Source organism: Streptomyces sp. GDS52 (assembly GCF_052246875.1).
Lineage (GTDB): Bacteria > Actinomycetota > Actinomycetes > Streptomycetales > Streptomycetaceae > Streptomyces > Streptomyces cathayae.
Window position 1 is genome coordinate 4,783,196 of the sequence record NZ_CM125966.1, and the last position, 56,835, is coordinate 4,840,030.

Consider the following 56,835-nt stretch of genomic DNA (forward strand, 5'->3'; position numbering starts at 1 on the left):
TCTCGCGCAGGTGGGCGGTGGACGAGGTGCCGGGGATGAGCAGGATGTTCGGCGAGCGTCGCATCAGCCAGGCCAGCGCGACCGACATCGGCGTCGCCTCCAGCCGGCTCGCGACCCGCAGGAGGGCCTCGGACTGGAGCGGCGTGAAGCCGCCCAGTGGGAAGAACGGCACGTAGGCGATGCCGTCGGCGGCGAGGTGGTCGACGAGGTCGTCGTCGTGGCGGTGGGCGAGGTTGTACATGTTCTGCACACACACGATCGGGGCGATGCCGCGCGCCTCGGCGACCTGTTCCGCGGTGACGTTGCTGACGCCGAGGTGTCGGACCAGACCCTCCTGCTGGAGGGCGACCAGTGTTTCGAACGCCTCGGAGATCGAGTCCGGCCGGGGGCCCTGAGCGTCGCCCATGCGCATGTTGACCAGGTCGAGGGCCTCGACACCGAGGGAGCCGAGGTTCTCGTGGACCTGCCTGCGCAGGTCTTCGGGGCGCCGGGCCGTGGGCCAGCCGCCCTGCGCGTCGCGGGTCGCGCCCACCTTGGTGGCGATGAACAGCGACTCCGGGTAGGGGTACAGCGCTTCGCGGATCAGCTCGTTCGTGATGCGCGGTCCGTAGGCGTCACTGGTGTCGATGTGGGTGATCCCGAGGCCGACCGCCTCGCGCAGGACGGCCAGGGCGCCGTCGTGGTCGGCGGGCGGCCCCATGACCCACGGGCCGGCGAGCTGCATCGCGCCGTAGCCGAACCGGGTGACGGTCGAGTCACCCAGCCTCCAGGTTCCGCCGGGAAGAGGAGGTGTGAAGGCGGTCTCCATCGCAGTGCCTTTCGCTCTGTGCCGGGGGTGGTGTCTCCGTCCCCCTTGCACCAGCATTGGAGACCTGCTTCCCCTCGGGAAGTAGGCACTCGGAAGTGCGTAACCACCCCAGAGGTTGGCAGTGAGATCGGTGACAACGACGAAGGCCGAGAAAAGGGCGCAGGCCAAGGCGGAGTACAACGCGTTCCTGGCGGTGTGCCCAAGCCGTCAGCTCCTCGACCGGATCTCGGACAAGTGGGTCGTCCTGATCCTGTGCGCACTGGGCGGTGACGCGTCCGAACGATCCGGCGCGTCGCACGCCCCGGAAGCGATGCGCTACTCCGAAATCGCCCGGCTGCTGGCGGGCGCCAGCCAGAAGATGCTGACCCAGACCCTACGGGCCCTCGAACGCGACGGCCTGCTCACCCGCACCGTGACACCCACGGTCCCCGTCACCGTCACCTACGAGCTGACCGACCTCGGCCTCTCGCTCCACCACCTGACCCGCGGGCTCAGGCAGTGGGCGCAGACTCACATGGACCAGGTCCTCACCAGCCGTGAGAAGCACGACGCGGGAGCTTCCTAGCGAGGACGGTGTTCTCCGTCTTGGCCGAGGGCCGGTCTGTGTCCGACCGTGAGGGACGCGCGGCGGGCGGATCGAGCCGCTGCTTCCGGACCGGTTGTCGGCGCGGGGCTCAGGAGGGCGTCGGCAGTGTCCGCGGACGCGCTTCGTGGCCGGCGAGGTGGAGTCTCAGGCGGGTGAGGTCCTCGGCCTCGACGAACACCTGCTGTCCCCAGTACGCGGTGAGGCGCTGGGCGACGTCGACCAGCCGACGGCGGTCCTCGGGCGTGTGCGCCGGGAAACGCGCATAACCGTGGTCGGCGATCTCGTTGCCCAGCTCGCTGAAGAGCACGGCCCGGAAGCGCTGCTCCTCCTCGTCGGTCAGCGGTGCGACGGCGGCCTCGGCCTCGGTGGGCCGCAACCGGACGTTGTAGAGGTCTCGCATCGCGTACGGCTCCGCCATCTGCTCGAGTTCGTCCGCGAGAGCCTACCGACCCCGGCCTCCCGGGCAGGGCCCGGGAGGTCCGACCCCACCCGTACCGTGGAACCGCGTCCCACCGGTCCGCAGCGACCGCCCGGTGAGCGGGGTGGGCCGGGTGCCGGAGTGCACGATGACTGAGGAGTTCGCCGTGCGCGAGTCGGAGAAACCTGCCTGGGGCCGAAGCCGAAAGGCGTGGCGTCAGTGCTCGTCGATCAGCTCGGTCGCGCGGATCACTGCGGTGAGGGCGTCGGGGTGGCCTGTGCGCCGGTGAACGTCAAGGCAGGTGTCGGCGAGCTTGATGACGTGTTCGTCCTGGTGGCGGACGGCAAGGGCGAAGGTCTCTTCCGCTGACCGGTGGGCGGTGGGGAGGGCGTGCCGAGGTGCGGGTGCGGTGGGGGTGTAGGCCGCGGCCACGGCCGCGCCGGCCGCCCAGGCCGCGTGCAGGCTCATGACCCACTGGGTGCTGGGGAGTGCGGGCAAGGTACGCAGGACGGCCATGGGCGCGGTGGCGGCGTGAACCAGCATGACGGGCGAGCCGTGCGCGTTCGGGAGGTAGTGCACGGCGGCAGCCGTCGTCAGATCGGCCAGCAGGTCCCGGGCCTGCCCGGCGTCCGCGGCGGGTCTCAGCGCGGCCAGCGCGATCGGCCAGCCGGTCAGGTCGGTGAGCTGGTCGAGCCGGTGGTTGATGCCCGCGGTCTGGTCGGGAACGCGCGGAACGCCTGCGAGAGCGGACGCCGGGTCGGCGGTTCCGGAAGGGGTGGCGGAGGGCACCCGCTGCCAGCGCGCCGCCCAGTAGCCGAGGGCTTGGCCGAGCTCGGCCAGGCGCGGTCCGTCCTCGTGGTCCAGCAGGGCGTGGACGGCGTGGCCGGTACGGATCACCCCGTGGGTGGCGCCGGCCGCGATGCCGGGCAGAAGCCGTGGCCACCACGTCTCCAGTACCGCGCGCCAGGGCTGTTCGGCCACCTCGCGTTCGAAGAACGCAAGCCAGTCACCGAGACGGCGGGGGTCCCCGAGCGCCGTGCGCCATTCGGCGGCGGTGATGGGCGAGACGCCGCGGGGCCGATCGTCCAGCCGGCTCATGTAGAGGTCCAACCAGCGGTGGACCTGTCGCGCGTGTCCGCGCCGGACCATGGACTCCACCGCCATGGGGCCGTGATTGGTCAGCCAGCCCTCGAATTCCGGTCCGGTCCGATGCAGCCGTTCGTAGGCCTCGTCGAGCGTGCCGTCGATTTTCATGTGATCTGACTCTAGCCACGCGATGGTGCGCCACCATCGGTCCAGGGATCCAGAAGCACCCCTACACCGGACCTAGGACCTTCGGACGGGCCCCCACATCCGGATCGGCCCGACCGGAAGGGAGCGAGCACGGTGGCTCGGACGCCGGCCGAGCAAGTGCTCGCCCCTTCGTCCACGCGCTCACAGCGGCTTCCCGGCGCTGAAGCCCGGACGGCCCGGCACTCTGTCACACCCCACCGGTACGGTCGGAGCATGTCCAACCAGTCCGCGGCGACCCCCGGTGAGCGGCGGCTCGCCACTCTCGAAGGTGTCCTCGAGCGCATCACGTACGCCAATGAGGACAACGGCTACACGGTCGCCCGGGTCGACACCGGCCGGGGCGCCGGCGACCTGCTCACCGTCGTCGGGGCGCTGCTCGGCGCCCAGGTGGGCGAGTCGCTGCGGATGGAGGGGCGGTGGGGGTCGCACCCGCAGTACGGCAAGCAGTTCCACGTGGAGAACTACACGACGCTGCTCCCGGCCACCGTCCAGGGCATCCGCCGCTACCTCGGCTCGGGGCTGGTCAAGGGCATCGGGCCGGTGTTCGCCGACCGCATCACCCAGCACTTCGGGCTGGACACCCTGACCGTCATCGAGGAGGAGCCCAAGCGGCTCGTCGAGGTGCCCGGTCTCGGTCCCAAGCGGACCAAGAAGATCGCCGACGCCTGGGAGGAGCAGAAGGCGATCAAGGAGGTCATGCTCTTCCTCCAGACCGTCGAGGTGTCGACGTCGATCGCCGTGCGGATCTACAAGAAGTACGGGGACGCCTCGATCTCCGTCGTGAAGAACCAGCCCTACCGGCTGGCGTCCGACGTGTGGGGCATCGGCTTCCTCACCGCCGACAGGATCGCCCAGTCCGTCGGCATTCCGCACGACAGCCCGGACCGGGTCAAGGCGGGCCTGCAGTACGCCCTGTCGCAGGCCACCGACCAGGGGCACTGCTACCTCCCCGAGGAGAAGCTGATCGCCGACGCGGTGAAGCTGCTCCAGGTGGACACCGGGCTCGTCATCGAGTGCCTCGCCGAGCTGGCCGCGGAGCCGGAGGAGGGCGAGGACCCCGGGGTCGTCCGGGAGAAGGTGCCCGACCCGCAGGGCGGCGACCCGGTCACCGCGGTCTACCTCGTCCCCTTCCACCGCGCCGAGCTGTCCCTCTCCGCCCAGCTGCTGCGGCTGCTGCGCACCGGCGAGGACCGGATGCCGGGCTTCAGGGACGTGGACTGGGCGAAGGCCCTCGGCTGGCTCAAGGGGCGTACCGGAACCGACCTGGCCCCCGAGCAGGAGGCCGCCGTGAAGCTGGCGCTCACCGAGAAGGTCGCGGTCCTCACCGGCGGACCGGGCTGCGGCAAGTCGTTCACCGTCCGCTCCATCGTGGAGCTGGCCCGCGCCAGGAAGGCCAAGGTGGTGCTCGCGGCGCCGACCGGCCGCGCCGCCAAGCGCCTGGCCGAGCTGACCGGCGCCGAGGCCTCCACCGTCCACCGCCTGCTGGAGCTCAAGCCCGGCGGCGACGCGGCCTATGACCGGGACCGGCCGCTGGACGCCGACCTGGTGGTGGTCGACGAGGCGTCCATGCTCGACCTGTTGCTGGCCAACAAGCTGGTCAAGGCAGTGGCCCCCGGCGCCCACCTGCTCTTCGTCGGCGACGTGGACCAGCTCCCCAGCGTCGGCGCGGGCGAGGTGCTCCGTGACCTGCTGGCGGACGGCGGTCCGGTGCCCGCCGTCCGCCTCACGCGCGTGTTCCGGCAGGCCCAGCAGTCGGGCGTGGTGACCAACGCGCACCGGATCAACGCCGGGCGGCACCCGCTCACCGACGGCATGAAGGACTTCTTCCTCTTCGTCGAGGACGACACCGAGGAGGCCGGCCGGCTCACCGTGGACGTGGCGGCGCGCCGCATCCCGGCGAGGTTCGGCCTCGACCCGCGCCGGGACGTGCAGGTGCTGGCCCCCATGCACCGCGGCCCGGCCGGCGCCGGCACGCTGAACGGGCTGCTCCAGCAGGCCGTCACCCCGGGCCGGCCGGACCTGCCCGAGAAGCGGTTCGGCGGCCGGGTCTTCCGCGTCGGCGACAAGGTCACCCAGATCCGCAACAATTACGAGAAGGGTGAGAACGGGGTCTTCAACGGAACCGTCGGCGTGGTCACCTCGCTCGACCCGGTCGACCAGCGGCTGACGGTGCTGACGGACGAGGACGAGGAGGTGCCGTACGAGTTCGACGAACTGGACGAACTGGCGCACGCCTACGCGGTGACCATCCACCGCTCCCAGGGCAGCGAGTACCCGGCCGTCGTCATCCCGGTGACCACGGGGGCCTGGATGATGCTCCAGCGCAACCTGCTCTACACGGCGGTCACCCGGGCCAAGCGGCTGGTCGTCCTGGTCGGCTCCCGCAGGGCGATCGGGCAGGCGGTCCGCACGGTGTCGGCGGGCAGGCGCTGCACGGCGCTCGACTTCCGGCTCGCGGGCGTCTGATCCGCCGTTGTTGCGGTCCTTCGCCCCGGTCCCGAAAGAAAAATGATCGATCAAATGAGTCGCAAAGGTCACAGGGGCTTCCGGAAGCGCAACGCAGCGGGCAGGATGATGAAGTTGGCGGCACTCAGTGCCGCCGATGGGCCCGATGGTCGACCCCGAGTGCACTCTCCTGAGCCAAGTGGGGGATGGTAGAGACAGTCAGGGCACCTCGAAGATGAGGCACTACGTCGGTGAGGGAAGACGTGAGCGACAACTCTGTAGTACTGCGGTACGGCGACGGCGAGTACACCTACCCGGTGGTCGACAGCAGCGTCGGCGACAAGGGCTTCGACATCGGGAAGCTCCGCGCCCAGACCGGACTGGTGACGCTGGACAGCGGTTACGGCAACACCGCCGCATACAAATCCGCGATCACGTACCTGGACGGCGAGGGAGGCATCCTCCGTTACCGCGGGTATCCGATCGAGCAGCTGGCCGAGCGCTCCTCCTTCCTGGAGGTCGCCTACCTGCTGATCAACGGTGAGCTGCCGACCGTCGACGAACTCAGCGTGTTCAAGAACAACATCACGCAGCACACCCTGCTGCACGAGGATGTCAAGAACTTCTACAAGGGCTTCCCGCGCGACGCCCACCCGATGGCCATGCTGTCCTCGGTCGTCTCGGCGCTGTCCACGTTCTACCAGGACAGCCACAACCCGTTCGACGAGCGCCAGCGCAACCTCTCCACCACCCGGCTGCTGGCCAAGCTCCCGACCATCGCGGCCTACGCGTACAAGAAGTCGATCGGTCACCCGTTCGTCTTCCCGCGCAACGACCTCAGTTACGTCGAGAACTTCCTGCGCATGACCTTCTCGGTCCCGGCCCAGGAGTACGAGCTCGACCCGGTCGTGGTCTCCGCCCTGGACAAGCTGCTCATCCTGCACGCGGACCACGAGCAGAACTGCTCGACCTCCACGGTGCGCCTGGTCGGTTCCTCGCAGGCGAACATGTTCGCCTCGATCTCCGCCGGAATCTCCGCCCTGTGGGGCCCGCTGCACGGTGGCGCCAACCAGTCGGTCCTGGAGATGCTCGAGGGCATCCAGGCCGACGGCGGCGACGTCGACTCCTTCATCCGCAAGGTGAAGAACAAGGAGGACGGCGTCCGCCTGATGGGCTTCGGCCACCGGGTCTACAAGAACTTCGACCCCCGCGCCAAGATCATCAAGGCTGCCGCGCACGAGGTGCTGTCCGCCCTCGGCAAGTCCGACGAGCTGCTGGACATCGCGCTGAAGCTGGAGGAGCACGCGCTCTCCGACGACTACTTCGTCTCGCGCAGCCTCTACCCGAACGTCGACTTCTACACCGGTCTGATCTACCGGGCCATGGGCTTCCCGAGCGAGATGTTCACGGTCCTGTTCGCCCTCGGCCGCCTTCCGGGCTGGATCGCCCAGTGGCACGAGATGATCAAGGAGCCGGGCTCCCGCATCGGCCGCCCGCGCCAGATCTACACGGGCGTGGTGGAACGGGACTTCGTCCCGGTCGAGCAGCGCTGACCGACACCGGTCACCGGTACTACGGACGCCGGACGGCATGCCCTCGGGGGTGTGCCGTCCGGCGTTTTCGTCGGCGGGCCGGGCCGCTCCCCGGCCGCTCGGGCCGGAACCCGGGTCCCGGAAAAGCGAGAAGGCGCCCCACGCCGGTCCCCCCACGGGCCGACGTCAGGGCGCCTTCCCATGTCCCGGTGCGGATTCCCCCCACGGGATCCGGCCGGGCGTCTGTGAAGAACAGCGCCTGAATCGCTGTGTGAGCACAATGAGCAGAACGGAGCCCACGGTCCTCATGCGGTCTGCCGGGACAGCGCACGGTCGGGAGGGCCGCTCAAAGCTCCCCGATGTACGTGCCCCGGCAACGCAGTCTGGGAAAGTCCCCCAAAGACATCCCCAGATGCCAGGTCGCGCCCCCCAAGACGCTTCCCGACATCGCCAACTTAGACCTTCGAACCCCTTCGATGGTTACGTTCACTTCACTGTGATCTGCGTCTCCTGCGTATGTCCGTTACCTGCACAAGGGTCCCGTTATCGCCCATGGGACCCTTGCGTAAGGACGGTGCGTACGCCTTGTGAAGAGCTTATGTGAAAGGTCGTACCGGACTCCAGGGGTTCTCGGCTGCTGTTCCATAAAGCCGAGTGAGTGAGCGTAACCCTGCACGGGTGAGTGTCGTTGTCCGGTTGTGAATCTGACGGAGTGGGCCAGGGCGCAGGGTGTGCACCCGCAGACGGCGTACCGGTGGTTCCGTGAGGGGACGTTGCCGGTGCCTGCCCGGCGGGTGGGTCCGCGCACGATCCTGGTGAACATCGACGCTGTTGCCGTGCCCGCGGCGGTGGGCGGGCTGGGTCTGTATGCCCGGGTGTCGTCGCATGAGCAGAAGGCGGATCTGGAGCGTCAGGTGGCTCGCCTGTCACGGTGGGCGGCGCAGGCCGGTCAGCGTGTGGTGCGGGTCGAGCCGGAGGTCGGTTCGGGGTTGACTGGCCGTCGGCCGGGGGCCGGGCGGCTGCTCGCCGACCCCGAGGTGGCCACGGTGGTGGTCGAGCACCGGGACCGGCTGGGCCGGATGAACACCGAACTCGTCGAGGCCGCCCTGTCCGCGACGGGCCGCCGTCTGGTCGTCCTGGACGACGGCGGGGCCGAGGACGACCTGGTGCGGGACATGACCGAGGCGCTGACGTGGTTCTGTGCCCGCCGGTACGGGCGCAGGTCGGCGAAGAGCCGTGCCCGCAAGGCGCTGGAGGCCGCCGGGCATGGCTGAGCCGAAGAAGAAGCCGCTCAGGGCCATCAAGGCGCCGTTCGTCGCCGACGGACCCACCGGCGTCAGCATCCGCACCCGTCTCAAGGGCCTCACGCCCGGGGACGACAAGGTGTTGCGCCTGGTCGGCGCGCACCTGGGCTCGCTCGCCTCCGCTGATCTCAAGCGCAGGTGTGCTGACAGCCTGGAGCACTCCGCCGACACGTGGGCCGAGCGCAAGCGTGCCCTGACCGCCGATTCCTCGTCCCGTTGGGCCGGTTCGATCACCAAGGCGTCGCACGATCAGTGGGCGCTGTCCCGTCGTGCTCAGCTCGCGCACATCCAGGGGCTGGAAGCGGGCGTCGAGACGATTGCTCACCGGCTGTCCCTGCCCGTGGGTGAGAGGGGATCCAAGCGGGCGCCGGGCGGCTACCGCACCCGGCGGGAGTGGTTCGCCAAGACCCGGCGCCTGCATGTGCTGGAGGACCGGCTGGAACGCGAGCGGTCCGATCGTGCGGCCGGTGTCGTGCACGTGGTGCGGGGCGGGAAGCAGCTGGCCCGCAACCGGCACCATCTGGAAGCCGCCCGGCTCACCGCCGGGCAGTGGCGGCAGCGCTGGGAGGCCGAACGCTGGTTCCTGCAGGCAGACGGGGAGTCGGGCAAGCCCTGCGGGAACGAGACCATCCGCGTCAGCCCCGACGGCGGGGCCGGCATCAAGCTCCCGGCCCCGCTGGCGCACCTGGCCAACGCGCCGCACGGCCGGTACGTCCTCACCGGCCGGATCGACTTCCGGCACCGGGGCCAGGAGTGGGCCGACCGCGTGTCCGCGAACCGGGCGGTGGCCTACCGCATCCACTACGACGTGGACCGTGACCGCTGGTACCTCACGGCCTCCTGGACGATCCCCCCGGTCCAGACCGTTCCCCTGGTGCAGGCCCGCTCGGGTGGTCTGATCGGCGTGGACACCAACGCCGACCACCTCGCCGCCTGGCGGCTGGACGAGCACGGCAACCCGATGGGTGAGCCCCGCCGCTTCTTCTACGACCTCGACGGCACCGCCCAGCACCGGGACGCCCAGGTGCGGCACGCCCTCACCCGACTGCTGCACTGGGCTCGACGCGAAGGCGTCGCCATCGCGGTCGAGGACCTGGACTTCGGCGCGGAGAAGACGCGAGAGAAGCACGGCCGCAAAAAGCGGTTCCGCAGGCTCATCAGCGGCCTGCCCGTCGCCAGGCTGCGGGCACGGCTGGTGTCGATGGCGGCCGAACTCGGCATCGCCGTCGTCGTCGTCGACCCCGCCTACACCTCTCGCTGGGGAGCCGAGCACTGGCAGAAGCCCCTCACCTCGAAGAACCGCAGGACCACCCGTCACGACGCCGCCGGCGTCGCGATCGGAAGGCGCGCCCTCGGGCACCGTGTCCGGCGACGGACGGCACCGCCCCCACACGACCGGAGTGATCGTGTGGGGCATCGGACCGCCCAGGCCGGACACCGTGCCCGGGGGCGTGAGGGACCCCGCCCCCGCGTTCCCGGACCACGGACACGATCCGTGTCGCCGGATGCGGAGCGAACGCGGGCGACCAGGACACCCAACACCGTTCGGGAGGTCCGCAGTGAGCAGGAATGGGTCCAGGACTCACTCCTGCTCACTGACTAGGAACGGTTCATCAGGTCGAGATCTCAATGAAACGCCCTTCGGCGGCGGGTCGGCCGGTGCGGCGGAGGCCGGCCGGGGCACCGTGTCCTCAGGCCTTGCCCGCCAGTTCGAAACCGGCCTCGTCGACGGCGGCGCGGACGGCCTCCTCGTCGAGCGGGGCCGCGGAGACGACGGTGACCACGCCGGTGGCGGCGACGGCCTTCACCGAGGAGACCCCGGGGATCCCGGAGAGCTCGCCGGAGACGGCGCCCTCGCAGTGGCCGCAGCTCATGCCGCTCACCTTGTAGACGGTGGTGACGGAACCCTGGGTGTCGGTCTGGGCGGTCATTGGTTACTCCCTCGTCGAGACGTACGGGGTTGAGGGGGCCCGCGGGGGCCACACGTTCCAGACTATACCCCTAGGGGGTATGAATCCAGGATCGTCGGGACTCTCCCGGATCAAGGAGCCGACCGCGACAGGACGGGGGTCCGCGGATAGCGTTCCGCCGCAAACGGTGATCGCCGGGAAGGGGCGGGGAGGCACCGGGGTGCGCGTACGGCACTCCGCGCCGGCCCCGCACCACCGGCGCGGACGGAAGGCGGGCCGGTCATGCGCGCGGTGGTGTTCGAGCGGTACGGGGAACCGGCCGAGGTGCGGGAGGTCGCGGACCCGGAACCCGCGGAGCACGGGGTCGTGGTGCGGGTCGAGGCCACCGGCCTGTGCCGCAGCGACTGGCACGGCTGGCAGGGCCACGACCCGGACATCACGCTGCCGCACGTGCCCGGCCACGAACTGGCCGGCGTCGTCGAGGCGGTCGGCGCGCGGGTCACCGGCCGGAGGGTCGGCGACCGGGTCACCGTCCCCTTCGTCTGCGCCTGCGGCAGCTGCCCGGCCTGCGCGGCCGGGGACCAGCAGGTGTGCGAGCGGCAGACCCAGCCCGGCTTCACCCACTGGGGCTCGTTCGCCCAGTACGTGGCCCTGGACCACGCCGACGTGAACCTGGTCGACGTCCCCGAGGGCATGTCCTTCGCGACGGCCGCCTCCCTGGGCTGCCGTTTCGCCACGGCCTACCGGGCGGTGGTGCAGCAGGGCCGGGTGGCGGCGGGGGAGTCCGTCGCGGTGCACGGCTGCGGCGGGGTGGGCCTGTCCGCCGTGATGATCGCGGCGGCCGCGGGCGCCCGGGTCGTCGCCGTCGACGTGTCCCCCCGGGCCCTGGACCTGGCCCGGAGGTTCGGCGCGGCCCAGTGCGTGGACGGATCCGGGACGCAGGACACCGCGGCCGCGGTCCGCGACCTCACCGGCGGGGGCGCCCACCTCTCCCTGGACGCCCTGGGCTCACCCGCCACCTGCGCCGCCTCCGTGAACGGCCTGCGCCGCCGGGGCCGACACGTCCAGGTCGGCCTGCTGCCCTCACCGACGGGCACGACCCCGGTGCCGATGGCCCGGGCCGTCGCCCTGGAGCTGGAACTCCTCGGCAGCCACGGCATGGCCGCACACGCCTACCCTCCGATGCTGGAGCTGGTCCGGGCGGGCGTCCTGCGCCCCGACCTGCTGGTGACACGCACCATCGGCCTGGACGCCGTCCCGTCGGCCCTGGCGGCGATGGGCACGGCACCGGGCGCGGGCGCGACGGTCATCGAGCCCTGGAGGTGAGCACCGCCCGCGTCCGCCCGGGGCCGGACGCGGGCGGTGCCGTACGGATCGGCTAGTCCCGGCGGCCCCGGTTGCCGGGCCGGGCCGCCACCCAGCGGCGCACCGTGTCCGCGTACCAGTACGGTTTGCCGCTCTCCACGTGGTCGGGCGGGGGCAGCAGACCGTGCTTGCGGTAGGAGCGTACGGTGTCCGGCTGCACCTTGATGTGCGCCGCGATGTCCTTGTACGACCACAGACGTCGGTCGGTCATGCGTCGTTCCTCCCCGCGAGCACCACGGAGGCGGCCAGGGGGCGGCCGTCAGGGGGAGCCGGGTGCTGCGCTGGCGATCACCCAGCGTTCTGCCCGGTGAACGACGCGTTACGGGACGGGTGGGCGGCTGTGTGCGGGACGTGACGGAAGAACCGCCTGTGCGGGACATCTGTGACAGGGGCGGGGTGTTTGTGACACAAGTGGCACAAAGGCCCTCGCCGGTCCGTCGGCGGGGCGGGTTGATCCGTCCGGGGTGTTCCGGACGAACCGGACGGGTCCGTGGAGGCCCCGTCGAGATCTGGTCCGTATGTCTGGACAAAACATTGACAGGGCTTCGCCGCACGACTAGAAACCGGGGGAGAGCCGTACCAGGACGACCGGGAGCACCGGGCACCGCGACACGGCACGAAGGGAACGCGATCGCGATGGCGTACGACCTGATCACCATGGGCCGCATCGGAGTGGACCTCTACCCGCTCCAGACCGGTGTCCCGCTTCCGCAGGTCACCTCCTTCGGCAAGTTCCTCGGCGGCTCGGCGACGAACGTCGCGGTCGCCGCCGCCCGCCTCGGACGGCACACGGCGGTGATCAGCCGCACCGGCGACGACCCCTTCGGCACCTACCTCCACCAGGAGCTGCGCGGCTTCGGCGTGGACGACCGCTGGGTCACCGCGGTCCCCGGGCTGCCCACCCCGGTCACCTTCTGCGAGGTGTTCCCGCCGGACGACTTCCCGCTGTACTTCTACCGCCTGCCCAAGGCCCCCGACCTGGAGATCGACGCCCACGAACTCGACCTGGACGCCATCCGCGACGCGCGCGTCTTCTGGGTCACCGGCACCGGACTGAGCGAGGAGCCCAGCCGCACCGCGACCCTCGGCGCGCTCGCCCACCGGGCCAAGGCCGGCACCACCGTCTTCGACCTGGACTGGCGCCCGATGTTCTGGCCCGACCCCGACCAGGCCCGCCCCTTCTACCAGGAGGCCCTGCGCCACACCACCGTCGCCGTGGGCAACCTGGACGAGGTGGAGGTCGCCACCGGCGTCCGCGAACCCCACGCCGCCGCCCGCGCACTGCTGGCCGCCGGCGTCGAACTCGCCGTGGTCAAGCAGGGACCGAAGGGCGTCCTCGCGGTCAGCGCCACGGGCGAGAGCACCGAGGTCCCGCCGCTCCCGGTGAACGTCCTCAACGGCCTCGGCGCCGGCGACGCCTTCGGCGGCTCCCTCTGCCACGGCCTGCTCGCCGGCTGGAGCCTGGAGCGGACCATGAGATACGCCAACGCCGCCGGAGCCATCGTCGCCTCCCGGCTCGAGTGCTCCTCCGCGATGCCCACCGAGGACGAGATCGAGGCGGCGGTCACCGCGGGGGCCGTGCGATGACCTACGTGCACTTCGGCCGGGCGCGTTCCGGCCGCACCCCGGGGCACCGCTGACGGCCGGCCCCGGCACCGATCGCCTCCGGCGCGGGAGGCCGCTTTGCTTTGGCAGGAGCGAAGTGCGTGCGATGACTCCCCGCCCGCTACGGCCCCGCGCCGGAGGTCCCCGGCCCCGAACCCACCGGGGCTCACCCGTCCCCACCCACCCGGATTTCCCCCGCCCCACCCACCCCGATCTCCCCCGGCCCGAGTGTCCACGGGGAGACCGGAACGCCCGACAGTGTGTCGGGCGCGCCACGCGCCCGATGCTGATGGGATGAACCTGATGAATCCATGGCACGTGAAGAACCGACGCCGCCCTCTGTGAAGGAGTACTGGGTCATGACGAAGATCGTCAACCACTGGATCGGCGGCAAGACCGCCGAAGGCACGTCGGGCACGTACGGGCCGGTGACCGACCCGGCGACCGGCGAGATCACCACGAAGGTCGCGTTCGCCTCCGTGGAGGAGGTGGACGCCGCGGTCGCCGCCGCCCAGGAGGCGTACCTGACCTGGGGGCGGTCCTCCCTGGCCAAGCGGACCTCCGTCCTCTTCGCCTTCCGGGCGCTGCTGGACGCGCACCGCGACGAGATCGCCGAACTGATCACCGCCGAGCACGGCAAGGTGCACTCCGACGCGCTCGGCGAGGTCGCGCGCGGACTGGAGATCGTCGACCTGGCCTGCGGGATCAGCGTGCAGCTCAAGGGAGAGCTGTCCACGGAGGTCGCCACCCGGGTCGACGTCGCCTCGATCCGCCAGCCGCTGGGCGTCGTGGCGGGCATCACCCCGTTCAACTTCCCCGCGATGGTGCCGCTGTGGATGTTCCCGCTGGCCATCGCCTGCGGCAACACCTTCGTGCTGAAGCCGTCCGAGAAGGACCCGTCGGCCGCCGTCCGCCTCGCCGAACTGCTCTCGGAGGCCGGGCTGCCGGACGGCGTCTTCAACGTCGTCCACGGCGACAAGCTCGCCGTCGACCGCCTCCTCGCCCACCCCGACGTCAAGGCCGTCTCCTTCGTCGGCTCCACCCCCATCGCCCGTTACATCCACACCACCGCCTCGGCGAACGGCAAGCGCGTCCAGGCCCTGGGCGGCGCCAAGAACCACATGCTGGTGCTGCCCGACGCCGACCTGGACGCGGCGGCCGACGCCGCCGTCTCCGCCGCCTACGGCTCGGCGGGGGAGCGCTGTATGGCGATCTCCGCGGTCGTCGCCGTCGGCGCGATCGGCGACACCCTGGTGGAGAAGATCCGCGAGCGCGCCGAGAAGATCAGGATCGGTCCCGGCAACGACCCGGCCTCCGAGATGGGCCCGCTGATCACCAGGGCCCACCGCGACAAGGTCGCCTCCTACGTGGCGGACGCGGCGGGCGAGGGCGCCGAGGTCGTCCTGGACGGCACCGGCCACACCGTCGAGGGCCACGAGGGCGGCCACTGGATCGGCATCTCCCTGCTGGACAAGGTGCCCACGTCCGCGAAGGCCTACCAGGACGAGATCTTCGGCCCGGTGCTGTGCGTGCTGCGCACCGAGACGTACGAGGAGGCCCTGGACCTCATCAACTCCTCGCCGTACGGCAACGGGACCGCGATCTTCACCCGGGACGGCGGCGCCGCCCGCCGCTTCCAGCTGGAGGTCGAGGCCGGCATGGTCGGCGTGAACGTGCCGATCCCGGTCCCCGTCGGCTACCACTCCTTCGGCGGCTGGAAGGACTCCCTCTTCGGCGACCACCACATCTACGGCAACGACGGCACGCACTTCTACACCCGCGGCAAGGTCGTCACCACCCGCTGGCCCGACCCCTCCGACGCCCCCACCGGCATCGACCTGGGCTTCCCCCGCAACCACTGACGGCACGGACCGTCATCCCGGCCGGCCGGGACCGTGCCCACCCCCACGGTCCCGGCCGACCGGGCGCAGCCGCTCCGGGGGCCCGGTTACCCGACTGCCTGACGCGTAGCCGCTGCCCTACGGAGCACCCCTGCGTCGGCGGGGAGATGGTGTCCCGCCGGGTGGTGCAGGGGTATCTGCCCGGTGCTGACTCCGCGGGGCCGGGGACGGGTGTCGTGTGGAAAAGCGTGAGCAGTCAGCGGACAAGTGTCATCCGAGCGCTCAAATGAGCATTATCGGGACAGTGGCGGCCAAAGTGCTCACGCCTTCGGGAAGGTGTGTCACGCCCGGGGCGCGGGCGCCTGTCCTGCATCGCACACGTACGAGGCCGCGACCGACCCGGACGGTAGCGGAAAAGCGCCCGCCCGATCAGTGGGCTGACACGCCGCCACTTGTCACGTGCGGGGAAAGCCCTGACATCGACGGGACCTGCGGATTCGCGCCTTGAGCCCCTACGTCATTCGGCGGGATGCCATCCATGCCCGATGGACGGCCCGCCCGAACGAAGTCGAGATACTCGTCCTGCACGACACCTTGGTCGACCCACCGTCCTCGAAGGGCGCCCGTGCATTCCTCAGCCAGGACCGAAGCGCCCTGCGGTTCCTCGGTCGAGCCGAGGAACCGACCGAACTCTTCTTCCTCGGTGTCCGCCCAGCAGGCCCTGAACGGTGGCGCGGTACGCGTGGCCGGCATCACTGTCTTCGTCGAAGATGACCGGCTCCCCATGCTTCGAGGGCATATCAGGTGGCCGGGCGCTCGGAAATCGCAAGCGCCGGTGGGGGAGCTGATGCCAGGCTGCCTGATATGTCCGACTGAGTCTTGATCGATGCGGCCGACCTGGCGGCCTGCTCGATCTTCGCGTGGTGGGCGGCGCGGGCTTCCTCGTCGATCTGCTTCTCGTGTTCGGCGCGCAGCCCGGTCCGGCCGTCGAGGCCCTCGCGCAGGATGTCGGCGTGCCCGGCATGCCGGATGGACTCGCCGAGTACATGGACCATGACGGCGAACAGGTTCGTGTCGGCATGAGGCTCCGGCCACCACGGCACGTGGCCGGGGGCGTCGAGGGGAAGCTCGTTGATCGTCGCGTCCGAGTGTTCCCACGTGCGCCGGTAGAACCCGATGATCTGATCGCGGGTCTCGTCCTCGGTCGCCCACAGGTCGCTGCCGTCGGAGTCCTGCCACCGGGACAGCGGTTCCGGGGAAGGGCGGTCGAAGACCTCGCCGAAGTACCTGGCCTCGACGGTGGCCACGTGTTTGACCAGGCCGAGGAGGTTGGTTCCGGTCGACGTCAAAGGTCTGCGGGCGTCGTATTCGGACAAGCCGTCGAGTTTCCAGAGCAGCGCCTCGCGGTCCCGTCGCAGTCTCCCGTGCAGGTTGTCCTTCGCGAACTCATCGATCATGCGGCATGAACCTTCCATAAGCTGTTCGTGGTCTCAAGGTCCCGTAGAGACTGCTGCGTGGATAGGTGACGGTCGGGTTTCATGGTGGTGGGCGTGTGCAGCAGGGCGACCGCCGACGGTTGGACCACCGGACACGACAGCATGGTGTGGGTACGAATGCTCGACACGCACCTTGACGTCACCGCGCAGTCGGCGCATAGGGCTGCGTGGCGTACGCTCCGGCGGCTCGAGGGCCGCGGTCTCCTGGTGGGGCGGGGCCCGGCGCGTGTGGAGGATCTGCCCAACGACCCGCTCCCATGTTCGAATGCGCGGCCGGGCTGCCGGAGGGCCCGGCGCCGCGCCGGCGGGTGGCGTTCGGCGGCTGAGCGAACCTTCGGCCGGAGCGCGCGTCCCGCCGCGTACTGCGGACGCGGTACACGGCGGCGGTTCCGTACGCCGCTGGGAGGGCGCCCGGTTCGGTCTGCGGTCGGCACCGTATGGAGGGGGAGACCCGTACGGTTGACGCATGGATCTTCGAATGCCCGGCCGGCCCGGAGCGCGGTGGCCCCGTTGGCGGCGGTCGCGGCGGGCGCTGGCCGCCGTGGGTGCCGTCGTCGTGCTCGCCGGGGCCGGTACGTGGACCGCCGTCGCCGCCGAGGACGCGGCGCCCGCGGTCAGCCGGACCGACCGGATCGCGAGTACGGCCGACGGGGTGCGCATCGACACCTCGTACTTCACCGCCGGCCCGGCCGGCCGCCGCCCCGCCGTGCTGCTCGGGCACGGCTTCGGCGGCAGCAAGGACGACGTACGGCAGCAGGCCGAGGAGCTCGCGCGCGAGGGGTACGCGGTGCTGACCTGGTCCGCGCGCAGCTTCGGTAAGTCCACCGGGAAGATCGGGCTGAACGACCCGAAGGGCGAGGTCGCCGACGTCTCCCGGCTCATCGACTGGCTGGCCGAGCAGCCCGAGGTGCAGCTGGACGAGGAGGGCGACCCGCGCCTCGGCATGGCCGGTGCCTCCTACGGCGGGGCCATCGCGCTGCTCACCGCCGGGCACGACGACCGGGTGGACGCCCTCGCCCCCGCGATCACCTACTTCGACCTCGCCGAGGCGCTGTTCCCGAACGGCGTGTTCAAGAAGCTGTGGGCGGGCATCTTCGTCAACTCCGGCGGCGGCTGCGAGAAGTTCGAACCCGCGCTGTGCCGGATGTACGAGCGGGTCGCCGAGTCCGGCACCCCGGACGCCGAGGCCGTCAAGCTGCTCGAAGAGCGGTCCCCGTCCGCCGTCGCCGACCGCATCGACGTACCGACGCTGCTGATGCAGGGGCAGAACGACTCCCTGTTCCCGCTCGGCCACGCCGACGCCGCCGCGAAGGCGATCCGCGCCAACGGCGCCCCGGTCGACGTCGACTGGATCGCCGGCGGGCACGACGGCGGTGAACCGGAGGCGGACCGCGTCCGCGACCGGACCCGGGCCTGGTTCGACCGGTACCTGAAGGAGGACAAGGGGGCCGACACCGGCCCCGCCTTCCGCGTCACCCGCACCGGCGGCGTCGACTCCACCGACGGGCGGGCCGTGCTGAGCGGCGCGAGCGCGGACCGCTACCCGGGCCTGACCGGCGGCGGCAAGGACGTCCCGCTCACCGGACGCGAGCAGAGCTTCGCCAATCCGGCCGGCGCCAGCCCGCCCGCCGTCTCCGCCCTGCCCGGCCTCGGCGGTACCGGCGGCCTCTCCCAGCTGTCCTCGCTCGGCGTCGGCGTCTCCCTGGACTTCCCCGGCCAGCACGCCCGCTTCGAGTCGGCCCCGGTCACCGGCGACCTGCGGATCACCGGATCGCCGACGGCCACCGTGCACGTGAGGTCGACCAGTGACGACGCCGTCCTCTTCGGAAAGGTGTACGACGTCGGCCCGGACGGACGACAGCAGGTGCTGCCCTCCCAGCTGGTCACCCCGGTCCGCGTCGAGGACGCCAAGGCGGGCAAGGACGTGACCGTCACCTTCCCGGCCGTCGACCACGAGGTCCGCCAGGGCCACCGCCTGCGCCTGGTCCTCGCCTCCACCGACCTCGGCTACGCCTCACCGGCCGCCCCGGCGACGTACACCGTCTCCCTCAAGGGCGACCTCACCGTCCCCACCGCGCCCGGGGTGACCACCGCGGCGGCCCCGCTGCCCGCGTGGGTGTGGTGGCTGCCGCTCGCCGGAGCCGTGACCGCCCTCGTCCTGGTGCTCACCGGCCGCCGCCGCACGGCCGCCGCGCCCCCCGATCCCGCACTCGCGGACGTGCCCCTGCAGATCACGGACCTGAGCAAGCGCTACGCCCGCTCCACCGACCGGTACGCCGTGCGGAACCTGTCCTTCCGGGTGGAGAAGGGCCAGGTCCTCGGCCTGCTCGGGCCGAACGGCGCGGGCAAGACCACCACCCTGCGCATGCTGATGGGCCTGATCACCCCCGACGGCGGCGAGATCCGCGTCTTCGGTCACGCGATCCGCCCCGGTGCCCCGGTGCTCTCCCGGGTCGGCGCCTTCGTCGAGGGCGCGGGCTTCCTGCCGCACCTGTCCGGCCGGGAGAACCTGGAGCTGTACTGGCAGGCCACCGGGCGCCCGGCCGAGGACGCCCACCTGGACGAGGCCCTGGAGATCGCGGGCCTCGGCGACGCCCTCGCCCGCGCGGTGCGCACCTACTCCCAGGGCATGCGCCAGCGCCTGGCCATCGCCCAGGCCATGCTCGGCCTGCCCGACCTGCTCATCCTGGACGAGCCGACCAACGGACTGGACCCGCCGCAGATCCGCGAGATGCGCGAGGTGATGATCCGGTACGCGGCCGCCGGCCGCACGGTGATCGTCTCCAGCCATCTGCTGTCGGAGGTGGAGCAGTCCTGCACCCACCTCGTCGTCATGGACCGCGGCAGGCTGGTCCAAGCCGGTCCGGTGCGGGAGATCGTCGGCTCCGGCGACACCCTGCTCGTGGGCACCGCGTCCCCCGTGGACGAGCCGCTCGCCGAGAAGGTGGCCGCCCTGCCGGGCGTCGCCTCGGCGGTCCGCGCCGACGACGGGCTGCTGGTCCGCCTCGACGCCGACGGCACCGCCGCCCGACTGGTCGCCGAACTGGTCCGGCTGGACGTGCCGGTGGAGTCGGTGGGCCCGCACCGCCGCCTCGAAGACGCCTTCCTCACGCTGATCGGAGGTTCCGCATGAGCACGCTCACCGAGCGGAACGGGCCCACGGAACCGGCCGGGCCCACCGGACCCGGAGCGCCGGCCGGGCCCGTGGAGGTGGCCGACGGCTACCGCGCGGGCCGCACCCTGCCGCTGCGGGTCGAACTGGTCCGGCAGCTGAAGCGCCGCCGCACGCTCGTCATGGGCGCGATCCTCGCCGCCCTGCCGTTCGTCCTGGCCGTCGCCTTCGCCATCGGAGGTGAGCCGGAGGGCCGGGAGGGCCGGATCACCCTGATGGACACGGCCACCGCCTCCGGCGCCAACTTCGCCGCCGTGAACCTGTTCGTCTCGGCGGGCTTCCTGCTGGTCATCCCGGTCGCCCTGTTCTGCGGGGACACGGTCGCCTCGGAGGCCGGCTGGTCCTCGCTGCGCTATCTGCTCGCCGCGCCGGTGCCGCGCATGCGGCTGCTGTGGTCCAAGCTCGTCGTCGGGCTGGGGCTCAGCCTCGCCGCGATGGTGCTGCTGCCGGTCGTCGCGCTCGCCGTCGGCACCGCCGCCTACGGCTGGGGCCCGCTGCGGATCCCCACCGGCGGCTCGCTGGACCCCGCGACGGCGGCGCAGCGGCTCGTGGTGGTCGTGGCGTACATCTTCGTGTCCCAGCTGGTCACCGCCGGGCTCGCGTTCTGGCTGTCGACGCGCACCGACGCCCCGCTGGGCGCGGTCGGCGGAGCCGTCGGACTGACCATCGTCGGCAACGTCCTCGACGCGGTGACCGCCCTCGGCGACTGGCGGAACTTCCTGCCCGCGCACTGGCAGTTCGCCTGGGCGGACGCCGTCCAGCCGGACCCGGAGTGGTCCGGCATGATCCAGGGCACCGCGGTCTCCGTGACGTACGCGTTGGTGCTGTTCGCGCTGGCCTTCCGCGGTTTCGCCCGCAAGGACGTGGTGTCGTAGCCGCGCATGCCCGAAGTGGGCCGAGTGGGCCAAGCGGGTGAATCTGCGCAACCGATTCCCGTGCGTCGGGTTGATGAAGCAGAAGGGCTTGCGACGCCACGAGAAAGGAAAGCGCTGTGCTGCTCCGTCCGCGGTACACCGGCATCTTCCGCAGGCGTCCCCGACGGTGAGCATGCCGTGGTGTCCAGGTACCGGCCCCCGGCTCCGCCGTGGCCGGCCTCGCGCGTCGATTCTTCGTGCCGAGGCCGCCGGCTTTCCCACTTCTTCGAGCAGGAAGACGAACGACATTGCGACAGACCCTGAGCAAGGGAGTGTTCGCGGCGGCCGCCGCCACGGGCATTCTCTCTCTGTACGGCGCCCCCGCCTTCGCCGACGCGCACGCGGAGGGAGCCGCCACGGACTCTCCCGGTGCGCTGTCCGGGAACAGCGTCCAGGCGCCGGTGGAGGTACCGGTGAACGTGTGCGGCAACACCGTCGGTGTGGTCTCCGCGTTCAATGAGGCGTCCGACAACCTGTGCGCCAACACCTCGCACGCGTCCGAGCCCACGTCCGCGACCAAGGCTGAGGACAAGTCCGGGAGCCTGTCCTCCGCCGAACGCTCGTACGACGGCCACGGCGGTGGCGCGCACGCGGAGGGGGTCGCCAAGGGCTCCCCGGGTGTGGCGTCCGGAAACCTCGTCCAGGCGCCGGTGCACGCGCCGGTGAACGTGTGCGGCAACAACGTCGACGTGATCGGCGCGTTCAACGAGGCGTCCGACAACGACTGCCGCACCACCTCGCACGGCGGCAGCGGCGGCGGTGGCGCGCAGGCGGAGGGGGTCGCCACGGACTCTCCCGGTGTGGCGTCCGGGAACCTCATCCAGGTGCCCCTCGGCCTCCCGCTGAACGTGTGCGGCAACAACGTCAACCTGGTCGGGCTGTTCAACGAGGCGTCCGACAACGACTGCCGCACCGAGCAGAGCCAGGTGCCCGAGACCGAGACGGAGACCGAGACGCCTTCGACGCCGCCCACGAGTACGGACACCCCGCCCCCCGCGCAGGTCGTGGACACGCCGCCGCAGGACGTGGAGGAGCCCGGTGCGCCGCCGCACCTGGCCGAGACCGGCAGTGAGGGCATGCTGGCGGCCTCGGCCGCCGGTGCCACCCTGCTCGTGGGCGGGGCGCTGCTGTACCGCCGCAGCCGCGCCGCCCTGCGCGGATAGCGGAGAGCGGTTCCCGGGTGCCGGGCCCCGTCGGCCCGGCACCGCGGGGCTTTCCGGAGCTCCGGTCCGGGGGCTCAGTGCAGTACGGGGAGGGTTTCCCGTCAGAGGCTCACCGGTGCCGGCGAGTCGGTCCGGCCGACGGACGAGGGGACCGGGACCCTTCCCCGCGCGGGGGTGGACCTGAGCCGGCGGCGCACCCCCTGGACGAGTGCCGCCGCGGTGTACGTCGCGCCCTGGACGAAGCGCATGGACGGGCCGAAGCCGGACGCCGTGGTCAGACCCGCGAAGAACAGGCCGGGGTGGGAGGACTCGAAGCCCAGTCCGATCGCCGGGGACCCGTCGGGCAGGGCCGCCAGCGTGCCGCGCAGCTCGGCGGAGAGCATGCCGAGCCGGTCGCGGTGCACCCGGAACCCCGTGGCGGCGATGACGTGTTCGGTGCCGAGGGAGCGGGTCTCACCCGTGTGGTTCACCAGGTCCAGCCGTACGCCACCCGGCACCGCGCAGGCCTCCGTGACCTCGTGGCCCGGCAGCAGTTCCACCGCGCGCTCCACCCGGTCCCGCACCCACCAGGCGCCCGCCGGACCCAGCGCCGTGGCCGCGATGCGCGACCGGGTCTGCTGCGGCAGCCGTCGGAAGAGGCCGGGGCGCTCGGAATAGAACCAGTTCCGCCAGCCGGGGCCGAGACCGCTGTGCGGGGAGCGGACCGACTGCCACCAGGGGCGTTCCCAGGCCGGCGGCACGTCGTTCCACCGCACCCGGTCCGCCCGCGCCAGCACCCGTACGCGGGTGCCCTGTTCGGCGAGCAGGGCCGCGGTCTCCAGGGCGGCCTGACCGCCGCCGAGCACCGTGACGTCCTTGTCGCGGAAGGGGGCGAGGTCGCTGTGGTGACTGCTGTGCGTCACCAGGGAGGGGTGCAGTCCGCGCAGGGCCTGCGGCACCTCGATGAACGGCATCACACCGACCGCCAGCGCCACCGTCCGCGCGTGCAGCGCCTCCCCGTCGTCGGTGACCACCGTGAAGCCGGCGGGGCCGACCGCCACCCGGGCCACCATGCGCTCGTCGACCTCCGGAACGGCATGGCGGGCGAACCACAGGCCGTACTCCGCGAACGCCGTCACCGGGATCGGCTCCGCGTGACGTGCCGTCAGTCCCTGCTCCGCGCAGTAAGCGGCCAGGGTCCACTCCCCGTCCGGATCGGAGAGGTTGGACGCCCACGGCTCCGACTTCAGGAACATGCCGCCGGGCATGTTGTCCCGCCAGGACGCCATGGGCCGGCCGAACACGCGCAGGCGCAGCCCGGCGGCCGCGGCGTGGGACGCGATCGACAGACCGTACGGTCCGGCGCCCACCACCAGAAGGTCGTACATCATCAACTGCTCGCTTTCTCGTTGTCGGTCGGGGAGGGCGAGGCCGCCCGGGGGATCAGGGGTGCTGCCGGTGTCGCCGCAGCGGGGCCCAGCCGCTCGCGCAGCCGGCCGGACACATGACGGGCCCACAGGCCCCACATCGCCCGGCCGGGTCCGCGGTCGTCCCGGGCGTACCAGGCCAGTTCGCGTGTGCTGGGCGCCGTGCGCAGCGCGGCGAGCGGCGCGTAGTTCTCCACCACGAACGTCCGCCCGGCCACCGGCTCGCCGACCGGTGGGCGACGTCCCGTCAGGTCCAGGTGGAGGGCGCGTACGACGTCCACTCCGGCGCTGTCCTCGAAGAGCCGGAACTGGGCGCCGGGGCGCGGGTTGAAGTCGAGCAGGTGGTAGCGGCCCGTCGTGTGGCAGCGGCGGAAGTCGAGGTCGAAGACGCCGCGGTAGCCCAGTTCGCCGGTGAGCCGCTCGGCCAGGGCCTGCACCTGGGCGTTGGGCGTCCAGCGGCCCACCGCCGTCAGTCCCGCGCCGCGTGGCCAGGACAGCTGCTTGCGGCCCGGCCCGCCCGTGCGCACGGCGCCCGCGTGGTCGGCGTAGCCGTGGAAGAACCAGTCCCGGTCCGGCCCCGGCGGCAGGTAGGCCTGCAGCAGGAGCGGGCTGCCCGCCTCGTCGGTGCGCAGATACAGCTCCCGGGCCTGCTCCGCGGACCGCACCAGCCGGGTGCTGCGCAGCCCGCTGCCGGCCGGCAGCAGCCAGGGCCGGCTCCACTTCGCCACCAGGGGCAGCCCGAGCCGCCGGGCGTCCTCGATGGCCCGCTGCGGGCTGTCCGGGACGAGCGTGACCGGGTGCGGAACGTCCGCGGACGCGCACACGGCGGCCAGCTGCGCCTTGTCGGCGACGCGTTCGGGCAGCGTGCCGGGCATCTCGGGCAGCAGGTAGGAGGGTGCCAGGGCGTCCCGCAGGCGCCCGGCGGCGATGGCGCTCGCGTCGTCCATCGGGACCAGGACGGCGGGTCGTGCGATCCGGTCGGCCACGCGGCGCAGCACGGCGAGGACGTCGTCCGTGGACGCGCCGGGCGCCGGCGGTGGATACAGCCGCCGGACATAACGTGAGCGGCGGACGGGACTTGCGGACTCGTCGGCGACGACATGCACCTCCACTCCCGCCCTGCCGAGCGAACGCACGGCTCCGAGCGTTCCGTGGTGGAAGGGATTCCGGTCGATCCGCAGAATGACGGCGGGGACACGGGTGTCGAGCAGCGGCACGAATTCCTCCTTCTTTCGATTCCTGCGGGGCTCTGCGGGACTCTTCAGGGCTATTCAGGGTTATTTGGGGTTTAGGGTTTCTTTTCGATCGACTCACCCGCACGGGGGAGCGCGGCACTCGGAAGCCGCATGTCAGTGGCGTCACGGGATGTCCTGTGACTGACTTTCGTATGACTGTTCGTCAATAAAGAGTCCAGAAGCTGAAGGTCGGACGAGAAGCGAAGAGAGGAGCCGGTATGGCCCCACAACACGAGCGTGTCCGGGTTCGCGGGCAGGTCGTGGGCGCGGTGGCGGTCGCGGTGTCGGCCGCCCTGGCATCCGGCCTCATGGCGGGCACGGGGGTGGAGGTGGCGGGCGACGACTCCCGCCCTCCGGCACCGGGTCCGGCGGCGTCCGTCACGGTGCCTCCGGTCGAGGTGCCCCCGGTCGAGGTGCCGTCCCGTCCGGTACCGCGAGGGGCGTTCCCGCCCTTCGGCGCCTTCCTCGCGTCCGACGCCCGTGGTGTGGCCCGTATGGAGCAGTTCAGCCGCTGGCTGGGCGGTGCCGAGCTCCGCGTCGGCCACACCTATCTGCCCGGCAACCACTGGAGCGACATCGAGGGCGACGTCGGCTTCCTCGAGGCGTGGGCGCAGTGGCGCAACAAGAAGGACGACCGGATGCTCGTCCTCAACGTGCCCCTGCAGGAGCGCAACGAGGAGGGCGTCTCCGACGAGGAGGTCCGGCAGCTGCTGCGGCGGGGCGCGGCCGGAGAGTTCGACCACCACTTCCGTGCCCTGGCCGAGCGGCTGGTCCGGCTGAAGGTGCCGGACACGATCCTCGTGCTCGGCTGGGAGATGAACGGCGTCACGTACACCCATCGGTGCGGGCCGGATCCGGAGGCCTGGAAGAAGTACTGGAACAGGATCGTCACCACCATGCGGGCGGTGCCGGGCCAGAAGTTCCGGTTCGACTTCACACCGAGCCGCGGCCGGGACTCCGTTCCCTGGACGCAGTGCTACCCCGGGGACGACGCGGTCGACATCGTCGGCATGGACTCCTACGACCAGCCGGCCGGAATGCCGTTCGACGAACAGGTGGAGGAGCCGTACGGGCTCCAGGAGCACGTGGATTTCGCGAAAGCCCACGGCAAGCCCATTTCCTATCCCGAATGGGGGCTTTTCCGCAACGGCGACAATCCCGAGTACATGCGCCGCATGCTCGCGTGGATGGACGAGCACCGGCCGCTGTACAACACGGTGACCGACTACTGCCCGCACGGGGTGTGGCAGTGCGGCGACAACCCGGAATCGTCCCGCGTCTACCGGACGACGCTGTTCGGCCGCACCAGCACGACGACCCCGGTGCCCGTGCCCACACCCACGCTCCCGCCCACGCCCGCACTCCCGCCCACCGCACCGGAGCCGCCGAAGAGCTGCACGCCGCTGGGCCTGGGCGACCGGGTGGAGCAGTGGCTCGGCGGGAAGCTCTGCCTCCGCCTCGACTGGTGGTCGCGCCTGGGGTAGCGCCACCGCCGACCCGGCCGGGTACACCGTGGTCACCGCTGTTCGCGCGCGTCGGCGGCGGTGGCCGGGCCGGGCACCGCGGCGGCCGGGGTGTGATCAGCGGTCTCGGCGGTCGCGGTGCCCTCAGCGGTCGTGATGGTCGCGGAGACCTCGGTGGTCCGGCCGTTGTGCCGGGGCCGGGACAGCAGGGCCAGCGAGCCCAGCAGCCCGCCCGCGCTCGCCCCCACCAGGGTGGTCACCGCGGGCGACGCGGACGTCGGCTCGTCCGGCTTCACCGCACGCGAGAACTGCACGAGCCGGACCTGGGTGCTGCCTTTGGTGTGCTCCGCGTGCCGGGTCAGCGCGCGGGAGACCGCGTTGGCCATGTCGACGGCGAGGCCGGGCTGCGCCGAGGTGGCCGAGACGGCGACCATCGGCGCGTCCGGTGAGGTCGCCGTGCTCACGCTGTCCCGCAGGGTCCGCAGCGGGACGCCCGCCCACACCTGGGCGTCCCCGAGCACCGCGAGCTGCGTGGCCACCCGTCCGTACGCCTGCGCGAAACCGCGGGCGGACTCCGGGGTGGACCCCGCGGTCGGTACGGCGACGACGTAGCTGGTGGCCGTGTAGGTCGTGGGGGTGAGGACGCCGTACATGCCGCCGGTCAGGCCGCCGACGAGAGTGCCGCCGACCACGAGCGCGGACCAGGTCGGCAGCCTCCTGAGACGGTCCGGGGACAGGCGGTGCCGACGGGCCGGAGTGTCGGTCATGACGTGCTGGCTCCGAGAGGTGAGGGGGACGAAGGTGAGGAGGGGGACGAGGGGGAACGGGAGACGGCTGCCGCGTACACGTCCATGAGGCGGGCCGTGCTGCGGGTGATGCTGTAGTGCCGGGCGGCCTCGGGGACCGTGCGTGGCCCGGGGCCCGCCGCGCGGACCTCGGCGATCGCGCGCGCGTACTCCTCGGGGCCGCCGGGCACCCGCCGGGCGCCGGCGGCCGACGGCGCCGCGTCCTCGATCGCCGGACAGGACGTGTAGAGCACGGGCAGGCCCGACGCCAGCGCCTCCACGACGGCCAGGCCGAACGCCTCCTCCGAGGACGGGGAGGCGAGCAGGTCCATCGCCGACAGGAGCGAGGGCAGGTCGGGGCCCGGCGAGCCGTCCGGGCCGTAGGGACGTTCGCCGGTGAACAGGACGCGGCCGGCCACACCGGCCTCGCCGGCCGTGCGGCGCAGGAGGTGCTCCTCGGGGCCGCCGCCCACCAGCAGCAGCCAGTGGTCGTCCGGGAGCCGGGCGAGGGCGTGGACGAGGACGTCGAACCGCTTCCCCGGGGCGAGCCGGCCGACGCCGCCGACGACGAACGCGCCCTCCGGCAGACCGAGGCGCCGGCGGGTGTGCGCGCGCCGCTCCGGGTCGAAGCGGAAGCGGTCCAGGTCGATGCCGTTCGGGACGACCTCGATACGGGGAGCGGGCACGCCCCACCGCCGCAGCCGGTCGGCCACCGCCGGGGAGACGGCGACCGTCGCCGACCCGAGCCGCTCGCTGCCGAGGTACAGCGCGCGCACCCCCGCCGTCAGCCTGCGGCCCTCCATCTGCGTGTCACCCAGGGAGTGTTCGGTGGCGACGACCGCGCGGACCCCGGCCAGCCGCGCGGCGAGCCGGCCGTAGACGCAGGCCCGGTACAGGTGGGTGTGGACCAGGTCGTAGCCGCCGGAGCGGATCAGCCGGACCAGCCGGGGGAGCGCGGTCAGGTCACGGTTGCCGCCCATGCCCAGGTGCACGACGCGGACCCCGTCGGCGGTGAGCCCCTCGGCGACGGCACCCGGGTTGGTGAGCGTCACGACGTCGCAGCCCACGGGCAGGTGACGCAGCAGCAGACGCAGCTGCTGCTCGGCCCCGCCGACCCCGAGACCGGTGATGATGTGCAGAGCCCTCATCTCACAGCCCCTTCACCGGACGTCGGCGCCACCGGTGCAGACGGTGCTTCAGGTGCAGGCGCCAGGCCGTGTCGTTCTGGCCGATGTGCAGGCGCGGCAGGGCGTGCGGGCCGGTCAGCGCGCCGGGGTCGATGGCGCAGGCGTAGGCGTACCCCGCTTTCCGCACCGCCCGCACGGCGCGGGCGTCGACGGTGCCGTACGGGTAGCAGAAGCCGTCGGGCCGGGTGCCCGTCAGCTCCGCCAGCCGCGCGCGGCTCTCGGCGACCTCGGCCTCGAGGGTGGGCTGGTCCGCCCGGGTGAGGTCGACGTGGGTCAGCCCGTGCGAGCCGATCTCCACGCCCTCGGCCGCCGCGTGCCGGATGCCGTCCGCGGTCAGCAGCGGCTTGCGCGGGCCGAGCGGGTCCCAGGCGTTGTCGCCGCCGAGCCGTCCGGGCAGCACGAACAGGGTGGCGCCGCAGTCCCAGCGGCGCAGCAGCGGAAGGGCCTCGGTGACGAAGTCGGTGTACCCGTCGTCGAAGGTGAGCCCGACCAGACGCCGGCTCTCGCCCCGGGCACGGGCGGCGAGCAGGTCGGCCACGGACACACCGCGCAGCCCGCGCCGGCGCAGCCAGGCCAGCTGCCTCTCGAGCCGTTCGGGCGTGACCGTGATGCGGTACGGATCGTCCGAGCAGTCACCCACCGAGTGGTACATCGCCACCCACGGGACGGGGCCCGGGGGCGCGGCGGGAAGCCTGCCGGTGCCGACGGAATCAACGGACCCGGCAGAACCGGTGGAATCAACGGAATCAACGGAAACGGTCATGAGTGAGCTTTCGGGTGATGGTGCGTACGGAGCGCACCGCGGATGCGGAGCCCTGGACGCGCAGGGCCAGGGAGAGCGCGACGAAGACGGCGGTCACGGTGAGCGAGCCGGCCGCGAGGCCCGCCAGGGGGGAGTCGGCCCGGCTCGCGGCGAACGCACCGGCGGCGGTGGCGCCGACCGAGGCGAGCACCGGCCGGCCGAGCGCGGCCAGCACCTGACGGACACGGAGCCGGACACCGCCGGCGCCGCCGCGCCGGGACGTCCGCAGACCGGCCAGCAGCAGGGCGGCCGTGACGGTGATGCCGACGGCGTTGGCGGCGGCGATCCCCGCCACCCCCCAGGGACGCACGGCGACGGCGCCGATCAACGAGGTCGCGACGATGCCCACGCCCATCACCGCGAGGGGGTACCAACTGGGCCGGCCCGCCGAGAAGTACGAGCGGATCAGCGTGCCCACCAGGGTCTGCCCCAGCAGTCCGAGGGCGTACACCCGCATGACGTCGGAGGTCGCCGCGGTGTCGCTCGCGGTGAACGCGCCGCGCTGGAAGAGCAGTTCGATCATCTGCGGGGCACAGGCGAGCACCGCGCACATGCCCAGCAGCACCACACAGGACGACAGCACCAGATCCCGCTCCACGCGGTCGCGGGCCCGTTCGGTGTCACCGTCGGCGAGCGCCCGCGCCACCACGGGGAAGGTGACCGTGCACACCATCAGCGACAGGGTCATCGGGATCTGGGCGACCTTCTGCGCGTAGTTCAGGTGCGAGATGGCCCCGGCCGGCAGGGCGGAGGCGAGGAAGCGTTCGACCAGGACCTGCGACTGGCGGCACAGGGCGAACAGGAGGACGGCGGCGATCAGGGCGAGCCGCACCGGCCGTTCCTCGCCGCCGCCCTGCGCCCCGCCGACCGCAGCCGGCGCGCGCGACGCCAGCTGCCGCCACAGCGACGGCAGTTGCACCGCCACCATCAGACAGCCGCCCACCGCGACCCCGGCCGCCGCGGCCCGCACGCCCCACTCGCCGCCGAGCAGGAACATCGTGGCGACGATGCCCGTGTTGTACGCGATGTAGATCGCCCCGGGTGCGAAGAACCGGCGGTGGGCCCGCAGGGCGGCACTGCAGTACCCGGCGAGCCCGAAGGCCAGCAGGCTGATCGCGGTGAGCCGGGTGCAGTCGACGGCGAGCCGGGGGTCGGGCAGGCCGGGCGCCAGCACCTCGACCAGGAAGGGAGCCGTCCCGGCGACCAGCGCGGCGACCGCGACGAAGGCGAGGCTCAACCGTGGCAGGGTGGCGGCGACCAGCTCGCGGACGGGATCGCCCGCCACGCCCCGGGCGCGACGGGCCAACGCCATGCTGAACGCCGGGATCAGCGCGATCGCCAGCCCGTCCTCGATCAGCAGGGTGGCGGAGATCTCCGGCACGGTCCACGCCACCAGGAAGGCGTCCGTGTCGCTCCCGGCGCCGAACAGCCGCGCCAGCGACTGGTCGCGCACCAGGCCGAGCAGGGAACCGCCGATGGACAGCGCCGCCGTGACGAGCGTGGCCCTGGCGAGGAACTTGCGGGAGGCCGAGGGCGAGGACGGGCCGTGGCCGTCCCCGACCGGAGGTGCGGCACGTGCCGCGGGGACGGTCGCGGCCCGGTCGGTTCCGTGTCCGGGGGTCTGCGAAGGCACCACCGTCATCGCGCCGCGGCCTCCTCGAGGCGCCCCCGCGGGCCGCCCCTCGGTACGAGGTGCCCCCGCTCACCGCCGCCCAGCGCCCACCATGCGGCGAGCCCCAGGGCCAGGGCGGTCAGCACCGTCGAGGGGCCGCCGATGTCCCCGTACACGAAGTCGGTCAGCAGCCAGACCAGCAGCCCGCAGGCGACGAGCCCGCAGTCCGCTCCCGGTCCGCGGCGGCGGACCCGCAGCAGCCCGCGCAGCCCGAGCACGAGCAGCGCCAGCCAGCCTCCGGCGAGGGTGAGCAGCCCGATCAGGCCCTGCTCGCTCAGCACCAGCAGGTACATGCTGTGCGGCGAGAGCAGCGCCTGCTTGTGGTACTCGGATCCCGCGCCCGCGATGTCGCTGCCCGAGGACAGCGCCAGGGTGGCGTGCCCGTCGCGATGCTCGGGAAAGCCCTTCAGACCGACACCGGTCAGCGGCTGCTCGCGCCACATGTCGCCGGCGGACGCCCACAGGGCGTACCGGTCCACCACGGACTGGTCGGGGTCGGCGGTGACCTGCGTGATGCTGTCGATCCGCTCGGTCAGCTGCGCTGTGCCGACGCCGAACCCGCCCATCAGGACCACCCCCGCGGCGGCCACGGCCGCGGCCGTCCTCAGCGCCCGCCGCAGCCCGGCCAGCGCCAGCTGCACGGCGCAGGTCAGGGCGGTCGCGATCCAGGCGCCCCGGCTGAAGGAGAGCGCCAGCGGCAGCAGCAGCGCGAGCGCGCAGCCGGTGGCCGCCGCCCGCTGCCGTACCGGCCCCCGGCCCAGCGCGATCCCCACCGCGCACACCAGACCGAGGGCGACCGCCGCCGCCATGCCCATCACGTCCTGGGCCCCGAAGGTGCCGACCGCGCGGATCGGCTCCCCCTGGTAGGAGGCGCCGGTCCCGGTGGCGTACTGGTGCACGCCGACGGCCCCCTGCCACAGCGCGAGCCCCACGAACGACCAGGCCAGCACCCGGAAGTCGGCGCGGCCGCGGAGCAGCGTCAGCACGGCCGCCGGGACGAGCACGAAGACCTGCAGATAGCGCCCGAGGCCGGTGAGCGCCGCCTCGGGCGAGGACGCCCCCATGGCGGCCAGCGCGAGCCCCACGACCGGCAGGCCCAGCACCACCGCCGCGGTGGGCGACAGCGGGCGCCGCCGCTCGCGCAGCAGACGGATCACGCAGTACACCACCAGCAGCCCCGAGACCACGTCGGCGGGCCCCGCCCCGTCGTAGGTCAGGGGCAGGGCCAGCAGGGCGAGCACCGCCACCGGGGGCAGGACCGGCGCGAACGCGGCGGCCCGGCGCGGCAGGGGTGCGAGAGCAAGGCTCACGTCGGTCAGCTCCCCGTCGGGCGTACCAGCGACGCCGCGGTGCGCAGCAGGATGCAGACGTCCTGCCACAGCGACCAGTCGTCGATGTAGGCGTTGTCGAACCGGGAGCGGTCCTCGATGGAGGTGTCGCCGCGCAGCCCGTGGACCTGGGCGAGGCCGGTGATCCCGGTCCGCATGCGGTGGCGGGCCGCGTAACCCTGGTAGGTGTGCGAGAACTGCGCGACGAAGTAGGGGCGTTCGGGGCGCGGTCCGACCAGGCTCATGTCGCCCCGGAGCACGTTCCACAGCTGGAGCAGTTCGTCGAGCGAGGTGCGCCGCAGCATCCGGCAGAACCGGCGCATCTCGTTCTCGTCGGCCACGCTCCACCGGGTCGCCGACTCGTGCTCGTCGGCGGGGCGGTAGGTGCGGAACTTCAGCAGGGTGAACGGCTTTCCGTTCCGGCCGATGCGCTCCTGCCGGAACACCACGCCCGGCCCGTCGCTGATCCGCAGGACCGCCGCACACGTCAGCAGCATCGGGCCGACCAGCACCAGCAGCGTCCCCGACACGAGGATGTCGAGCAGCCGTTTGCCCACGCCGGCGCGGCGCACCGGGGACAGGCACAGCCGCCGGCAGGCGAACCCGGCCAGCCGCTGCCGCGCCGTGTACGCGGGGGAGTCGGCGTCGAGCTCCCAGATCACGCAGCCCGACTCGGCCAGGGTGCGCAGCAGCGGTCCCTGTTCGGCGCGGACCGAGGGATGGACGGCCAGCACGGCCCGCACCCCGTTCTGGATGACGGCACGCTCGACCTCCTCACCGGTCCGCAGCACCGGGACGCCCCCGGCGTCGTCCGGCTGTTCGGCGACCACCCCCACCGGCCGTACGCCGCACCGCGGGTGGCGCAGTACGGCGGCGGCCACACGCTGCGCGGTCGCCGCCGGGCCGATGACGAGTGCGGCGCGCGGGTGGCGCAGCAGCGCTGCGCGGCGCCGTCCGTGCACGGCCGCGCGCAGCGCACAGGCCGCCGCCGTCTGCACGGCGAGGCCGGCCAGCACGGTGCCGACGGACAGCGCGTGCTCCGGCCGGTACGCCGCCCACAGCGCGGCGGGCGCCAGCCAGGCCACGGTGATACGGCCGCACACGGCGGGCAGTTCGTCCAGCAGCCCCGGCACCGGCGGCCGGCCGTCGCGCGGACGCAGCAGCAGCGACGCGGCGACCAGCAGGAGGACGAGCGAGGGGTGACGCTGGGCGCCGGTGAGGGCCAGGGTGCCCAGCAGGGCGGCGGCACCGTCCGCGAGGAACAGCGGGACCGGGGAGGGGGGCCGGGCCGGTGGCCGTCTGGCGGGGGACCGCACTCCGGTGGCGGGGCCGCGCGGCGGCACGACGGAGACGGTTACGGGTCCGTGCTCCCGCGGCGGCACGCCGGGGGAGGAGACGGTACGTTCGGCAGTCACGAGCTGAGGGGCTCCCTGTGCTTGGTGGGCTCGACGCGCTGTGTCGTCCGGTTCGCCCCGGCGCCGCAGCCCGCGCCGAGCGGCTGTCCGGGCTCGGCGGCACGGGCCTCGCCACGCCCGACGGCCTCGGTGGGACGCGTTCTTTTCCTGGCGGGCCACGCACCGAGCAGGTCGCGGTAGACGTCCGCGACCTGCTCGGCGGTGTGCCGTACGTCGTGGCGGGTCAGTACGTGCCGACGGCCCCGGTCGCCGAGGGACTCGCGCAGCGGCGGGTCGAGCAGCAGCTCGGACAGGGCCTCGGCCAGCGCCGCCGGGTTCTCCGGCGGGACCAGACACCGGGCGGCGAAGGAGGGCGGCAGGCTCTCGCGGGCGCCGTCGACGTCGGTGACCACCACGGGACGCCCGCAGGCCATCGCCTCCAGCGGGGCCAGGGCCATGCCCTCCCAGCGGGACGGCAGGACGACGAGATCGGCGGCCTGGTACCAGGGTGAGGCGTCGGGCACGGCTCCTGTGAACAGCACGGACGGCGGGGCGGCCGCGCGCAGCCGGTCGCGGTCCGGGCCGTCGCCGACCAGGACCAGCCGGGCGTTCGGCACCCTGCGCACGACGGCGTCCCAGGCCCGCAGCAGGACGTCCTGCCCCTTCTGCCGGCACAGCCGCCCCACGCAGACCGCGAGCGGCGCCGCCGGTGCCAGCCCGGCGAGCGGGGCGAGCCCGGCCCGCACGGTGCCGGTGCCGGCCGGGTGGAAGTGCTCGGGGTCGATGCCGTTGGGGACGACGGTCCACCGGCCGGCGATCCCGGCGTGCGCCCCGGTCGCCCGTTCCGCCTCGCTCACACACACCACCCGCGCGGCCCAACGCGCTCCCCAGCGCTCCCACTTGAGGGCGAGGGCGCCGGTCTGCCCGCCCACCGCCTCGAACGACCAGGCGTGCGGCTGGAAGACCGTCGGAATCCGCCCGCGCACCGCGAGCCGCCCGGCGAGCCCGGCCTTCGCGCTGTGGGCGTGCACCAGATCGGGGCGCACCTCGTCGATGAGCCGCGCGAGGTGCCGCACCTCCCGCACGAGTGACGGACCCGGCGAGCGCGTCGCCCTCCAGTTCCGTACCTGCGCGCCGAGCAACCGCAGTTGGGTGGTGAGGGTGCTGTCGGGGCAGGCCGCGATGACGTCCAGGCCGTCCGCCAGCTGGGTGCGGACCAGGTCCGTCACGACGCGCGCGACCCCGCCCTCCACCGGCTGGGTGAGGTGCAGCACCCGTGGCCGACGGCCCGAGGGCGACGGCTCCATGTACACGGTTTCCTCATCGGCGAAGGCGCCGGGGACCGTGGCCGGCGCGTTCACGGCCGGGCGTCGGCGGCGAGGAAGAACACGCCGGCCCACGCCGCGTTGCGCTCGGAGCCGAGCCGGAGGGTGGCCCGGTCACCTGCGTGCAGCAGGCCCCTGCCGAGGGTGAACACGTCGGAGTCGTAGCCGAGGGTGTTGGCGTGCGCCGGCACCCGTGCCGGAACAGCTCGCGCGGGCCCGCTGATGGTGGAGTTCAGGACGTCGTCGGCGGGGTTGGCGGCGTCGGCGAGGACGGCGGTGGAAGCGGGCGCGCCGGTGGTCAGGGTGAGCGAGTCACCGGTGGTGCCGCGGTCACCGTTGTACGCCACCATCCCCACCTCGCCCTCCGCGTCCGCGGGAAGGTCCAGTCCGCTCAGCCCGATCTCCACCCCGGCGGTGGACGCCAGCGGTGTGAAGCCGTCCCAGAGCGAGAGGTGCCGCAGCGGCTCCGCCGGGTTCTCGTACGCCACCACCAGCGTCCAGCCGCCCCACGCGCCGGCCGTCGACCGGCCGGAGGCCACGTTGACCTCCGCCACGGTGTACAGGCCCGGCCCGCTGTCCCGCACCAGCTGTGTCACGTCCGCCGAGGCCTGGAAGGCGTCCGCACCGTTCGCCACCCGGTGTCCGACCACCGTGTCGGCGAGGAGCTCCTTGTACTCCCCGCCGGGCTCGGCGATCAGGACCCGCCCGTTGTCCTGTGGCGGCTTCTGCTCGCCCACGAGCAGGTTGCCGCCCCAGTAGAGGCGCGCGTACGACACCCGGGAGCCCGAGGGCAGCCGGACCTCCGCGCGGGAGGAGTTGTAGGTGTTCGGGTCGCGGTCGACGTCGACGTAGAACATGTCGAAGTCGCCGTTCGCCCCACGCGCGCCCGACTGCACGTCCGCACACGCCGAGTGGCTCGCGCGGCAGGTGGCAGAGGAGTTGGCCGCGCGCACGATGCCGCCGTGCTGGAGTGCGCCGTACCGCTGCCCGAACGCGAGGCTGCTCGCCTCCGGCGCGGGCGGCGCGGCCGGCGCGGCGACTGAGGGTCCGTAGGGGACCCACGCCGTGATCAGGGTGAGGACGCCCACCGTTGCATGACGAAGCAACTGGCCCAGGGAATGACGCATGACCGGCGAAGCCTTTCGGGGAGGTGGCGGTGACAGGCAGCGCGAGGAGTGCGGTGCGTCCGCCCAGGTGAATACGTCCGGAGGTTCGCAACTCTAGCCAGCCAACGGACAAAATCCCCGAAACTCGTTTAAGGCAGACAAGTGTGTTGGAAACGTGAAGCCTCTTCTCGGTGGGCGACGACCACGTGATGCCGGTCCGCCGCGGGGCCCGGAGTGCGGACGGCCCGATCCGCGGGCTCATCAGGCAGGACGGGGCAACGGGGTGAGAGGGGGCACCGAAGGGCCCATGCCCGGTTGCGGGAAGCGGGGTGCGCTTTCACGGTGGGCTCAAGGTCCGAGCTTCGCGGAAAGGAACTCCCATGCGCGCTCTGCCTGCGCGGCGCATCGCGTTCGGTGCACTGTGCGCCGTCCTCCTGGTCGGGGTCACCGGCCCCGCCGCCCTGGCCGCCGACCCGGCCGGCGAGCACGGCCGGGTGGCCTCGCCCGGCGCACCGCTCGTGCAGGTCAGGAACTCCGACGTGCGTGGGGACGAACTCGCCCCGGTCGCCGACCTGCTGACCGCCGTGACCCGGGCGGACGACGGCCGGCTGCCCGCGGCCGGGGTGAGGATGCTGGGCGATACCGCGAAGGACGCGCTGAAGAAGGCCGAAGCGAAGCAACAGGCCACCAGGGCCATGCCGTTCGCCTCGGCCCCCGCGCCGGGCGTACTGCTGCCCGCGGCCGAGCCCGACCCCGTGAGCGACGCGCTGGACAACCTGTGGGATGCCGTCGACCGCCTCCTGGACCTGCTCCTCCCCGGGGACGACACGATGAGCGCCGCAACCGCTGACGCGACCAAGGAGGAAACCACCGACGCGGCCACCGAAGAGACCGCCGGTGCGACCACCGAAGAGTTCGACGAGATCCTGGACGAGATCCTGGGCGAGATCGCGGACGGGGCCGATGACACAACCGACGACGCAGCCGACGGCACAACCGACGGCACAACCGACGGCACAACCGACGACGCGGCCGATTCGACGCTCTCATGGCTCGACGACCTGCTGGTCGAGATGGAGAAGCTCATCGACGAGCTGTCCGTCGACGACCCGCAGGTGTCGGTGGTGGGCACGCAGACGACGTCCTCCAGCGCGATGACCTCCGGCGTGACGTCGTCGAGCGGCGCGCCGTCGACACCCGTGTCCTCGGCCCCGGACACCGCATCGCCTGTGGTCACGCTGCCCGCGACCGCCTCGACGGCGCCGGCGGTGGTGCTGTCGGCCGATTGATCTCATATGAGAACTCGTCAATCCGTGGTCACCCGGTTTCCGGTCCGGCCAGGGATCGTTAGGCACGGCGACAGAAACCCTCCGGCGACCCGCGTTGCCGAAGAAAGGAACACGATGAAGTCCCTGAAGGCTGCCGCCGTCCTTGCCGGGTCCTTGATCGCCGCCGCCATGGCCGCGCCTGCGTCCGCCCAGGAGATCGACCTGGCGTCCACCGGCCTCGACACCGGCCTGAACACGCGCACCGCGGTCCCCTTCGAAATGATGCCGCTGCACGACGAGTCGAAGAGCGCGGAGCAGAGCAGCTCGGTGTTCGGCACGGCGCACGAGGCCGCGGCCGTGGTGAACGAGGCCAAGCCGGTGCACGGAGATCTGGGGCTCCACGCCTGAGGCATGACATACGAGAGTCGGCCCCCGGTCTTCACCGGGGGCCGACTCTCGTATGTCCACCTTCTTTGTGCGCGGAGGGACGCGGGTTCTCGAGGTGTGTGCCGAGAGCCCCGGCGCTCGGGGACGCCGGGGCTCTCGGGTCACGACGGCGGATGTCAGCGGCCGTGTCCGTAGTGCTCTGCTTCTAGTAGCTGTTGTTCATGCAGGTGTTGCCGGCGGCCGGGTTGAGGAACCCGATCACGTTGACGGTGTTGCCGCACGCGTTGACCGGTACGTGGACCGGGGCCTGGACCGCATTGCCGGACAGGAAGCCGGCCGAGCCGACCGCCGAGCCCTGGGCGCCGGCGTCCGCCGCGGCGATACCGGCCCCGCCGAGCATCACGGCGGACGTGCTGAGAGCGACGGTGGCAGCCTTCGCGATACGAGACATCACGTTCTCCTTAACTGATCTGTAAACGCGGCCGCATGACACGCGGTCGCACGTCCCGCTCAACGCGGCGCTCCCGCTCCTGGTCACGGAGATCGTCCCGGGATCACCCGTTAGGAAAGGGACTTCACCGGACGAGTGGGGCGTTCTCCTGCGGAAGTGCCTGGTCCGGCATGCCGGTTGAGTGCGCGAGGCGGGCGGCCGCCCCTTGGATTCGGCCGCCGGGAGCGGGTGGACGGCGACCGCAACAGGAACCTTCACGAGAAACTTGCGCATTTGGGCGTTTCGACTACCCAAAGCCGCGAACCTCGCCTACGTTAGCCACCGTCAGTGACCAGCCCGACACGGGCTGTGTCCACTCAGGGAACGGAGAGGTAATGCGCAAGTACCAGAAGGCCGCCGTCGTCATGGCCATGCTCGGCAGTGTCAGCTTCCTCGGCGCCGGCGTCAGCCAGGCCGGTGACAAGCCTGACTTCGAGGTCAACAACAAGCAGGCCACGACCTGCATCCAGGACAACTCGGTCCAGGGCCTCGTCAACATCGACGACGTCAACGCGGGCGTCGGCGCCCTGCTGGGTCTCGGTAACGCGGAGAACAAGGAGACCAACGCGGTGTCCTGCTCCTCGAACTTCGCCCTTGGTGGCTGATCACCCTCAGGTGATCTGGGGTGGGTCCCGGGGCTCGAACCCAAGTGTTCGAGCCCCGGGCCTGCCCGGCTCGTGAGCCGGACCAGATGCTCGGAGCGACTCCGCGGTGTCATCGCGGGGTCGACCGTCAAGGAGAAGGCGGATGTTCGAGAAGGTTCGCCTCGTCGGTGAGTCGGAGCAGAACTGCTCCGGCGCGGGCGTCGGCGTCTCCTGCGGGAACCGCGTCATCGCCGGCGGCGAGAAGTCCTGACCCTCGTCGGTCGGGCGCGATGGCGCCTCTTTTTCGCAAAAGAGCGCGTTGCGGGCGTTTCATCTACCAACTGCCGCAAACGTCGCATAGATTGGCGACTGTCCGTGACCGACCCAACACGGGTCGTGTCGGAAGAGAATGGAGAGGTAATGCGCAAGTACCAGAAGGCCGCGGTCGTGATGGCCATGCTCGGCAGTGTCGGCTTCCTCGGTGCCGGTGTCAGCCACGCCGGTGGCGAGCCGGAGGTCGAGCTGAACAACTCGCAGACCACGACCTGTGTCCAGGACAACTCCGTCCAGGGGCTCATCAACATCGATGACATCAACCTGGCGGTCGGCCTGCTGGGTCTCGGTAACGCGGAGAACAAGGAGACCAACACGGTCTCCTGCGACTCCAACTTCGTCGTCGGCGGCAAGTGATCACAGCCGGCTGATCCGGGCAGGTCTCGGGGCTCGAACCCAGGTGTTCGAGCCCCGGGCCTGCCCGGTTTGTCGACCGGTCCAGGCGTGTGGAGCGGCCCCGTGGTTCAGCCGCGGTGGGTCGACCGTCAAGGAAGAAGGCAGATGTTCAAGTCGAAGAAGATCGCAGCGGCGGCGGGAGTCCTGGGGGGCTTCGTCCTGATCGGCGCCGGTGCCGTCCAGGCCTTCGGTGCCGAGGGCCCGGACAGCTGCACCAAGGACAGCGAGGGCGTCGTTCGCTGCGTGCAGGCGAACAATCAGAAGATCACGACCGACGAGTCCGGGAAGGTCCACTTCGTCAACGAGTCGAAGCAGAGCTGCTCCGGTGAGGGTGCCGAGGTCTCCTGCGTCAGCAGTGCCTCCTTCCCGGGTAAGAAGTCCTGACGTCTTCGTCGGCCGCAGGGTCGTTGTTCGCGTCGGCATCCCTCGCGACGGACCATCCGTGCAGTGGAGAGTGGCCGGAACCCGATACCGGGTCCCGGCCACTTTTCGCATGTCCGTCATCGGCGCGGCGTGGCGCCGATGGGCTGTGGCGCTGTGCGTTCGATGAGGACTGGAGGCGGTGAGGGCGGCGCGCATGGACGGCTCCGGGGCGGGGGTGAGGGCGAACCAATCCATGATTACCAGTAATCATGACTTTTGTCCGGAATTGCCGATGTGTGGGCGATTCCGGCCGTGAGGCGTGTGTGAGCGGGTTTCTGTGTGGCTGTGAGGCCGTTCCGGCCTCGGTCTCACGGGCTGCCGCGGGGCCGGAAAGCCACCGTGGACGGTCGAGGCGCTCGGCCCGGTGGCGGTACGCGTCGCGCCGGAACGAGGGAGGGCCAGCGTTCTTGCTGGCCAGAAGGTACTTGCGCCCCCGGCAGGACTCGAACCTGCGGCCAAGCGCTTAGAAGGCGCCTGCTCTATCCACTGAGCTACGGGGGCCCGGGTGTGGTGGCCACTGTCGCGGTGCCCGGGTGTGGCCGGTTCCTGACGTTGCCGGGGACAAGGATAGGGCTCCCGAGCCCCTGCCCCTGACGCTTCGCCTCCGTGGCTCGATGTGGAGGTCCGGTGAAGCGGTCCCGATAATCGCAGGCGGGTACGAATCGTGCACTGCTTTCGGCCCCTGGCGCATCGGGTGTTGTGCACTCGTTATGCCTCGCCCGCGCCCGCGCCCCAGTCGTCCCTTCCGTCCCTTGTATCCGATCGGCGCGCAGACATGCTCATATGCTTCAGAATTCCCCTGAAATTGGGCATTCTTCGCATGTGGTGACCTTGGACGTACGGCCTCAGCTGCTCGACGCACTCTCCGCCCTGCGCGACCGTGTCGCCGCCGCACGCTTCCCGCTGCCCCTGGCGGGGGCTCCCCGCGCGCGTGCCAACCGCGACGAACTGCTCGCGCAGCTCGACGACTACCTGGTACCCCGCCTGAGAGAGCCCCGAGCGCCGTTGCTGGCCGTCGTCGGGGGATCCACCGGGGCCGGCAAGTCCACCCTGGTGAACTCTCTGGTGGGGCGGCGGGTCAGTGAGGCGGGGGTGCTGCGGCCGACGACACGCACACCGGTGCTCGTCTGCCACCCGGAGGACCACCACTGGTTCAGCGGGATGCGGGTGCTGCCCGACCTCACCCGCGTGTGGGTGCCCCAGCAGGAGACCGAGGACCACCTGCTCCCCGGCGAGAACCCCGCGCGCGTGCTGCGCGTCGAGACCGTCGACAGCCTTCCGCCCGGCCTCGCCCTGCTCGACGCCCCCGACATCGACTCCCTCGTCTCCGACAACCGCGTCCTCGCCGCCGAACTCATCTGCGCGGCGGACATCTGGGTCATGGTCACCACCGCCGCCCGCTACGCCGACGCCGTCCCCTGGCGCATGCTGCGCGCCGCCAAGGAGTACGACGTCAGCCTCGTGACCGTCCTGGACCGGGTGCCCCATCAGGTGGTGTCCGAGGTGTCGCGGCAGTACGGTGCCCTGCTCACCAAGGCCGGACTCGGCCACGTACCGCGCTTCACCGTGCCGGAGCTGCCCGAGTCGGCCTGGGGCGGCGGGCTGCTGCCGGCCTCCGCCGTGGCGGCGCTGCGGACCTGGCTCGTCCACCAGACGCAGGACCCCGCCGCCCGCGAGCACGTCATGGCGCGGACCGCCCAGGGCGTCCTCGACTCCCTCAACTCCCGCATGCCGGAACTCGCCGGTGCCGCCGCCGCGCAGCACGCCGCCGCGCTGCGGCTCACCTCCGCCGTCGACGGGGCGTACGACAGCGAGCACTCGCGGCTGCGCGGTCGGCTGCAGGCCGGGGCCGTGCTCGCCGGCGACGCGCTCAAGCGGTGGCGCGCCTTTCCGCTCGACTGCACTCCCGTCGAACTCCTCGACACCCTCGTGGAGAGCCTGGGCGCCCTGCTGCTGTGCGCCGTCACCGCCGCCGACGAGCGGGTCGACGCCGCCTGGCGACGCGAACCGGCCGCGAACGCACCCGAGTTCACCGACCGTGACGGGGCGGTGGAAGGCGCCGAGCACCGGATCGGGCTGGCCGTACGGCGCTGGCGGCGCGAACTGGAGGAGTACGCCGAGGAAGAGGTACGCGAACTCGACCACGCCCCGGCGCCGGACCCCGAGACGGTCACCGCCCTGGCCGCCACCGCGTTGCTGAGCGGGCGCCGGGAGTGGACCGCGGGGGAGAAGCTCGCCGAACGGATCGGCGCGCACGGGGCGTTGCGGCTGCGCGACCGGGGCGGGCGGCTGCTTCTCCAGCACGTGAACCGGATCATGCACACCGAACGCGAGCGACGGCTCGCGCCGCTCGACGCGCTCGAGGTGCATCCCGAACCCCAGGCCGAACTCATCGCCGCGTTGTCCGTACTGCAGAAGGAGAGGTGAGCGGTGACCGCCGTCACTGACCAGGACCGCACCGAGCACCCTGAGCGTTCCGACCGCCCGGACGCGGAGGGCGGATCCCCCGAGGCCCAGGACGCGAAGGGCGGGTACGCGTACCGGGACGACGGGCACGAGGGGCACGAGGGGTACGACGGGTACGGGGACGACACGGGCGACAGGGAGGGCGACGGGAGGCCCTCGAAGGGGCCGGCCTCGCAGGCTCCCTGGGACGACGGGCTGATCGCGCGGCGGGGGAGCAGGGCCGCCGGGACCGGGGCCGCCGGGACCGAGCGGTCCGCCGTGCTGGAGGCCCGTAAGCCCGCACCGCAGACCGTGACCCCCCTGGTGTACGACCCGCCGCTGCTCTCGCGGCTGGACGCGTTGCACGAGCTGGTGGGGCTGTCCCGGGCCCGGCTCGACAGCCGGACGCTGGCCGGGGCGGGCCGGGTCCTCGACGAGGCCACCGTGCGACGCCGGCTCTCCGGACAGCACACCGTGGTCGCCATCGCGGGTGCGACCGGCAGCGGCAAGTCACAGCTGTTCAACACGCTGGCCGGGGTCGCCATCTCGGAGACCGGCGTACGGCGGCCGACCACCGCCGCACCCATCGCGTGCAGTTGGAGCGACGGTGCCGCGAGCCTCATCGAACGGCTCGGCATCCCGCCCCGGTTGCGCCGCCGTCCGCTGCAGGCGATGGCGGACGCGGACGACCGGCTGCGCGGACTCGTCCTCGTCGATCTGCCGGACCACGACTCGGCGGCCGTGCAGCACCGCGAACAGGTGGACCGGGTCCTGGCCATGGTCGACGCGGTCATCTGGGTCGTCGACCCCGAGAAGTACGCCGACGCGATGCTGCACGAGCGCTATCTGCGGCCCATGGCCGCCCACGCGGAGGTCATGTTCGTCGTCCTCAACCAGATCGACCGGCTCCCCGGGGAGGCCGCCGAGCAGGTCCTGGACGATCTGCGGCGCCTGCTCGACGAGGACGGCATCGCCCTGGGCGAGTACGGAGAACCCGGCACGACGGTGCTCGCGCTGTCCGCGCTCACCGGCGACGGGGTCGACGAGCTGCGGGAGGCGCTGGGCCGGTTCGTGGCCGAACGCGGCGCCGCGGGCCGCCGTATCGGCGCGGACGTCGACGTCGCCGCCGCCCGGCTGCGGCCCGTCTACGCCCACCGCCGGTGGGCCGGGCTGAGCGAGGAGGCGCGGGAGGAGTTCTCGGACCGGCTCGCGGACGCCGTGGGCGCCGGCGCGGCGGGCGAGGCGGCCGAACGCGCGTGGCTGCGCAACGCCAACCGGGCGTGCGGCACCCCGTGGCTGCGGCTGTGGCGCTGGTGCCAGGACCGGGGCGGGCCGCCCACCGGGAAGTTCCCGCAGCGGACGCAGCCCGACCAGGAGGTCACGGCCCGGCAGCGGGTGGAGCAGGCGGTGCGCACGGTGTCCGACCGTGCCTCCCAGGGCCTGCCCGCGCCCTGGGCGCAGGCGGTGCGCGAGGCCGCCGTACGGGGCTCCCAGGGGCTGCCCGAGACGCTGGACGCCCTCGCCGTGCGCGCGAGCCTGCCGCCGGGGCGGCCGCCGCGGCCCGGGTGGTGGCCGGTGGCCGTGCTCGCCCAGGCGTCCATGACGATCCTGCAGTTCGTCGGCGGACTGTGGCTGCTGGGCCAGATCATCGGGTTCATGTCGCCGAACCTGGGGGTGCCGGTGCTGCTGATGGTGATCGGCATCGTCGGCGGGCCGCTCATCGAGTGGAGCTGCCGGATGGCCGCCCGCGGTCCGGCCCGGCGGCACGGGCAGGAGGCGGAGAGACGGTTGCGGGAGGCGGCCGCGGGGTGCGGACGGGCTCGCGTCCTGGACCCGGTGACGGCGGAACTGCTGCGGTACCGGGAGGTACGGGAACAGTACGGGCGGGTGGTGGGGGCGGGTGCCGGGGTGAACTGAGGCAGCGGCGCGGGTACCGGCAGAGGTACCGGTACCGGTACCTCTGCCGGTACCCGCGCCGTGACTCGTTCGGGTGGCGGAGTTCTCCACAGCGCGGTGGTGGTCCACAGGCCTCAGCGGGCCCGGCCCGGAGGGTGCAGTCTGACTCGCATCCGTACGGGACGGGCCCGTACGCGTATCCGCCCGGCGCCGGTGCCGGCGTCCGGACGGGGGAGGCAGGCGCGATGAACGAGACGACGATCTGCGCGGTGGGCAATGTGGCGACGCGGCCGGTGTACCGGGAGACGGCGTCCGGGCCGGTGGCGAGGTTCCGGCTGGCGGTCACCTCGCGGTACTGGAACCGGGAGAAGGAGAGCTGGGTGGACGGGCACACCAACTTCTTCACGGTGTGGGCCAACCGGCAGCTCGCCACCAACAGCATGGCCTCGCTGTCGGTGGGCGAACCCGTGCTGGTGCGGGGGCGGCTGAAGGTGCGTACGGAGACCCGTGAGGGGCAGCAGGGCCGGACCTCGGCGGACATCGAGGCGGTGGCGATCGGCCACGACCTGGCCCGGGGCACGTCGGCGTTCCGGCGTTCGGGCCGGCCGGAGCAGCAGGCCTCCCCGGACCGGCCGGAGCCGGCCTGGGAGACGGGAGCGGGCGGCACGGCCGCCTCCGGCGAGGGCGCCGGGACGGCCGAAGTGGCGGGTACGGCCGACGGGTCCGGGACCGTCGTCACCCAACGTGTACCGGAACCGGCCATGGTGACGTGATGTCAGCGGTCGGGCTCCGGTGACGGGGCTGACCGAAGTGCGGCTTATCGGCGATTGGGCGGGAAACGGCCCCGGGATGATTTGTCGACAAGTCCTGTTCGTCCCCGCCTCGGCGATAACGATTGCGAGTCGGATCATGCCTCCGAGCTGATCATCGGCAGGTGCGCTCCGAGGGCGTACTTAGGATGCCGGGCATGGCTCCCGGGGCTCTCGGGGCCGGTGATTCTGCTGGTGGGGCCCGTCCCCCCACGTCTGACGGGTCCCGCTCGGAGGGGAAATCGGTGTTTGCTGCGTTGTCTGTGTTCTCTGCGCGCCCTGTGTTGTCCGCGCCCCGGCGTGCGACGGTGACCCGTCTCGCCGCAGGGACGCTGGTGTCCGGACTCGTCGCCACCGGTGTGCTGGCCGGCGCCGGGACGGCTGCTGCCGCTTCCGGTACTTCCGGCACGGTGCGCGGTGAGGGAGGGGCGGCCGCCACGGGAGAGGGCCTGAAGACGTACGGCGAGGCCGTGATCCGCGGTGCCGCCGGGGACCAGCAGGTGTCGGCAGGGCTGTTCGAGATGTTCGTCGAGGGCGGCGGCATGCTGCAGACGTACGGCGTCGACATCCACACCCCCACGCAGACGGACGCGAAGTACTACGAGACCGCGTGGAGCGGCACCTCGCTGGGCGCCGACGAGGACGCGGGCCGGATCAGCTGGATCCTGCGCAACTCCTACCCCCAGGTGAACGACCTCGCGGCGCTCGCCGACCGGGCGGGCGTCCGGGGCCAGCTCACCGAGCAGGACGCGGCGGCCGGTACGCAGGTGGCGATCTGGCGCTACTCCGACGACGTGGACGTGGAGGCCGTGAACCCCCAGGCGGAGCAGCTCGCGGACTACCTGGAGAAGAGCGCCCGAAGCCAGCGGGAGCCGAGGGCGTCGCTGACCCTGGAGCCGCCGGCCGTCTCCGGCCGTCCGGGTGAACTGCTCGGCCCGGTGACGGTGCGCACGGGCGCGGACAGCGTGACGGTGTCACCGCCGGCGGACGCCGCCACGAGCGGGGTGCGGATCGTCGACCGGGACGGCGAGCCCGTCACCACGGTGGCGGACGGCGGCGAGGTGTTCTTCGAGATACCCGAGGACACGCCGGCGGACACGGTCGAGCTGACCGTGCAGGCCTCGACCACCGTGCCGGTCGGCCGGGCCTTCGCCTCCGACAGCCGCAGCCAGACCCAGATCCTGGCCGGCTCCAGCACCTCGACGGTCTCCGCGACGGCGAGCGCGACCTGGGCGGAGCGGGGCGCGATACCGGCCGTGTCCGCCCGGACGAACTGCGCCGAGGGCGGCGTCGACGTCACCGCCCTCAACCAGGACGACGAGCCCTTCACCCTCGAGCTCGCGGAGCGCGAGTACACCGTCGAGCCGGGTGAGTCCCACACGGTGACGGTCCCGCTGGCCGAGGACCGGGCGTACGACTTCACGGTCCTCGGCTCGGACGGCTTCGAGAAGCGGTTCACCGGCATGCTCGACTGCCGGACCCGGGCCGCCGAGACCGGCGTGGACGTCCAGACCCTCAGCGGGCCCACCCCCACCCCCCTCGGCGGCACGGCCGCCGACGTCAACCTCGCCGCGACCGGCGCCTCCAGCCTCACCCCCTGGATCGTCGGCACCGCCATCACCCTGGTCGTCCTCGGCGGCACGGCCCTGGTCATCACCCGCCAGCGCGAGACAGCCCGGGAGAGCTGAACCGACACGGTGGAGATCGCCCGGACCGCGGTGGGCATCGCCACCGGGACGCGGTCTGCCAGAGTGCGCCACCCGGTGCCGGCAGGTGTTGTGGTGCGCGGGAGGGGGCGGGATGAGCGTGGTGTGGGCGGCGACGTCACCGGAATCGGCGCGGTTCCACCCGGTTGAGAGACGTTCAGAGGTGAAGGATCTGTCAGATCGCTTCAACAGCCTGCGTTCCCGTGGTCAGGGGTACGTCGAGGTTCGGTCGCCGCACAGGGAGTTCCCGGTGCTGATCCTGGCTTTTCGAGATGATCACGCGGTCGTCCATCTGATGAGCGACGCTGAGCGGATGTCTCTGCTCGTGGGAGACGGCACCGTGCCCTCGGGGACCAAGGTCGAAGTCCCGATCATGGACGACCTCGCCGCGGTCGCCGGCGACTTTGTCCTGGGTGCCGAGTGCCGATCGGGCATGGGGCCTGGTGCACCACTTCATCCGGACGGGCCGTGGGAGGTCTGTCCGGTTCCGGGGTTGTTCCGCTGACAGCCGACGGTGACATCAGTGAGGGCGGACAGCCATGACCACCGGCAGCCACGTCCGGCACCTCTGCGTGCGGTGGGCCGCAGCCACGCCGGAGAAGCAGGACGTTGGTCGACAAGACGGCCGCAGGCGACGGTCGCCCAGGGGCAGTCGTGGTTGTGCTGAGGGGCTGCCCGCGAATTCACCAGGAGTGAGATCGCGTTCGACCGCGGCCGAGAAGCTTCCGGATCAGCAGGAACGTGCCCACGGCGATCAGAGCCGCCCCCATGAGGAGCAAGGCCATCCCGACGGCGATCAGGAACGTCCCGATGAGGATCAGGAGTGCTCCCATCAGGACCAAGAGCGTTCCGATGATGAGGAGAAAGATCGCGAGGACGATCACGGTTGCCTCCTGTCCTCCCTCCCGCTCCCACCCCTTCCCCGCTGCCGTGCAAACACTCTGCTTCACGGTCACCAACGGCTTGTCGCAGCCGAGAGGCCATCCCCGGTCCGCTGGTTTTCGATCAGGACCGGTGCCGGGCCGTCTCTGGGTCGTGCGAGGCCGGCCGACGTCGGCCGGCAACGACAGAAGCTCACGGCGTCTGAACCGGTCAGAGCCATGGGCTTCTCCGGTTCTGCCGGTCAGCCGGACCGATGATCAGTAGCCCGGCCACTGAGCGCGGTTGCCGGCGCTTGCCACGCCCATGAGGCTCCACCGGCCTCACGTCTTGGTGCTCTCCCGCGACCGCTGGGTGATCCACACGTAGCCCGCCAGCCCGAGCGAGCCACGCACCATGAAGTCGGCCCACAACTGCATGAGCTCACCGGCATCCTCCCTCCGCAGGACCACCGACAAGGCCAGGGCGGTGAGGACTCCCGCGATCGCCAGGGTCGAAGCGTAGGCGACCAAGCCACCGTGGTGGGGTCCCAGCCTTGTACCCAGGAGCCCGGAGGGGATTTGCACGAGCACGTGGAAGCCCACGCAGTAGAACAGCAACCCGGCGAAGATCACGATCGGGGGGATGTCTGCCGAAGGGGCGTCGGCTGGTGCTGCGCCGTAGGCATCGAGAGCCCAGGCCGGAGGGATCACGTAGGTGAACAGCAGGATCGCGCCACTCAGATGCATGGCGCCGAGGTGACGTGCGGCCCGGCGGAGGAGGCCTTGCGGCAAGACGCTCGGTCCGAGCGGACCAGTCATACCTGTGTTCACGCGACCCCCTGGCCCCTGACAGCGTCCCTCTGTCCCAGCGGCACAGTACAGCCACCGGTCAGGCCGCTTCCACGCTGATCGACCAGCGGCGGTCGTGGTGATCGCCCGCTGAGTCGTCCGAGGCCGTCGAAGACGACCGACGGCGACCGACGGCGACCGACAGTGACGGATGAGCCTCAGGTGCCACCAGCGAAACCACAGGTCAGCGCCCCCTGGTCAGATGGGTTTCCCCCTGGGGGTGGCGGTCGGGCAAGATGGGGTGTATCTGCCCACTGCCTGATTTCAAGCTGCCGGACGGTTTCTCTTGGCTGAGTTCATTTACACCATGCGCAAGGCGCGTAAGGCGCACGGCGACAAGGTGATCCTCGACGACGTCACCCTGAGCTTCCTGCCGGGGGCGAAGATCGGTGTCGTCGGTCCGAACGGTGCCGGTAAGTCGACCGTTCTGAAGATCATGGCGGGGCTGGAGCAGCCGTCCAACGGCGAAGCCTTCCTCACCCCCGGTTACACCGTGGGCATCCTGCTGCAGGAGCCCCCGCTGAACGAGGAGAAGACCGTCCTGGAGAACGTCCAGGAGGGTGTCGCCGAGGTCAAGGGCAAGCTCGACCGGTTCAACGAGATCGCCGAGCAGATGGCGACCGAGTACACCGACGAGCTCATGGACGAGATGGGCAAGCTGCAGGAGCAGCTCGACCACGCAGGCGCCTGGGACCTCGACGCCCAGCTGGAGCAGGCCATGGACGCCCTGGGCTGCCCGCCCGGCGACTGGTCCGTGGCCAACCTCTCCGGTGGTGAGAAGCGCCGCGTCGCGCTCTGCAAGCTGCTGCTCGAGGCGCCCGACCTGCTGCTCCTCGACGAGCCCACCAACCACCTCGACGCCGAGTCGGTGAACTGGCTGGAGCAGCACCTCGCCAAGTACGAGGGCACCGTCGTGGCCGTCACCCACGACCGGTACTTCCTGGACAACGTCGCCGGCTGGATCTGCGAGGTCGACCGCGGCCGGCTGCACGGCTACGAGGGCAACTACTCCAAGTACCTCGAGTCCAAGGCCGCCCGCCTCAAGGTCGAGGGTGCCAAGGACGCCAAGCGGCAGAAGCGCCTCAAGGACGAGCTCGAGTGGGTCCGCTCCAACGCCAAGGGACGTCAGGCCAAGTCCAAGGCCCGCCTGGCCCGGTACGAGGAGATGGCCGCCGAGGCCGACAAGATGCGGAAGCTGGACTTCGAGGAGATCCAGATCCCGCCGGGCCCGCGGCTGGGCAGCATCGTCGTCGAGGTGAACAACCTCAGCAAGGGCTTCGACGACAAGCTGCTGATCGACGACCTCAGCTTCACGCTGCCGCGCAACGGCATCGTCGGCATCATCGGCCCGAACGGCGCCGGCAAGACCACGCTGTTCAAGATGCTCCAGGGCCTCGAGGAGCCCGACTCCGGGTCGATCAAGGTCGGCGACACCGTCAAGATCTCCTACGTGGACCAGAACCGCGCCAACATCGACCCCAAGAAGACGCTCTGGGCGGTCGTGTCGGACGAGCTGGACTACATCAACGTGGGCCAGGTCGAGATGCCCTCGCGGGCGTACGTCTCCGCCTTCGGGTTCAAGGGGCCGGACCAGCAGAAGCCCGCCGGTGTCCTCTCCGGCGGTGAGCGCAACCGGCTGAACCTCGCGCTCACCCTCAAGCAGGGCGGCAACCTGCTGCTCCTCGACGAGCCGACCAACGACCTCGACGTCGAGACCCTCAGCAGCCTGGAGAACGCGCTGCTGGAGTTCCCCGGATGCGCCGTGGTCATCTCCCACGACCGGTGGTTCCTGGACCGTGTCGCCACGCACATCCTCGCCTACGAGGGCGAGTCCAAGTGGTTCTGGTTCGAGGGCAACTTCGAGTCGTACGAGAAGAACAAGGTCGAGCGGCTCGGACCGGACGCCACGCGTCCGCACCGCGCCACCTACAAGAAGCTGACCCGGGGCTGATCTCTTGCGGCACATCTACCGCTGCCCGCTGCGCTGGGCGGACATGGACGCGTACGGCCACGTCAACAACGTGGTGTTCCTCCGCTACCTGGAGGAAGCGCGTATCGACTTCCTGTTCCGCCCGGAGAAGGACTTCCAGCAGGGGTCCGTGGTGGCGCGCCACGAGATCGACTACAAGCGGCAGCTCGTCCACCGGCACACGCCCGTGGACATCGAGCTGTGGGTCACGGAGATCCGGGCGGCGTCCTTCACCCTCACCTACGAGGTGAAGGACGGCGACCAGATCTACGTCCGGGCCTCCACGGTGATCGTGCCGTTCGACTTCGAGGCCCAGCGTCCGCGCCGTATCACCGCGGAGGAGAAGGAGTTCCTCCTGGAGTACACGGACGGCGGGGGCGGTGAGGGCGACGGGGACGCCGACGCCGATCAGGAGGAGGCCGTCGCGGCATGACGGCGCTCCACCTCGCCGACGGGAGGGAGGCCGCGGATCTCGCGGCCTTCCTCTCCCGGCTGCTCCACTACGACCGTGCGGCCGCCGTGCGCCTTCAGGCGTCGGGCACCGCACTGGCCGTGTTCGGCCGCCCTCCCTCCTTCGAGGTGCTGGCGATCCGCTCCGTGCGGCTGGCCAAGCCGTACGAGGACGGTCTCGAGGTCACCCTGGACGTGACCGTGTCCGCCGGTGAGCTGCTGGAATCGGTGGACGAGACGGCCGGCACCGCCGCGGTGCCGGCCGCGGTGACCGGGCCGCCGTGGGCCGGTGTGCTGCCCCCGCGCGGGGGCTGGCGGGCCGAACCGGGGCTGCCCGCACCGGACGCCCTGCGCGCGCTGGTCGCCGCCGCGGTCACCGAGTTCCGGACGCGGACCGAGGCGCTGACCGCCGAGTCGCGCACCCGGGCCGAACTCGACCGGATCGGGCGGGAGATCTGGTCCCGCACGGTCGGCCGGAGCGACCTCCCGGTGCGGGCCGTGCACGCGGCCCAGTCACTGGGCTTCCTCCGGCCCCTCGGACCCGTCGACACGGACGGCGAGCCCGTGCTGCTCGCCTCCGGTGCCTGGCTCCGGCTGCGGACGCCGTACGGGTCCGTCGCCCTGCGGCGCGCGGGGCTCGGGGCGCTCGGTCTCAGCGTGCGCTGAGGCAGCCCCCGCCGCCCTCCCCAGGCTCCTCAGTCCTCCTCAGGCCTCGGTGCGCTCACTGTCGTCCGGGCGGACGGCTATGTGGTCCGGTTCCAGTTCCAGGGCGACGCGGTCGCGCATGCCCAGGGTCCGGGTGTAGTCGGCGGGGAGCTGGAGGCGGCCGGCCCGGTCGAGCATGGCGTACTCGCGGGCGACGACGGTCTCGTGACCGGTGGCGGCGTCGACCTCGCTGCGGCGCAGGACCTCGGTGGAGGTGCGGCCGTCGCGGATGGCGACCGTGCGGCGGACCTCGCCGGCCACCGCCTGGTCGTGGGTGACGATCACGATGGTCGTGCCGAGCCGCTCGTTCGCGGTGCGGAACGCGGCGAAGATCTGTTCCGCGGTGTGCGAGTCCAGTTCGCCGGTCGGCTCGTCGGCGAGCAGCACCGACGGATCGTTGGCGAGGGCCACGGCGATGGCGACGCGCTGCTGCTGGCCGCCGGACATCTGGTGCGGATGCCGGTCGCGGCAGTCGGCGACCTCCAGCAACTCCAGCAGTTCCAGGACGCGTTCGGCGCGGGCCCGGCGGGCGGAGCGCCCCCGGGCGGCGGCGCGCAGACGCATCGGCAGGGCGACGTTCTGCGCCGAGGTCAGATACGGCAGCAGGTTGCGGGAGGTCTGCTGCCAGACGAAGCCGACGACCTCGCGACGGTAGGCGAGACGGTCCTTCGCGGTCATCGCGAGCAGGTCGCGGCCCGCGACCCGGGCCGCGCCGGCGGTGGGGGTGTCCAGACCGGCCAGGATGTTCATCAGGGTCGACTTGCCGCTGCCGGACGCGCCCACGAGAGCCATCAGCTCGCCCTCGCGCACCAGGAGGTCGAGGCCCTGCAGGGCCTGCACCTCCACGCCGTCCGCGGTGAAGACCCGGACCAGACGGTCGCAGGTGATGAGCGCGTCATGGCCGAAGGCGGGACGCTCGCGGTCGGCGGCGACCCGGTGGGCGAGCTCGGCCAGCGTGGGATCCGTGGGACCCGTGGGATCCGTCGGCGTCGGGGTCGTCGGGGGCATCGTGCAGCACCTCCTGGAAGGGGACCGGCAGGGGCCGGGTTCGGCGGGAGCGGGTCCGTACGGTCAACGGGCGTCACCCGCCCGCAGTTCGCGCACCGCGTCCCGGCGGCCCGTCCACCAGGCCTGTACCGCCGCGATCCCGACGGTGAGCACGACCACCGCCAGAGCGGGCACCAGCAGCGACACCGGGTCGGTGAGCAGGGTGGCCCGGCCCGCCGGGGACCTGGTCGCCGGGAGGGCGACGGCCGTCAGGTCGATGCCGGGGGCGAGCAGCCGGATCGTCGCCCACGCCGTGAGGGTGCCGCCGGCCGCCGCGAGCAGGGCCTGCGGCAGGGACTCCAGGACGAGCAGGCGGCGGCCCTGGGCGCGGGTGAGGCCCATGGTGCGCAGGCGGGCCAGGAGCGCGGCCCGTTCGGGGGCGGCCCGCACCAGGGTCAGCAGCAGGGCGAGCACGGCGTACCCGGCGCCCGCCGCCACCGCCGCGGTGTAGACGCGTTCGGCGCCGGACTGGAGGGGCGAGTCGACGTATCCGGCGCGTTCCTCGGCGCGCACCCGGACCGACGTCCCGCCACCGTCCGCCGCCCGGCGCAGCGCGGCCCCGTCCACCCGGTCGCCGGTCACCAGCAGCGCGGTCGGGCGGGCGGCGCGGTCCGAGAGCGCGGACCGGTCCACCACCAGGAACTTTTCGCCGACGACGGCCGGGGTCCGCTCCCGCACCCGTACGATCCGCACGGTGATCGAGCTGCCGTCCTCCATGCGCACCGCGAAGGGCCGGGTGCCGTGGCGGTCGGCGACCCCGGGGGAGGCCACGGCGGGCAGGGTGTCCGACCCGCCCGGCGCCAGGACGTTCCGGTCGAAGGCGCCGATGCCGGTGTGCCGGGTGAGGGCCGCGTAGCCGGCCGGGTCGACGCCGGCCACCGGGACCGTGTCCTCGGGGGACCGGGCGTGGTCGGCGACGCTGACGGCGGTGACCTCCCGGACGCCGGGTGCCCGGCGGACCCGGTCGGGAAGGCCGGCGGGCAGGACGTGGAGCGCGTTCACGCGGGCGTCGGCGCCGACCGTGAGCAGGGCCGCCCGGTCCCGGGCGTCGGCCACGCCGCCGATCACGGAACCACCGAAGGCGGCCGTGGTCAGCGCGGTGAGCAGGGCCAGCAGGGGCAGCACCGCGGAACCGGCGGCACGGCCCGCGCGGGCCAGGGCCAGCGGGCCGACCACACCCCGCAGCCGTGCCGCCGGGCGGGCCAGCCCGCGCAGGGGCAGCGGGTACAGCCGCACCAGCACCAGCGCGGCGATCACGCCCACCAGCACCGGGGCCAGGGACACCAGGTGGTCCCCGGAGGCGTCCGGCCCGCCCGACGTGCCGCGGGTGCGCAGCGCCACGACCGCGCCCACCGCCAGGGCGAGCAGGGTGAGTTCGGCGACCGTGCGGCGCGGTGCGGGGCGGGCCGCGACGACGTCCCGGCGCCCGGTGTGCGCGCGGACGGCGCGGTGCGCGACGAGGGCCCGCAGGGGCAGGACCAGGCAGGCGAGGAGCGCGACGGCGCCGGCGGCGGCCACGGAGTACACCGGCCGTGCCTCGCGGACCGTGAGCCAGGCCGCGGCCAGTCCGAGGGCGGCCGCGGGCACGGCGACCACCGCGGTCTCCGCCAGCAGCCGGCCGGTGACGCCGGGCAGGGAGCCGCCGCGGGCGCGCAGCAGGGTGAGTTCGCCGCCGCGCCGGTCGGCGGCGAGGCCGCCCGCCATGAGCAGGACGACGGCGGCGACCGTGCCGGTGCCGAAGGCGGCGACGGAGACCAGCGGGCCGATGGCGGCGCGCAGCCCGGCGTGGCCGGTGAGCACGTCGTCCAGTTCGCTGTGCGCCCTGAGGTCGAGTGCGGTGGCCTCCCGCATCCGCTGGAGGACCGGACCGGACTCCACGGCCGCGACGGCGGACGTCAGCCGGGGCATGTCGTAGCCGTGCAGGTCGGGGACGGACGGGGCGAGCCCCCAGTACCGCACGGGCTTCCCGGCCGTGCTCAGCAGGGCGGGGGCCGCGTCCGGCGGCAGCAGCAGCGCACCCATCCAGTACTGCCGGACGTCGGGGTCGCCGGGGAGGATCGTCAGGCCCGGGGTGCGCATCAGGGGGTCGGTCGACCAGTACGCGCCCTCGGGGTCGAGCGGTGCGACGATGCCGGTGATCCGTACTTCGAGGGGAACGCGCGCCACACCGGGGAACGCCAGGACGGAGCCCACCTCGATGTTCAGGTCCCCTGCCGTGTCGGTGGTGACGGCGCCCTCGATCCGGGTGGTCGCCGCGGTCACGGTGTCCGGGACCTTCGGCAGCCGGCCCGCGCGCAGCCGGGAGTGGTCGGCGAGCCCGTCCTGCGCGAGGAGGTGGAGCTGCGCGGGCAGCCCGTCCGGCCGGGGCAGCCAGGGTTCGGACATCTTCTGGGCCTCGGAGGTGCGCACACCGGAGGAGGACCGGTGCGGGTCGAGGGGCAGGGACCGTCCGGCCAGGGCGAGCAGCTCGGACCGGTGGGCGCGGAGCACGTCCCCGCGCACGGCCGCCTCCTGCTCCTCCCGGGACAGGCCCGGGTCGGGCAAGGAAGCCGCCAGCTGCACGCCGGTGCTGTCCGGTCCGGCCGTCTCGAGGGCCCGGTGCAGGCCCGCGTCGCCGTACCGGTCGACCGCGCGCGGCAGCACGGCGGCCAGGAACGCGGTCACGGCCACCAGCAGCGCCAGCGCGAGCGCGGCCCCGGGCGCGGCCCGCAGGCGGGTGCGTACCCAGGGGGCGGCCACGCACGGCCTCGGGGACCGGACGGTCACCTCAACCACCTCCCCGTTCCCGCAGCGAGGCCACCGGGTCGACCCTGCGCACCGCCAGGACGGCGGTGACCAGCAGCGGGACCACGGCTATGGCGGCCAGCAGCAGGGCCACCCGCCCGGTCGGCAGTTCCACCAGGACCTCCGGCACCGGTCGGGCCGCCTCGGACGTCAGCATGATCAGCGGGATCACGGCCCGCGCCAGCACCGTGCCCCACAGCACGCCCACCGCCGACGCCAGGGCGACCAGCACCCCGTGCTCGAGGATCACCACCCGGGCCAGCCGCCGCCGTGAGGCGCCCAGGGCGCGCAGCACCGCGAACTCGGCGGACCGCTCCCGCAGCGCCCCGGCCGCGCTCACCGCGAACCCCACCGCCGTCAGCGCCGCCGCCGCGAGGGCCGCCGCGGTGAACGCCGCCTCGGGCCCCGCGCCGAACGGATCGTCGCGCAGCCGGTCGGCGATCTCGTCCCGCACCACCACCCGGGACGGTTCGACGTCGGGCCGGTCCCGCAGCGCCGCGGCCACCCGTGCCGACGCGCCCGGCGCGGTCCGCAGCCACCACTCGGTGGGCAGCACGCTCTCGCCCTCGCTGCTCTGGAGCACCCGGTTGACGGCCCGCAGGTCCAGCAGCAGGGCCCCGCCGTCGCCGCTGCCCCCGGTCGGCGCGGACGGCAGCCCCCGTACCGCGTGGGTGATCCGCACCGGCAGGGTGGAGCCGCCGATCGTCACGTCCACGCGCTCCCCGGGGCGGGCGCCCGTCGAGGCCAGATAGCGGTCGGTGGCGATCGCGGTGACCTCGGCCGTCCCCGGCTGCGGGATCTGCAGCCGGACGGTGAGCGACGGGGGGTTCCAGAAGCCGTCCCCCGGACCGTGGCCGGTGGTGTAGGCGAAGGTGGGCGGGTCGGTGGCGGTGAGCCGGGGGGAGGTCGGCTCGGTGCCCGTGTCGGGGGCGGTCCCCGTGACCGTGAGCTGCGAGGACGATGCCCAGTCGGCGGGCAGGGCGAGGGGCCGGGCCCGGCCGTCGGCGTCCGTGGCGGTCAGCCCGGTCAGGGTGAACCGGTGGTTCTCGGACTTTCCGGTCGGCTGGACCAGGTCGAGCTGGAGTCCGGTCAGGGTCAGTCCCCCCGGTTGCCCCGGTTCTCCCGGTTGCCCCGGTTTTCCGGGGGACGCCTCGGCGACCGTGGTGAGGTCGAGGGCCAGCGGGTGGGTCCGGCCGTCGGCGCGGAGCCGGCCCAGGCCCCACCTGTACGGGGTTCCGTAGGGGTCGGTCAGGGTGGCCCTGACACCGGCCGTGGTCCCGGCGCCCGCGCCCCGGATCCGGGCCGTCAGCGTCAGGCGCGCGGTGCCCTCGGGTATCCGTACCCCCGCCGTCCCGCCCTTCGGCGCCAGGTCCTCCAGGAACGGGCCGACCGGCTCGGGGGCGAGGTCGGAACGCATCAGCACCGTGTCCGCCGCATGCTCGGTGGCCAGCGCGAGCACGGTCGCCGTCCGGTCGCCGGACAGCGGCACCGACGCACGGTACGCGGGCGCGGCCGCCTCGACACCGGGGACGGCCGCGTACGCCCCGGTGCGGCCCGGTTCGCTCGCCCCGGCGCCCAGGACACGCACCTGCGCGCCGGCCCGGAAGTCCGCCTGGTCGTCCTGCGAACGCTGCCACGAGGAGCCCTGGCCGATCGCCAGCATGCCCAGCGCCACCGCGAGCACCAGCAGCAGGACCGGGCCCGCGCCCCGCATCGGCCGACGGCTGAACCGCCAGCCCGCCAGAGCCCCCGGCAGCCCCCGGCCGCGGGCCGCCCCGCGCTCCGCCAGCCGCGCCAGCGGCGGCAGCAGCCGCAGCGTGAGCACGGTGCCGGCCAGCAGGGCCAGCGCGGGGGCCGTGACGAGCAGCGGGTCGACACC

48 protein-coding genes, 1 tRNA gene and 1 pseudogene (3 of these 50 cut by a window edge) are annotated in these 56,835 nt (G+C 72.4%); 27 read left to right on the forward strand and 23 right to left on the reverse strand.

Annotated elements, in window-relative coordinates; all coding sequences use genetic code 11:
- Positions 1–39, forward strand: partial view of a transposase gene (locus ACTWJ9_RS21835; RefSeq protein ID WP_443294655.1) — the 3' portion only. It extends 294 nt beyond the left edge of the window; only the last 39 of its 333 coding nucleotides appear in the window; the start codon falls outside the window, past its left edge; it ends in the stop codon at positions 37–39.
- Here the strand turns inward: ACTWJ9_RS21835 and ACTWJ9_RS21840 are convergent.
- A protein-coding gene (locus ACTWJ9_RS21840) for an aldo/keto reductase family oxidoreductase (RefSeq protein WP_443294656.1) crosses the window boundary here: on the reverse strand, positions 1–808 show its 5' portion. The gene continues 71 nt to the left of window position 1, outside the view; 808 of the gene's 879 nt are visible here — the first part of the coding sequence; the start codon lies at positions 806–808; its stop codon lies off the left edge, out of view. The genes ACTWJ9_RS21835 and ACTWJ9_RS21840 overlap by 110 nt on opposite strands.
- A gap of 130 nt (positions 809–938) precedes the next feature.
- On the opposite strand from ACTWJ9_RS21840, the gene ACTWJ9_RS21845 reads away from it, so the two are divergent.
- Positions 939–1,373: a winged helix-turn-helix transcriptional regulator gene (locus tag ACTWJ9_RS21845; RefSeq protein WP_279335932.1), complete on the forward strand. Its 435-nt coding sequence runs from the start codon at positions 939–941 to the stop codon at positions 1,371–1,373.
- A 109-nt stretch (positions 1,374–1,482) separates the two neighbouring features.
- On the opposite strand, the gene ACTWJ9_RS21850 is transcribed toward ACTWJ9_RS21845, so the two are convergent.
- Complete coding sequence (locus ACTWJ9_RS21850; RefSeq protein ID WP_279335933.1) at positions 1,483–1,812, reverse strand: hypothetical protein; 330 nt, start codon at positions 1,810–1,812, stop codon at positions 1,483–1,485.
- A gap of 216 nt (positions 1,813–2,028) precedes the next feature.
- Complete coding sequence (locus ACTWJ9_RS21855; RefSeq protein ID WP_279335934.1) at positions 2,029–3,066, reverse strand: questin oxidase family protein; 1,038 nt, start codon at positions 3,064–3,066, stop codon at positions 2,029–2,031.
- 252 nt (positions 3,067–3,318) lie between these two features.
- On the opposite strand from ACTWJ9_RS21855, the gene recD2 reads away from it, so the two are divergent.
- From recD2 to ACTWJ9_RS21875, 4 genes are all read left to right on the forward strand, one after another.
- A complete protein-coding gene (recD2, locus tag ACTWJ9_RS21860) occupies positions 3,319–5,571 on the forward strand; it encodes an SF1B family DNA helicase RecD2 (RefSeq protein WP_279335935.1) in 2,253 nt (750 codons plus the stop codon).
- A gap of 242 nt (positions 5,572–5,813) precedes the next feature.
- On the forward strand, positions 5,814–7,103 hold the full coding sequence (locus ACTWJ9_RS21865; protein ID WP_279335936.1) for a citrate synthase: 1,290 nt from the start codon (positions 5,814–5,816) through the stop codon (positions 7,101–7,103).
- 677 nt (positions 7,104–7,780) lie between these two features.
- Positions 7,781–8,356, forward strand: coding sequence for an IS607 family transposase (locus tag ACTWJ9_RS21870; RefSeq protein WP_279335937.1), 576 nt, complete (start codon positions 7,781–7,783; stop codon positions 8,354–8,356).
- Positions 8,349–9,989 carry an IS200/IS605 family accessory protein TnpB-related protein gene (locus ACTWJ9_RS21875; RefSeq protein WP_443294657.1) on the forward strand — a complete coding sequence of 547 codons (1,641 nt, stop codon included), beginning with the start codon at positions 8,349–8,351 and terminating at the stop codon, positions 9,987–9,989. The genes ACTWJ9_RS21870 and ACTWJ9_RS21875 overlap by 8 nt, the downstream gene beginning before the upstream one ends.
- Before the next feature lie 88 nt (positions 9,990–10,077).
- Here ACTWJ9_RS21875 and ACTWJ9_RS21880 read toward each other — a convergent pair whose 3' ends face one another.
- Positions 10,078–10,317 carry a heavy-metal-associated domain-containing protein gene (locus tag ACTWJ9_RS21880; protein ID WP_279335939.1) on the reverse strand — a complete coding sequence of 80 codons (240 nt, stop codon included), beginning with the start codon at positions 10,315–10,317 and terminating at the stop codon, positions 10,078–10,080.
- A 261-nt stretch (positions 10,318–10,578) separates the two neighbouring features.
- Between ACTWJ9_RS21880 and ACTWJ9_RS21885 the strand changes: the two genes are divergently transcribed.
- Complete coding sequence (locus ACTWJ9_RS21885) at positions 10,579–11,622, forward strand: zinc-dependent alcohol dehydrogenase family protein (protein ID WP_279335940.1); 1,044 nt, start codon at positions 10,579–10,581, stop codon at positions 11,620–11,622.
- Between the two features lie 52 nt (positions 11,623–11,674).
- On the opposite strand, the gene ACTWJ9_RS21890 is transcribed toward ACTWJ9_RS21885, so the two are convergent.
- Positions 11,675–11,872 carry a helix-turn-helix transcriptional regulator gene (locus tag ACTWJ9_RS21890; RefSeq protein WP_279335941.1) on the reverse strand — a complete coding sequence of 66 codons (198 nt, stop codon included), beginning with the start codon at positions 11,870–11,872 and terminating at the stop codon, positions 11,675–11,677.
- Between the two features lie 425 nt (positions 11,873–12,297).
- Between ACTWJ9_RS21890 and iolC the strand changes: the two genes are divergently transcribed.
- The 3 genes and pseudogenes from iolC (at position 12,298) to mmsA (ending at position 15,128) form a co-directional block, all read left to right on the forward strand.
- Positions 12,298–13,248: a 5-dehydro-2-deoxygluconokinase gene (gene iolC, locus ACTWJ9_RS21895; RefSeq protein WP_443294658.1), complete on the forward strand. Its 951-nt coding sequence runs from the start codon at positions 12,298–12,300 to the stop codon at positions 13,246–13,248.
- Positions 13,249–13,301: 53 nt separating this feature from the next.
- Positions 13,302–13,373: pseudogene (locus ACTWJ9_RS21900) on the forward strand (5-deoxy-glucuronate isomerase); the annotation flags it as partial.
- A gap of 252 nt (positions 13,374–13,625) precedes the next feature.
- On the forward strand, positions 13,626–15,128 hold the full coding sequence (gene mmsA / locus ACTWJ9_RS21905) for a CoA-acylating methylmalonate-semialdehyde dehydrogenase (protein ID WP_279335943.1): 1,503 nt from the start codon (positions 13,626–13,628) through the stop codon (positions 15,126–15,128).
- Between the two features lie 779 nt (positions 15,129–15,907).
- Here mmsA and ACTWJ9_RS21910 read toward each other — a convergent pair.
- Complete coding sequence (locus ACTWJ9_RS21910) at positions 15,908–16,564, reverse strand: DinB family protein (protein ID WP_443294659.1); 657 nt, start codon at positions 16,562–16,564, stop codon at positions 15,908–15,910.
- 505 nt (positions 16,565–17,069) lie between these two features.
- Between ACTWJ9_RS21910 and ACTWJ9_RS21915 the strand changes: the two genes are divergently transcribed.
- From ACTWJ9_RS21915 to ACTWJ9_RS21925, 3 genes are all read left to right on the forward strand, one after another.
- Positions 17,070–19,736 (forward strand): alpha/beta fold hydrolase, encoded by a 2,667-nt coding sequence (locus tag ACTWJ9_RS21915; RefSeq protein ID WP_443294660.1) that lies wholly within the window; start codon positions 17,070–17,072, stop codon positions 19,734–19,736.
- Positions 19,733–20,650 (forward strand): ABC transporter permease, encoded by a 918-nt coding sequence (locus ACTWJ9_RS21920; protein ID WP_279335956.1) that lies wholly within the window; start codon positions 19,733–19,735, stop codon positions 20,648–20,650. Before ACTWJ9_RS21915 ends, ACTWJ9_RS21920 begins: the two co-directional genes overlap by 4 nt.
- 287 nt (positions 20,651–20,937) lie before the next feature.
- A complete protein-coding gene (locus tag ACTWJ9_RS21925; RefSeq protein WP_279335957.1) occupies positions 20,938–21,852 on the forward strand; it encodes a chaplin family protein in 915 nt (304 codons plus the stop codon).
- Positions 21,853–21,953: 101 nt separating this feature from the next.
- Here the strand turns inward: ACTWJ9_RS21925 and ACTWJ9_RS21930 are convergent, their stop codons facing one another.
- Together ACTWJ9_RS21930 and ACTWJ9_RS21935 are read right to left on the reverse strand one after the other, a co-directional pair.
- Positions 21,954–23,219, reverse strand: coding sequence for an NAD(P)-binding domain-containing protein (locus ACTWJ9_RS21930; protein WP_387040364.1), 1,266 nt, complete (start codon positions 23,217–23,219; stop codon positions 21,954–21,956).
- Positions 23,220–23,221: 2 nt separating this feature from the next.
- Positions 23,222–24,475, reverse strand: coding sequence for a carboxylate--amine ligase (locus tag ACTWJ9_RS21935; RefSeq protein ID WP_279335958.1), 1,254 nt, complete (start codon positions 24,473–24,475; stop codon positions 23,222–23,224).
- A 236-nt stretch (positions 24,476–24,711) separates the two neighbouring features.
- Here ACTWJ9_RS21935 and ACTWJ9_RS21940 point away from each other — a divergent pair, with 236 nt between their 5' ends.
- Complete coding sequence (locus ACTWJ9_RS21940; protein ID WP_387040351.1) at positions 24,712–25,977, forward strand: glycoside hydrolase family 26 protein; 1,266 nt, start codon at positions 24,712–24,714, stop codon at positions 25,975–25,977.
- Between the two features lie 32 nt (positions 25,978–26,009).
- Here ACTWJ9_RS21940 and ACTWJ9_RS21945 read toward each other — a convergent pair whose 3' ends face one another.
- The 8 genes from ACTWJ9_RS21945 to ACTWJ9_RS21980 form a co-directional block, all read right to left on the reverse strand.
- Positions 26,010–26,723 (reverse strand): lipopolysaccharide biosynthesis protein, encoded by a 714-nt coding sequence (locus ACTWJ9_RS21945; RefSeq protein WP_387040353.1) that lies wholly within the window; start codon positions 26,721–26,723, stop codon positions 26,010–26,012.
- Positions 26,720–27,889 (reverse strand): glycosyltransferase, encoded by a 1,170-nt coding sequence (locus ACTWJ9_RS21950; protein WP_443294661.1) that lies wholly within the window; start codon positions 27,887–27,889, stop codon positions 26,720–26,722. The genes ACTWJ9_RS21945 and ACTWJ9_RS21950 overlap by 4 nt, the downstream gene beginning before the upstream one ends.
- 1 nt (position 27,890) lies before the next feature.
- Positions 27,891–28,580 carry a polysaccharide deacetylase family protein gene (locus ACTWJ9_RS21955; RefSeq protein WP_279338050.1) on the reverse strand — a complete coding sequence of 230 codons (690 nt, stop codon included), beginning with the start codon at positions 28,578–28,580 and terminating at the stop codon, positions 27,891–27,893.
- A gap of 94 nt (positions 28,581–28,674) precedes the next feature.
- The gene (gene murJ / locus ACTWJ9_RS21960; protein ID WP_279335962.1) at positions 28,675–30,372 is read right to left on the reverse strand and encodes a murein biosynthesis integral membrane protein MurJ; all 1,698 of its coding nucleotides are present in this window, start codon (positions 30,370–30,372) and stop codon (positions 28,675–28,677) included.
- Positions 30,369–31,712, reverse strand: coding sequence for an O-antigen ligase family protein (locus ACTWJ9_RS21965; protein ID WP_279335963.1), 1,344 nt, complete (start codon positions 31,710–31,712; stop codon positions 30,369–30,371). The genes murJ and ACTWJ9_RS21965 overlap by 4 nt, the downstream gene beginning before the upstream one ends.
- A gap of 5 nt (positions 31,713–31,717) precedes the next feature.
- Entirely contained in the window at positions 31,718–33,145 is a 1,428-nt protein-coding gene (locus ACTWJ9_RS21970; protein ID WP_443294662.1) for an exopolysaccharide biosynthesis polyprenyl glycosylphosphotransferase, read from the reverse strand.
- A complete protein-coding gene (locus ACTWJ9_RS21975; RefSeq protein ID WP_279335965.1) occupies positions 33,142–34,431 on the reverse strand; it encodes a glycosyltransferase in 1,290 nt (429 codons plus the stop codon). The genes ACTWJ9_RS21970 and ACTWJ9_RS21975 overlap by 4 nt, the downstream gene beginning before the upstream one ends.
- A gap of 50 nt (positions 34,432–34,481) precedes the next feature.
- Positions 34,482–35,576 carry a DUF3344 domain-containing protein gene (locus tag ACTWJ9_RS21980; protein ID WP_279335966.1) on the reverse strand — a complete coding sequence of 365 codons (1,095 nt, stop codon included), beginning with the start codon at positions 35,574–35,576 and terminating at the stop codon, positions 34,482–34,484.
- A gap of 359 nt (positions 35,577–35,935) precedes the next feature.
- On the opposite strand from ACTWJ9_RS21980, the gene ACTWJ9_RS21985 reads away from it, so the two are divergent.
- A complete protein-coding gene (locus ACTWJ9_RS21985; RefSeq protein WP_443294663.1) occupies positions 35,936–36,844 on the forward strand; it encodes a hypothetical protein in 909 nt (302 codons plus the stop codon).
- 114 nt (positions 36,845–36,958) lie between these two features.
- Positions 36,959–37,231: a hypothetical protein gene (locus ACTWJ9_RS21990; protein WP_279335968.1), complete on the forward strand. Its 273-nt coding sequence runs from the start codon at positions 36,959–36,961 to the stop codon at positions 37,229–37,231.
- 184 nt (positions 37,232–37,415) lie between these two features.
- Here ACTWJ9_RS21990 and ACTWJ9_RS21995 read toward each other — a convergent pair whose 3' ends face one another.
- Positions 37,416–37,661, reverse strand: a complete 246-nt coding sequence (locus ACTWJ9_RS21995) for a chaplin (protein WP_279335969.1) — start codon at positions 37,659–37,661, stop codon at positions 37,416–37,418.
- A 374-nt stretch (positions 37,662–38,035) separates the two neighbouring features.
- Here ACTWJ9_RS21995 and ACTWJ9_RS22000 point away from each other — a divergent pair, with 374 nt between their 5' ends.
- From ACTWJ9_RS22000 to ACTWJ9_RS22010, 3 genes are all read left to right on the forward strand, one after another.
- Positions 38,036–38,305, forward strand: coding sequence for a hypothetical protein (locus ACTWJ9_RS22000; RefSeq protein ID WP_279335970.1), 270 nt, complete (start codon positions 38,036–38,038; stop codon positions 38,303–38,305).
- Between the two features lie 399 nt (positions 38,306–38,704).
- Entirely contained in the window at positions 38,705–38,974 is a 270-nt protein-coding gene (locus tag ACTWJ9_RS22005) for a hypothetical protein (protein ID WP_279335971.1), read from the forward strand.
- 144 nt (positions 38,975–39,118) lie between these two features.
- The gene (locus ACTWJ9_RS22010) at positions 39,119–39,397 is read left to right on the forward strand and encodes a hypothetical protein (protein ID WP_279335972.1); all 279 of its coding nucleotides are present in this window, start codon (positions 39,119–39,121) and stop codon (positions 39,395–39,397) included.
- A 467-nt stretch (positions 39,398–39,864) separates the two neighbouring features.
- On the opposite strand, the gene ACTWJ9_RS22015 is transcribed toward ACTWJ9_RS22010, so the two are convergent.
- A tRNA-Arg gene (locus ACTWJ9_RS22015) sits at positions 39,865–39,937 on the reverse strand.
- Positions 39,938–40,258: 321 nt separating this feature from the next.
- On the opposite strand from ACTWJ9_RS22015, the gene ACTWJ9_RS22020 reads away from it, so the two are divergent.
- From ACTWJ9_RS22020 to ACTWJ9_RS22040, 5 genes are all read left to right on the forward strand, one after another.
- Positions 40,259–41,863 (forward strand): dynamin family protein, encoded by a 1,605-nt coding sequence (locus tag ACTWJ9_RS22020; RefSeq protein WP_279335973.1) that lies wholly within the window; start codon positions 40,259–40,261, stop codon positions 41,861–41,863.
- 234 nt (positions 41,864–42,097) lie between these two features.
- Entirely contained in the window at positions 42,098–43,798 is a 1,701-nt protein-coding gene (locus tag ACTWJ9_RS22025) for a YfjP family GTPase (RefSeq protein WP_443295912.1), read from the forward strand.
- 224 nt (positions 43,799–44,022) lie between these two features.
- A complete protein-coding gene (locus tag ACTWJ9_RS22030) occupies positions 44,023–44,550 on the forward strand; it encodes a single-stranded DNA-binding protein (protein WP_279335975.1) in 528 nt (175 codons plus the stop codon).
- A gap of 299 nt (positions 44,551–44,849) precedes the next feature.
- On the forward strand, positions 44,850–46,274 hold the full coding sequence (locus tag ACTWJ9_RS22035) for a TQXA domain-containing protein (protein ID WP_387038754.1): 1,425 nt from the start codon (positions 44,850–44,852) through the stop codon (positions 46,272–46,274).
- A gap of 112 nt (positions 46,275–46,386) precedes the next feature.
- Entirely contained in the window at positions 46,387–46,797 is a 411-nt protein-coding gene (locus ACTWJ9_RS22040; protein WP_443294664.1) for a hypothetical protein, read from the forward strand.
- 178 nt (positions 46,798–46,975) lie between these two features.
- On the opposite strand, the gene ACTWJ9_RS22045 is transcribed toward ACTWJ9_RS22040, so the two are convergent.
- Both ACTWJ9_RS22045 and ACTWJ9_RS22050 read right to left on the reverse strand, forming a co-directional pair.
- Entirely contained in the window at positions 46,976–47,176 is a 201-nt protein-coding gene (locus ACTWJ9_RS22045) for a hypothetical protein (protein WP_387038749.1), read from the reverse strand.
- Between the two features lie 318 nt (positions 47,177–47,494).
- Positions 47,495–47,899 carry a hypothetical protein gene (locus ACTWJ9_RS22050; RefSeq protein ID WP_387038747.1) on the reverse strand — a complete coding sequence of 135 codons (405 nt, stop codon included), beginning with the start codon at positions 47,897–47,899 and terminating at the stop codon, positions 47,495–47,497.
- A 388-nt stretch (positions 47,900–48,287) separates the two neighbouring features.
- On the opposite strand from ACTWJ9_RS22050, the gene ettA reads away from it, so the two are divergent.
- The 3 genes from ettA to ACTWJ9_RS22065 are packed head-to-tail and all read left to right on the forward strand — an operon-like array spanning position 48,288 to position 51,086.
- Positions 48,288–49,952 (forward strand): energy-dependent translational throttle protein EttA, encoded by a 1,665-nt coding sequence (gene ettA / locus ACTWJ9_RS22055; protein ID WP_443294665.1) that lies wholly within the window; start codon positions 48,288–48,290, stop codon positions 49,950–49,952.
- A gap of 4 nt (positions 49,953–49,956) precedes the next feature.
- Entirely contained in the window at positions 49,957–50,403 is a 447-nt protein-coding gene (locus tag ACTWJ9_RS22060; protein WP_279335982.1) for an acyl-CoA thioesterase, read from the forward strand.
- Positions 50,400–51,086 (forward strand): hypothetical protein, encoded by a 687-nt coding sequence (locus ACTWJ9_RS22065; RefSeq protein WP_387038743.1) that lies wholly within the window; start codon positions 50,400–50,402, stop codon positions 51,084–51,086. The genes ACTWJ9_RS22060 and ACTWJ9_RS22065 overlap by 4 nt, the downstream gene beginning before the upstream one ends.
- Before the next feature lie 39 nt (positions 51,087–51,125).
- On the opposite strand, the gene ACTWJ9_RS22070 is transcribed toward ACTWJ9_RS22065, so the two are convergent.
- The 3 genes from ACTWJ9_RS22070 to ACTWJ9_RS22080 form a co-directional block, all read right to left on the reverse strand.
- Positions 51,126–52,133, reverse strand: coding sequence for an ABC transporter ATP-binding protein (locus tag ACTWJ9_RS22070; protein WP_279335984.1), 1,008 nt, complete (start codon positions 52,131–52,133; stop codon positions 51,126–51,128).
- Positions 52,134–52,196: 63 nt separating this feature from the next.
- The gene (locus tag ACTWJ9_RS22075; protein WP_443294666.1) at positions 52,197–54,938 is read right to left on the reverse strand and encodes an FtsX-like permease family protein; all 2,742 of its coding nucleotides are present in this window, start codon (positions 54,936–54,938) and stop codon (positions 52,197–52,199) included.
- 1 nt (position 54,939) lies between these two features.
- Positions 54,940–56,835 carry the 3' portion of an FtsX-like permease family protein gene (locus ACTWJ9_RS22080; RefSeq protein WP_443294667.1) on the reverse strand. Its footprint extends 1,476 nt past the window's final position, so the window shows 1,896 of its 3,372 coding nt (coding positions 1,477–3,372); the start codon falls outside the window, past its right edge — the gene reads right to left on this strand; its stop codon occupies positions 54,940–54,942.

What these genes read in the sequence shown, in the direction of transcription:
- ACTWJ9_RS22005 (WP_279335971.1), top strand. Translation starts at nt 38,705, where the DNA reads ATGCGCAAGTACCAGAAGGCCGCGGTCGTGATGGCCATGCTCGGCAGT.
- ACTWJ9_RS21990 (WP_279335968.1), top strand. Translation starts at nt 36,959, where the DNA reads ATGAAGTCCCTGAAGGCTGCCGCCGTCCTTGCCGGGTCCTTGATCGCC.
- murJ (WP_279335962.1), bottom strand. Translation starts at nt 30,372, where the DNA reads ATGACGGTGGTGCCTTCGCAGACCCCCGGACACGGAACCGACCGGGCC.
- ACTWJ9_RS21880 (WP_279335939.1), bottom strand. Translation starts at nt 10,317, where the DNA reads ATGACCGCCCAGACCGACACCCAGGGTTCCGTCACCACCGTCTACAAG.
- ACTWJ9_RS21910 (WP_443294659.1), bottom strand. Translation starts at nt 16,564, where the DNA reads ATGATCGATGAGTTCGCGAAGGACAACCTGCACGGGAGACTGCGACGG.
- ACTWJ9_RS21950 (WP_443294661.1), bottom strand. Translation starts at nt 27,889, where the DNA reads ATGAGGGCTCTGCACATCATCACCGGTCTCGGGGTCGGCGGGGCCGAG.
- ACTWJ9_RS22070 (WP_279335984.1), bottom strand. Translation starts at nt 52,133, where the DNA reads ATGCCCCCGACGACCCCGACGCCGACGGATCCCACGGGTCCCACGGAT.
- ACTWJ9_RS21915 (WP_443294660.1), top strand. Translation starts at nt 17,070, where the DNA reads ATGGATCTTCGAATGCCCGGCCGGCCCGGAGCGCGGTGGCCCCGTTGG.
- ACTWJ9_RS21850 (WP_279335933.1), bottom strand. Translation starts at nt 1,812, where the DNA reads ATGGCGGAGCCGTACGCGATGCGAGACCTCTACAACGTCCGGTTGCGG.
- ACTWJ9_RS21995 (WP_279335969.1), bottom strand. Translation starts at nt 37,661, where the DNA reads ATGTCTCGTATCGCGAAGGCTGCCACCGTCGCTCTCAGCACGTCCGCC.
- ACTWJ9_RS22010 (WP_279335972.1), top strand. Translation starts at nt 39,119, where the DNA reads ATGTTCAAGTCGAAGAAGATCGCAGCGGCGGCGGGAGTCCTGGGGGGC.
- ACTWJ9_RS21985 (WP_443294663.1), top strand. Translation starts at nt 35,936, where the DNA reads ATGCGCGCTCTGCCTGCGCGGCGCATCGCGTTCGGTGCACTGTGCGCC.
- ACTWJ9_RS21875 (WP_443294657.1), top strand. Translation starts at nt 8,349, where the DNA reads ATGGCTGAGCCGAAGAAGAAGCCGCTCAGGGCCATCAAGGCGCCGTTC.
- ACTWJ9_RS21930 (WP_387040364.1), bottom strand. Translation starts at nt 23,219, where the DNA reads ATGTACGACCTTCTGGTGGTGGGCGCCGGACCGTACGGTCTGTCGATC.
- ACTWJ9_RS22030 (WP_279335975.1), top strand. Translation starts at nt 44,023, where the DNA reads ATGAACGAGACGACGATCTGCGCGGTGGGCAATGTGGCGACGCGGCCG.
- ACTWJ9_RS21940 (WP_387040351.1), top strand. Translation starts at nt 24,712, where the DNA reads ATGGCCCCACAACACGAGCGTGTCCGGGTTCGCGGGCAGGTCGTGGGC.
- ACTWJ9_RS21955 (WP_279338050.1), bottom strand. Translation starts at nt 28,580, where the DNA reads ATGTACCACTCGGTGGGTGACTGCTCGGACGATCCGTACCGCATCACG.
- ACTWJ9_RS22000 (WP_279335970.1), top strand. Translation starts at nt 38,036, where the DNA reads ATGCGCAAGTACCAGAAGGCCGCCGTCGTCATGGCCATGCTCGGCAGT.
- ACTWJ9_RS21945 (WP_387040353.1), bottom strand. Translation starts at nt 26,723, where the DNA reads ATGACCGACACTCCGGCCCGTCGGCACCGCCTGTCCCCGGACCGTCTC.
- ACTWJ9_RS22050 (WP_387038747.1), bottom strand. Translation starts at nt 47,899, where the DNA reads ATGCATCTGAGTGGCGCGATCCTGCTGTTCACCTACGTGATCCCTCCG.
- ACTWJ9_RS21980 (WP_279335966.1), bottom strand. Translation starts at nt 35,576, where the DNA reads ATGCGTCATTCCCTGGGCCAGTTGCTTCGTCATGCAACGGTGGGCGTC.
- ACTWJ9_RS21920 (WP_279335956.1), top strand. Translation starts at nt 19,733, where the DNA reads ATGAGCACGCTCACCGAGCGGAACGGGCCCACGGAACCGGCCGGGCCC.
- ACTWJ9_RS22040 (WP_443294664.1), top strand. Translation starts at nt 46,387, where the DNA reads ATGAGCGTGGTGTGGGCGGCGACGTCACCGGAATCGGCGCGGTTCCAC.
- ACTWJ9_RS22065 (WP_387038743.1), top strand. Translation starts at nt 50,400, where the DNA reads ATGACGGCGCTCCACCTCGCCGACGGGAGGGAGGCCGCGGATCTCGCG.
- recD2 (WP_279335935.1), top strand. Translation starts at nt 3,319, where the DNA reads ATGTCCAACCAGTCCGCGGCGACCCCCGGTGAGCGGCGGCTCGCCACT.
- iolC (WP_443294658.1), top strand. Translation starts at nt 12,298, where the DNA reads ATGGCGTACGACCTGATCACCATGGGCCGCATCGGAGTGGACCTCTAC.
- ACTWJ9_RS21885 (WP_279335940.1), top strand. Translation starts at nt 10,579, where the DNA reads ATGCGCGCGGTGGTGTTCGAGCGGTACGGGGAACCGGCCGAGGTGCGG.
- mmsA (WP_279335943.1), top strand. Translation starts at nt 13,626, where the DNA reads ATGACGAAGATCGTCAACCACTGGATCGGCGGCAAGACCGCCGAAGGC.
- ACTWJ9_RS21975 (WP_279335965.1), bottom strand. Translation starts at nt 34,431, where the DNA reads ATGGAGCCGTCGCCCTCGGGCCGTCGGCCACGGGTGCTGCACCTCACC.
- ACTWJ9_RS21890 (WP_279335941.1), bottom strand. Translation starts at nt 11,872, where the DNA reads ATGACCGACCGACGTCTGTGGTCGTACAAGGACATCGCGGCGCACATC.
- ACTWJ9_RS21855 (WP_279335934.1), bottom strand. Translation starts at nt 3,066, where the DNA reads ATGAAAATCGACGGCACGCTCGACGAGGCCTACGAACGGCTGCATCGG.